This is a genomic window from Paenibacillus vulneris (assembly GCF_039543185.1).
GTDB lineage: Bacteria > Bacillota > Bacilli > Paenibacillales > NBRC-103111 > Paenibacillus_S > Paenibacillus_S vulneris.
Genome location: NZ_BAABJG010000035.1, coordinates 57,672 through 106,938 on the forward strand (window position 1 = coordinate 57,672; position 49,267 = coordinate 106,938).

The window sequence follows — 49,267 nt, forward strand, 5'->3', positions numbered from 1 at the left end:
TTTAACTTCATTCTAAAGGGGGAAGTTCTATTTGTAGGTCCTCAGGCTGATCCCTTCCTTTCTGGATCATAAAAAACGAAACGGCAAACCCATTGAAAAATGGGGGCGCAAAACTTCAGGCCTAAGGATGATATCTATGGTAGCTGGGTTGCCGAATTTGTTGCTTCCAAGCTCAAAGCTGCCCCAAATCGGGGTGGCTTCTTATTTTGATTCTCCAGCAAAGGGAGTAGCCTCGATGCCGAATATCGAACAATTGATTGTACAAAACGATTTTTATCATATGTTCCAGCCCATCTTGGGGTTTCCCGAAAAGAGAATCCTTGGTTACGAGGCCCTCATTCGCAGTAACTCCAATATGAATCCAGATCTTTTATTTCAGCGCGCCATGGAGCAGAACAAGCTGTTCGAAGTCGATTCTTTTTCTATTTTCGAGGCCATTTCAGCTTACTTCGGATTTCCGGGCTCACGGGAACATACCCTGTTATTTATTAACATTTTCCCTTCAACTTTGGTCTCGCCTTTGTTTATCAACTTACTCGACTCCCTTGTCGAGCAATTCGGGCTTTATAGGAACCAAATCGTATTTGAGATTAACGAGTCCATTTATGAGAGTCTTTTATGGAAGAGCGCCTCTTTCAGAGATGCCATCCGTCTGCTGCGTGAACTGAATTTCCTGATTGCCCTGGACGATGTTGGAGATGGAACAACTTCGTTTCGGAATATACTGGACATCTCGCCGGATTTCATCAAAATCGACCGATTCTTTGCATCCGACTTGAGTACATCCAGGAAGAAACAAAAAGTTGTCGCGCTGTTTGCCGAGTACTGCAATGACGAGGCCAATCTGATCCTAGAAGGAATTGAAAAAGAAGAAGATTTGGATACCGCGCTGTCTTTGGGTATCAAGATGGGACAAGGCTATTTATTCGGAAAACCGTATCGGTTAACGTAAACGGTTGAACGTGAAGTCTCACCCGAACATGAAGGAGTAATCAAGATGCAGGATAAACTGAACTATTTCCGGAAAGCAATGCTCTCCTTGAAAATTTCGGAGTTTGAAGTTCCGCCTATGCAGGATTTGTTGATCATCGGGAAAAAAGCCCCGATCGGGCCGGAAGCGGTAAAGCGAATGGCGCAGGCGATATCACCGGAACAATTTACAATCGTTAAACTGGAGCATGCCAAAATTGAAGCGGTCTTGATTCGGAACTCCCTTCTTCAAATGTTGGACGAACGTATGCTGATGCAAATCATATTGGAAGAAGCGGACCGGTTGATCAGCGACAACATGGTTCTTCGTTCCGAACTGAAAATTTCGGTATCAATTCAGCGGGAGGTGGAGTTGCAATGAAGGTGGCGGAATTCATGTCATCCCCGGTCTATACGGTTTCATCCGAAAGAAGCGTCCAGTACGTGTCCGATATGATGAATGAACTTAAAATCGGTTCGCTGGTCGTCACGGATCATGGGACAATCGTGGGGATTGTTACGTCGCGGGATATCCGTTCTTCCCATCCCAATCGCATTGTGGCCGACGCGATGACCCCAGACCCGATCAGCATTTCGCCTGACCAATTTGCTTGGGACGCGCTGGTAATGATGGAGCGGCATCACATTGAACGCCTTCTTGTCGTTCATGAAGATCAGGTAATCGGGATCGTGACCCGCGAGAAGCTTCAAATCAAATTGAACCAACTCGTTGACCCACTAACGGGACTGTACCGTGCACCTTATATCCAACATATCGGCGAACATTTTCTGAACCGTCGCCAACAATTCCGTTTGCTCTTTATTGATCTCAATAACTTCGGTGAAATCAACAAATTGCATGGGCATCCGGTAGGGGACGATTTTCTTGTCGAGTTCTCCAATCGCTTGCGTGCATTAACGAACGAACAGGATTATGTATGCAGGTATGCAGGGGATGAGTTTATTGTGATTACTTGCCGTAATGAATACGATGGCTTGCAATTGGAAGATGCCCTGTCCCAACCTGTCGTCATTCAAAACGTTGCATTGTCCGCATCGGTGGGAGTCATCAGCGGCTTTCTCGTACCTGACTTTTTTTCGCTGTCTTTTCGAGAACTGATCAACAGAGCGAGTCTTCTATCCACTTCTTTGAAACAAAAATCTCTTGCATGATGGAGAATTCGACTTTTCGCCAAACTTGAGAGCGGTAAAAAGCGTCAAGCATTCTGACACGCGTCCTAAGCGTAAACAGAAGGTTGGCGCTATTATTTTAAAACGGATGTTCATCCGATCAGAACGTGTCCGACTGTCTCCGCTCAGAACGTGTCCGACTGTCTCCGCGGTTCAATCCTGCATATTTTTCTTCTCCCATTGTTTTCTGATCCAGGCCACACCGAGCAGCGCCGCGGGAAGGCAAATCAATACCGTCAATGCCGAAAAAATGATCGAAGTCGATAAAGCATGCGTCAACTCCTGCAGATTGGGCGCGACCCATACGCTCATTAACAGCAGCAAGAAGCCGACAGGGAATACGATTGGCTGGTATTCACGAAGGCTCATCCATTGAGCGGCGCCCATGGCCGTCACATAAAAGAAAACACATATTTTAACAAATGCGCCCAATACCCAAATAGCCATAAAAAGCGATTCCAGATGGGTAAAGAAATCGGCCAGGTTGATGTATCTGGCGACAATCAGGAAAGGATAGGTATAATTTCCCGTTAGATCCCCCAATAGCAGCAGCGTAACCAGGTTGGATGACACAAGCGTCACAATGACGGCCAGCAAAGTTATCGCCATACTTTTTTTCACTTTTTCCGCACGGTTTGCAAATGGAATTAAAAACGACACGGTCAGAAATTCGCTGAACCATGCTTGCAAAACAACCGAACCTGAGAGGGAAGGTCCGATACCTTCTCCCATAATCGGCAGCATCTTCAACATATGAAGATCCGGAAGCAGGGGGATGATCAGAAGCAGAAAGAGCAGCGCAAAAACAGGGATAAATATATCGGCAAATCTCGCGATGATTTCCACGCCGCTGCCAACCACAATGGCACATACGAGCACCATGCTTCCGGATACAACCAGCAACGGCGTTTGAACAAGAAACGCTCCGACTACAAATTCGCCGTATTCCCGCACAATGACGCCGCCTAAATACAAATAGTATAACAGAATAACCAGCCCGAACACTTTACCCAACATTCGACCTAAAATGCGTTCGCCTGCCTGAACGAGATTCTCGCCCGGAAACAATCGGTGAATGCTCAGCGCAATCCAGATCGCAATAACCCCGCTGAATGCCCACATCGGAGATATCCACAAATCCTGCTTGGCGAATTGATACGTAATCGCCGGCGTGCTTAAAATAGCCGTCGGAGTTACCGCCAAATAGATCATTTTCCCGATTTGCGGGGCGGATATTTTCCCTCTTTCCATCACCATTCACCCGCTCCTTTGCACGGTGAGCTTCTCCAGCAAGTTTACCAACGGTTTGTAAATAACATCCATCCACTGCGTGGGACCCGGCATTTGGGGATCGAGAACAAGCAAGATCGCCAAAATCGCGCCCAATCCGGTCAAGGCGCCATAAGCCGTCTTCTCCCGCTTCGTAAAATACGGCATGGCGCGCCAATCATGCAAAATCATTAATGCCAACACTGCGGCAATTCCAAGCATTCCCCCCCATATCATGATCCAATCATCACCTCTGTTCCGGCTTGAATATGCTTTTGTTGGTCAAGCCGGGACGGACAACTTTGACCTTTGCCTGTACGTTGACTTCCAGTTTGGAGTAAAGATCGTCCCAGCGATCCTTGTTTCGGTTCCACTCCTTCGGATACTTCCGGTAAAAAGCATCCGCAAAATTGAAAATATCGGCTTTCATCTCTTTTTGCGCCCGTTCTAGCGCCATTTGAATGCGGCGTTTAATATCGTCTTCCAGCTCGCGCTCCAACTCGCTGATATGGTCCGGCACGGACAGATCCAGTTCCGACGTGTTTTCAACGATGTCATCCTGGGTTTCGATTCGAACCGTCAGGCTCCATTCTCCTCCTTTAAGGTGCGGGATCAGATCCGTACGGCTTCTCAGCAATTGTAGCGACACGAGTCCATTGCTCTCGCCTGGGGAAACGGTAACCGTCGCTTTTTGCACTTCGTTTCTCAACCACATGATTCCGCGTGTCTCGGCATCGTTCATGCGGCCGATCATCTTTCCATTTTTCAGAACCGCCGTGCCTTTAATGAATGCGAACGCTGCTTGCTTTCCATCGCCAGGCTTGATTTCGACCCATGGGATGACGGCGGATCTGGATCTGCCCGCCATCATCTCCGCCAATTCTTTCAACGTAATATTCAGACCTGTTTCATTTTCGGCCATTTTACGTAAAGCTTGCGAAACCGAGCGTTCAATCGGCGGATCAAGTTCCATTACCTCTCTCGCGGAACTCTGGCTGACGAAAACATTGGCCCGCTCCCTCGGAATCGGATGTCTCGTCAAAAATTCCATCGGTTCGGCGAGTCCTTCTTTCGCCAGCCGCTGACCGAATACGAACACTTCGTCCTGGCCCCAAAAGACTTTGCGGCTTAATACCTGCTGCAAATGGGATTCCGCATCAGCCATTGATAAACCGCGGGAGGAACGAACGACCGACTTGCCGGAACCTCCGCCGGTGTCTGAAGAAAAGCTTCCCGATTGTTCGGAGGAAGAGGGCGATACCAAATATTGCTTAACGGAGAGTTCCAGTTTCCGATCTTCCGTCAAGTCCAACCCGCCAGCCGTAAGAATCGCCAAATCGTTTATTTCGGTTCGGTCCCAACATCCGGACAGCAGCACCGCCGAGGCAATCAGCCCCACCATCAACGTCCTCTTTGCGCTCAGCTTCGTCAATCTCCTGTCTCCCCTTTATGCGGGCCCGGGCGTTGACCGCGGGGCTGCCTTATGGGATTCCACGCCCCCGTCATGTGGGGACGTTTGGTCATGAGCCAGCGCGGAGCGCGCCAGAGTACATCGTTCAGGCTGCGCCACTGCATCGGGGCCAGGGGGGCCATATACGGAGCGCCGAACGAACGCAGTTTGAACAGGTGATTCAGAATGAGAATGCCTCCCATAATCAATCCCAGCAGCCCAAGAAAGCCGGCAAGCACCATCATGGGGAACCGCAGCAGCCTGATGGCAATGCCGACGGTAAAACGGGGGGCCATAAACGACGCGACGCCCGTAATGGCCACGACCATTACCATCGGCGCAGAAACGATACCCGCTGCAATGGCCGCCTGACCGATGACCAGCGCTCCGACAATACTGACGGCGGTGCCGATTTGCTTCGGCAGCCGCGCGCCGGCTTCGCGCAGCGCTTCAAACATGGATTCCATCAACAATGCCTCGATAATGGCGGGAAACGGGATTTGTTCCCGGGATCTTGCCATTGTAATCAACAAAGCGTTCGGTATCATTTCCTGATGGTAACTAATAACCGCAACGTAAAAGGACGGCCCCAGCAAAGAGATCAAAAAGAAGAAATAGCGCAGCCAGCGTATTGCGGTACCTACAACAAACCGCTCGTAATAATCTTCCGGCGACTGCAACAAGGAATAGAAGGTAATCGGTGCAATCAGCACGCTGGGCGTACCGTCGATCAAAACGACGACGTGTCCTTCGAGCAAGTAAGCGCTCGCCACATCCGGCCTTTCGGTGGAAAGCAATTGCGGGAACGGGGAGAACGGGTTGTCCTCGATCAGTTCTTCGATGTACACGCTCTCCAAAATGCCGTCGATCTCGATTCGTTGCAGACGGTTCGTCATTTCTTCCACCAAAGCAGGGGCTGCAACCCCCTCCAAGTAGGCGAGCGCAATCTGCGTGCTCGTATAAGTCCCCATGCTCATCGTGACGATTTTGAGATGGGGAGTTCGGATTTTACGCCGCAACAAAGCCGTATTGGTGCGAAGCGACTCGATGAACCCTTCCCGCGGTCCGCGTAACACCGATTCGGCGGACGGCTCGTCGATGGCCCGTTTTTCCCATTTCGGCAAGCCGATCGCCAGTCCGTGAGGCTCACGTTCCATCAGCAATACGGGATTGCCGCCGGATATTTCTTCAAGCACCTTGGCAATCGTATCCACCGGCTTTATCGAGGAGACGGCAATTTTTCCGCGAATGTCTGCCAGCGTGCAATCCATAGGGAAATCCTGTTGCAACGGAGCGAGCACATGTTGATCCACTTCTTCGATATGAGCCAGACCGTCGATGTAAACGAGCACAGCCTCCATGCGATTGCCTATGCAGAACTCGTGAAAAATCACGTCAGAACAACGAGTATACAAGCGCTGAAGCGCCTGAACATTCTCGGCCAGATTTGCGGAAAGAACCTGATCGAGTTGCCGATTTTCTTCCTGATGAGCAAAGCGTTCGGTCTCGCGCTGATTGGAACGCGGGCGGCGGCTCCAAAATCCGTTCGATTTCCCCATGGCGATCCCCTCATGTTTCATTTCCATTTTATTGTTGGCAATTTACCCCCTTTTTATTCAGTGTCGGGGAGGGGGCGCACACATTAAAAAATCCCGATCTCCGTCGGGTGAGGGGATCGGGACTTGCACTCATACTTTGAACTTGCCGACTAACGTTTTCAGGGAATCGGACATTTCGCCAAGCTGGCGAGCGGTTTGCAGCATTTCCTGACTCGTGGCCGCCTGCTCCTCGGTCATGGCCGCAACCTCTTCAGTGAACGAGGCGGTTTCTTCCGTAATTTTCGTAATTTCCCGAATGGAACCTTCAATCGCTTTGCTGCCGGCGGACATCTGTCCCACAGAAGCGGCAACCTCCATGACTTGAACGCTCAAGTTGTTCACTTCGTTCATGATGGCCCGGAACGACTCGCTGGCTTTCATCATGGCCTGAACGCCATCCTTGACGCCATGGCTGTTCTCATTTACTTTCTGGACGAGTCCGTTGATGCCGTTCAACATCACTTCGATGGTTTCATGGATCTCGCGGGTCGAATGCGCAGCCTGGTCCGCCAGCTTGCGGATTTCTCCGGCGACGACGGCAAACCCGCGGCCTTGTTCCCCGGCGCGCGCCGCTTCGATGGCGGCGTTCAGCGACAACAGATTGGTTTGATTGGAGACGTCCTGAATATATCCGACCACATCCCGAATTTTTTCAGACAGCGATGCCAGTTCCGCGGCGGAAGCTTGAATGTCGGAAAACGTTTCTTCGATCTGGCCGATTTTTTCCGCATTTGCCTGCATTTCGCCGGCATTCTCCGTCGCGACGGACTGCGCTCGCTTGGCAAGGTCGGAAACGTCGGTTGTCGTGGCGGCAACCTGCTCCAGTCCCGATACCGTCTCCTGCAAAATCGCCGACATCTCTTCCGTCTGGGATACTTGTTGTTCCGCTCCCTGCGCTACGCGCTGGACAGATTCAGAGATTTGATCGGCGGCTTTGTAGCTCTCGTCTGCGCCAACCTTCAACATGGATGAGGAGCGTTCCAATTCCAGGGTCTTCCCTTGAATATCGGCGATCATGCTCTGAAGACTGGCTAACAGCAAGTTCGTTTGATCCGCCAAATCTTTCGTTTCATCTTTGGTCTTCACTGAAATTCGTTTCGTCAAATCACCGCCGGAAGAAGCAATTTCTGCGATGGCGTTCCCGACTTTGCGTACGTTCCTGGCCGTCAATGCGCCGGTGAAGTAAGACGAGATAACCGAAACGATAAGTACCAGCAACAGGGAGCCGTACAGTTGCAATCGGAGTTGACCGTTTTTCTTTTCGAGCGCCGACACCCGATTCAACGTGAGCTGTTTTTCGATGGAACGGAACGACGAAAGCTGTTCGCGCAGGGCATCCATATCCTGCTTCCCCGGATCGTCCTGGAAAAATTGCTGGAGTCCCTTGTTGTCATTGGCCTTTTTCAAGGCAATCACTTTCTCGCCGGCGTCTTGAATCCAATGTTCCACATTTTTTTGAATGGCTTTCAAGTTGTCCTGTTGGCTTGGATTGTCGGCAACAAGCTGGAAAAGGGCCTCATAGTGCTTCTGCCAATTGGTTTTGCCGTTGTTGTACGGGTCCAAATATTTGTTTTCCCCGGTTATAATAAAACCTCTTTGACCGGTTTCCATATCTACCAGATCCTTCTCGATGGACTGGGCCAGGCTATGTACTTGCATATCATGATCCGTAATGAATCTCGTTTCCTTCTGGAAGGAAGATAGTTGCCGGGTTACGCTAAGAATGGCGATGACAAAAAACATGACGACGACCAGAAAGCCAAGGCCGATTTTATTTTGGATGCGGTTTAGACGAATGGGTACAGTTTTCATAAATTTAAGCGCTCCTTGTTGTAAGTTGAATTCAGAACCGGATTAACGTAAAATGGCTTTGTTCAAATCGTTAGGCCTTGCCTGTGGTGCACATGTCAGTCATTGTGGCGGCTTAATTTTTGCTTGTACATTCTCTTGTCCGCCATTCTCAAGAGCTCGCCAAGATCGGCGCTCTCGTCGGGACAAACCGCATATCCGACAGAAAGATACGCGTGCGTCTTCAATTCCTCCAGCGATATCGACAGCGCACTGCCAAGACGTCTCTGGAGCGCTCTGGCTCCTTCTTCGTCGGTGTACGGCACAATGACTACAAATTCATCGCCTCCCCATCGTGCAACATAGTCGTATTTGCTCGTTATTTTTTCAAGCAAGTTTGAAAGTTGACATAACACACGATCTCCGGTTTCGTGAGAGTATGTGTCGTTGATATCCTTGAAGTTGTCTACGTCAACATAGAACACGAGCAGTTGTTTTCGCAGCCTTTGAGATCGGCGAACCAGTCTGGGGAAAACGCGCTGAATGAACCCTCGATTATACGCCCCGGTCAAGTCGTCTCTTTGCGAGAGCCGCAACAGCGTATCGAACCGCTTGCCGCACAAGTAGGCCAACGGCAAAAAGACCGCGAGCGACATGGCCACGGCCTTATCCACTACATCATAAACAAGTTTAATATAAATTAGTTGAATCGCGACAAGAGAGAAAACGAAAATGACAGCTGTAACGCGACCGATCTTGTTCATATACACTCGACTATTTCAACGCTTTGGCCAGCGTCTCCACAACTTTTTCCCTCTGAAACGGCTTGACGATAAAATCCGCGGCCCCCGACGTAATCGCATCGACAACCCGATCTTTTTGTCCCATTGCGGAACAGATGATGACTCGCGCCATGGGGTCTATTCGTTTTATTTCCTTCAAAGCGGCGATGCCGTCCATTTCAGGCATCGTAATATCCATCGTGACAAGTTCGGGTCTGTACTGCCTGAAAAATTGCACGGCCTCTTTTCCATTCTCCGCTTCCGCTATCACTTCAAAGCCGCAATCCGTTATGATCTCTCTCAGCATCATTCTCATGAACGCCGTATCGTCCACAATCATAATTTTGGCCATGACAACCTCCCTCATGCCAATGCTCTCAAAGGCCTATGATTCCAAACCTATTATACTCGAAATTGGCACATATTTCATAGTTCGCCTTTTTAAGAATCAGATCAACGTATTTTTGTCGATATCATGATTATTCATCGACAAGAAGGGGCTGACCTCATCAGAGACCAGCCGCTTCTCGCCTCTTCCTTCTATTCACCCGGCTTAGTCGTCATCAGACTATACAGCTTCGTATGCCGTGGGAACTTGTCGGTAAACGGCACAAGGGAGCTGCCTACCTTCATCAATCCGTTCCCGGCGTCAACATTGGTAATATAAGAGAGTTGCAGTTCCGAAATATTAAGCAATTCGGCTAGCTCTTTCCGGTCGGTGCTGGCCTGATTCAGCATGACAATAAATTCGCTGTTCGCGAGCATAGTCCGGGCCGTATGGCTTTGCAGCAAATCGTCCACGTTCTGCGTAATGCCCGTACAAAAAGCGCCATACTTTCGAACGCGCTTCCAAAGCGTGAACAAAAAGTTGGCGCTGTATTCGTGCTGAAACAGAAGATAGATTTCATCAATAATGATAAACGTATTTTTGCCTTTAACCCGATTTTGTGTAATCCGATTCAGGATGCTGTCCAGTACAACCAGCATGCCGATCGGGAGAAGCTGTTTGCCCAAGTCGAGAATGTCGTAGCAGATGAGCCGGTTATGGACATTAACATTAGTCGGCTTGGCGAACGTATTCAAACTGCCGGAAGTAAACAACTCGATCGCCAGCGCGATGTCCTGCGCTTCCGGCTCCGATTGCTTGAGCAGCTCCGCGCGAAAGTCCTGAAGCGTCGGCGGCTGCCCCTTATAGTTGCTCTGCAAATACTTCCTGTACACGCTGGCGGTGCAACGGTCAATGAGCGACTTTTCCTTGGCTCCCAGCTGATAACCGCCAATCAATTGCTCGCAGAGCGAGAGGACGAATTCCGATTTGAGAATAATCGGGTTGGCTCCGTCGCCATATTGCCGGTTCATATCCATCGCATTGATATGGTTGGGCGAGGTGGCGGATATATGAATCGTCTCGCCGCCCAATGCGTTCACCAGCGCGGAGTATTCCCGCTCCGGGTCGATCAGGATCATATCGTCGTCGCTGGCCAGCATCTGGTTGACGATTTCCCGTTTCGCGGTAAAGCTTTTGCCGGAACCGGATACGCCGAGGATAAAGCTGTTTCCGTTCAGCAATTGTTTGCGATTGGCGATGATCATGTTTTTGCTGATTACATTTTGTCCGTAGTAAATGCCGCCCGAATGCACGATTTCCTGTGCCCGGAACGGAATAAAGACAGCCGTGCTTTCCGTCGTTAACGTCCGCAGAGCGTGAACCTTCCGCAAGCCGTAGGGGAGCACCGTATTCAGGCCGTCCATTTGCTGGTAGGTCAGCGTGGAAAACTGGCACAAATGCTTGCGGGCGGTGGTGAGCAGCGCCTCCGTATCGCTGTCGAGCTGCTCCTTGCTGTCCGCAATGTGGACCATCGTCAACAGGCCGAACATCATCCGCTGGTCGCGGGTGGTCAAGTCGTTCAGAAATTCTTTGCTCTCTTTGCGTTGCTGCTCCATATCGTAAGGGACCACGGCGGAAAAATTGTTGTTCCGGTTCTGTCGCCGCTGCCAGTTGGTGATGTTCGTCTCCACGCCGAGCAAACGGTTCTCCACCTCGCGAACGGCCTCATCGGTCGGAATCGGAATGATATCCAGCGACAGCAGCAAATTCCGGTTCAGGTCGCAAAGCTCGGACACCATGCTGTCCTTAATATAGCTGGCGTATTCCCGCAGGAAAATCACGCGGCCAAAAAAGTTGCCCATCCGAAAATGATCTTTTTCAAACTCGAACGTATCCGGGCAAATGTAGTCTTTGAAATCATGACCCTTGCGCATCGTTTCGGACAGATGGAAACGAAAATCCGCTTCCTCGCCGATCCGAAAGAAATCATGAAAAATGCGCAGACGGTCGGTTGCATCCAGTTCGATACATTTGGAACCGAGACGGGAAAAATGCGACATCAATTCGGTTCCGACCCTCGCGAAATATTGACGGGCTTCCTCTACATTTTTCTTGACCACAGAAATGGTAACGTACTTTTCCTGAATCGTCCCGTTCGCGCCGATGGCCTTTTCGAGCAACATCTCGTTGTACTCCTTCCGGTACACATCAAGATGGTCCTGCCGAAGGGGAATCAGAATCGAGCTTTCAAAATCGGCCCGATTCATACGCCGGTTATGGATCGTGATTTTAGTGGTCGCTCCACTGTCAAAGGAATTAAGCAGCTCGGAATAAGACAAAAACATCGCTTCCTTGTCTTCCCTGGACGCTACGGCGTAGTTGATATCCTCGAACCGAAACGATTTGGAGAACTTGTTGCCGACAAAAAAAATCCCGTCCGGCCAGAGGGCGCGAATCGGGATGACTTGCTGAACGCCTTTCGGAATGACAAATCGTTCCTTGTCCTGCTTGATGATGCGTCTGAGCGTTTTAATCATGGCGCTTCATCCTTTCCTGCTCATGACTGTGCATGCTCTTTTTCAGCGCTTCAACATAGATATTGGTCGAATAGAAGACGAATCGCCTTGGCAGCAGAAATTCCGATTTCACGTACACCCAAAGCAACTGCTCGGCCGTCATGCCGTGATAGCTGATGAAACCCAAGGCTGCGCAGGGCGCGGCCCCCAAAATGCACATCCAGCTGAGCGTTTCCAAGCCAAAGCGGCCGCGCAGTCCAAAATAAAGGCCGATCGCCACGCCGACAGCCAGCACAGAAAAAAAGAACTGCCGCAAGGACAGTCCAAAGAACAAGCTTTCCGTATAATCCCGGATTTCCCGGTTAATTTTCACTTCCATTTGAAGCCCTCCCATTAACGATGCTCGTTATGTCTACAGTTTGACCCCATCCTCCGGTTTATCCGTTATTGGCTCTGTCTTTTTCGTTCTTACTAACAACTTATCGCCGGATGGAAGAGGATCGGCCAAAAGCGCAAATACAAGCTGAGCGCCATCTCGCATGCCTTGCAAATATAACCATTCATTCATGATCGCCTGCTTAAAATGGTGCTTGTCCTCCCATTCCGTATACTCCGGCATGCGTCCAATGTCCATACCAGCGAACAAAACTTGAAATGCCTTGCTTTCTTCAGCACGAAAACGGCTCAGATCAGGATGATATTCAATTCGAGCAGAAACATCATCCAATCGGCTTTGAATAGCTTGCCGAAACCACGCTGGAAATTCCATCGCCTTCTTCCTCCCATGTGCCCCTTTTACCGTACCCGCTGCTTTCGCTGAACTTTCAGGTCATAATAGCGAGCCACTAGCTGATCGACCTTTTGACTCTGTTCCTGAAACGCTTGGCTGTCGGATAAAGAAATCGATTGTTCCATTAACTTTTCCCCAAACGTATTCAGCTTTCCTCGCTCCTCCTCCAGTTCTCTTAACAAATCGTCCATTCATACATCCTCCCGTTCTTCCCTGTGAGGGCAGCTATTTATGAAAAATTTATGGTGTATGTTAAAAAACTACTTTTATCGTAATTTCAAACCTCATTTATGTCAATTGTATACTCCTCCATAATAGGAGTTATAAATTCTTAACCCAATGGATATAGGTGATAAAATGATGGGTGTTTACGATAAAAAGAAGGTGGGGCAACGCATTCGGAAGCAACGAGAGGCTTTGGAAATTTCTCGTGAGCAATTGGCTGAACGGATTGGACGAGTCCCGAGATTCTGTGCCGACATTGAACGAGGTAAAGCCGGTATGTCCATTGAAACCATGCTCAACATCTGCAATTTGCTCAAACTTTCTCCTAACGAACTGCTCTTGGAGCATGAAGCAAAGGTTACGCCGAGCGATGAAACGGAATTGATTGTAGCCGCCCTTCGTCATTGTACAGAGAAACAACGCAAGGACGCATTGGCTCTTTTAAGGCTGTTTCTTACCGCAATTCGTTAATGCAAGACTCAATCTCAGCAACGGAAGCGCGTTTCACAGCCCCATCATCTCCCTCACCACCCGGTCCGCCATTTTGACCGTCCCCACAAGCACCAGCATGTTGAAAATCAACTCGCCAATGTACGTCCACACCATCGTAACCGCTCCTGCGCCTTCATCGACCGCCGGGGGAGCGGAGGCAAAGGCAGAGTAGATGATACAAGCGAGTACGATAATCGCTCCCTCCAGACAAGCGGCCGCATACCCTTTGAGAAACGATTTGCCGATATTTTGGCTCGGTTCCCCGGCAAAGGCGGACAACGGAACGGGAGCGATGGCCGTATATAAGTAGATACGAAAAAAACGTCCGTACACCGAGAGGATCATCACAAAAGACAGCACCGTGATGAACAGACTGCCCAGAAGGGTGACGACCCACAGCGGAATGCTTTGCCAAAAACCGACGTCTTCAATCGCTTTGGCAATGGTGTTCGGCAAAGTCATAGCCTCCGTCCTTCCGAACCCGGAACGTCCCATCATCGTGGAAATGATTCCCTGAACAATGGTAAACAGCGCCATCATGAGCTCCAGTCCGTAGGTAACGACTGCTTTGGCCAGGACAAAGCGGATAAACAGCTTGACGGCCATCTCCGGCTTTTTCACTTCGGCAAAACTGCCGGTCGTCTTCACCACGCCGATCATAAAAAACAAGACTAGAAGCGCCAGTCCCGTCGCCTGCAACGCGCCGTGAATGTCGGTAATGACGCGCCACACGCCGCCACCCTTGAAGTCGGCCGGCGACTCGGTAACAAGCTGCCAGATTTCATTCATTTTCTCGTTCCATGTATCGAGCGCATGTTCGAGGTTGTCAATAATCCAACTGTTTTTGGCCATATTCTCACCCCTTTTCTGTAGACGGGGAACGGACAAATCGCCCGTTCCCCTCATTTGCGACTCCCGTTTAACCGGCAATCAGGGTAAGAATTTCCTTCGTAAAGGTAATGATAATCCCGCCGGCAAGCGTCAGGAACCCGTTCGCTCGCTGGGAAGGGTCGTGAGACTTGAGCGACAATCCGATCTGCACAATGCCGAAGCCGAGTATGATCATACCGATGGCCCGTATTAATCCGAATATGAAGGTGGACAAGTTATTGACGGTCGTCATCGGATCGCCCTCGGCATAAGCGGTAGAGACGAATACGGTTCCCGTTAAGACAAGCATGATGTAAAGCGCCAGCAGCCGTTTCCCTTTGATTTTCAACTTCATCATTCCCTTCGTAAAAATAGCGACTCCATGTCTTCTTCTGACAGAAGCTCGTACTCTCCGTTTTCATGAAGCAACACCTTTCGCCAATCCAAAGCGTGTTCCGTGCCGCCATGCTGGTAGGGGAGACCGCTGCCATCCGTCGTGAGCTCGACATGGGGATGCCTGAGCAAATCGTACTTGTCGTCCTGAACAGGACGCTCGCCGCGAATAAAGAGCAAGGCATGACGGTTATCGAGAAGACGCACCTCATCGGGCGTCAGCAAGTCTCGGCCGGACAACTGATAGTTGATCGAATAACTGCCGCTGCGGCCCTTGCTTCGACCATATGTGTTCGTGTCGATCGTTTCCTTGCCCAGCAGTTCCGAGACGTATTTGTGAGTGGATTGTTCATTGCCGCCCAGGTACAAAAACACGTCGCAGTTCCCCACGATTGATTCCCACGTCTCCTTATACAGCGCTTTGAGCTGCGCCAAATTTTGCAGGATGATGGAAACCGAAATCTCGCGGCTGCGTATGGTGGAGAGCAGCTTGTCGAATTCATCGGGCAAGGCGACGTTGGCAAATTCGTCCATCACGAAATGCACGTGCACCGGCAAGCGTCCGCCGTGCCGATAGTCGGCCTCGTACATCAGGCATTGGAAAAGCTGGGTGTAAAGCATCCCGACGATGAAGTTGAAACTGCTGTCGTTGTCGGGAATGACGGCAAACAGGGCCGCTTTCTTTTCTCCCATGACAGCCAATTCCATTTCATCGACCAAGCTCATTCCGGCGATTGAATGCAAGTTGAACTTCTCCAGCCGAACGCCTAGGCCGATCAATATCGATTTGGCTGTTTTCCCCGCCGCCAGTTTGAAGATGTTGTACTGTTTGACCGCCAAATGCTCCGGGTCGCGCATCGCCAGCCGTTCAAACAACTCGTCCAGCGGACTCTGGTAGGTTTCGTCTTCTTCCCGCACTTCGGCGGCGGCGATCATTTCCATCACCATCGGAAAATTCTGTTCCTCCGGCGGCGCTTCATAGAGCAAATACAAAACGAGCGCCTCCAGCAACGCCGTTTCGGACCGTTCCCAGAACGGGTCGTTCGTGTTGCTGCCCTTCGGCGTCGTATTGCGAATCAGGTTGGTGACCAGTTTCAGCACATCCTTGTCGTCGTTTAAATAGGCGAAAGGGTTGTAGCCGTGAGAGCGGTGAGGATTGATCAGATCGAGCACCTTGATGTCATACCCTTTGGATTTAAGCAGATGGCCGGTATCCCGCAAGATTTCGCCTTTCGGGTCGAGAACGACGAACGATGTGTTCGCTTGCATGACGTTCGGTTTTGCATAAAACCTTGTTTTGCCGGAGCCGGAACCGCCTACGACGAGCACATTCACATTTCGGCGATGCTTGCGGCCGTCGAGCCCGATGCAAACCTGCTTGGTTAAAATTTTGTTTTGTCCCGGCTGCTTGCTTCTATATTTGGCGCATATGGTTTTCGCCCGGCCCCAGCGGGCGCTGCCGTGCTCCTCCCGTCGTCGATAGTTTCGCGGGGAGGCCAAGTAAATACAGACGCCGAGTCCATAGGCCAGCGTAAAAATGAATAGACAGCGCGGCGTATCGTCTACCCACTGAATGTCGAACGGGTGATTGATCGCCGCGCTGAGATGCTCCACAATCGCCGGCAGCCCCCCGGAAAATGCAGGGGCGGTCAGCATCGCCGCCCACAAGACGGGAATTAAAAAAAACGCAAAGAGTATCAAATGACTCCTTGCGGTTTCAACGCGCCTCATGATGGCTCCGTCGCTTATGTTTTTGATAAGGGGCATCAATCGTTTTGAGCAACAGTTCATCGACGGCGTCGGTGGGGCGCTTCTCGCCGATCAAATCGTTTCGCAGCGCATTCAGCGCATGCACCACAATGCCATGCTCGTAATGATCCAGACAAAGAACCCGTTCTTCCTCCCTCACAAGCATTCCCTCCCAAGAGAAATTGCACATGACGACACGCTTACCTTGCCGGTTCCGTCCGAAGCTGCTGCCGATGCTGCGCCAGCATCCGGTTCATCCTGCGAGCCATGTTATGCGCGGTATCTTTCATCATCGTTAATTCGGCGCGGATTTGTTGCGGCTCCATGTTCTTCAGCTTCTCCGGCACACGATGAAAGCGGAAGAAAGACGTATCCACGCCGTACTGTTTGCACAGGATGTAGGAAGCGCAGTATGCATGGAACGTAAAATCGGAGCGACTGTAACGTCCATCTCCGCGATCCAGCTCCGCATGCGCCAATTCCTGCGCAAGCGACCGGAAAATATCCCCGGCATCCAGGCCGCGGCGGATGACAATATTCCTCGTGTCCGGCTGGTAGAGCGCATGCATTTCCGGCGGGAGCGCATCGCCAATGACGATCGGGACGGGGGCGCGATCCAGCAGTGCTTTGATGCGCATCCGGTCGTCCGGGTAAGTCGGCTGTTCCCTCTTTTGGCTGGCCGTCGTTTGTGCGATGTCGAACATTTTTTTGGGGTTATAGCTAATGCCGGTGCTGCCGTCATCCCTCCGGTACTCCTCTCCCGGCTCTAAGATGTAAAAGCCGGTTTCCTTGCGGCGGATAAATACGCCTTGTTCTTTCCACGTATCGAAATCAGAGATGCGGGTCGCCTCCGGCCGCTGTGCGAGAATCAGAAGTGCATTGGATACGCTGTAGCGATCGAAACGGCTCTGCACATCCAGATAACGCTGAAACTCATCGCCGCTTTGCGCAATGGACGATGTCGCGGCATCAATCGTCTCGTAAGTCCATTGCCTAAGTTCCTGCTTTTTCTGTGCCCAGGTTTCCTTGTCAAAAGGTTGCTCAGACGGATTCGTGGATGATCGACTGGCTGCATCCTGACGGAATAAATCGTCCAGATTGTTCACTTGGCTTTCCCTCGCTTTCGAGATCCGTTGGATTTTCCCGTCTTCGCTTTATCGGCATTTCGCACGCTTCGTTTGGGCAGCGACGGTTCCTTGACGATCTGACGCCGTTCTTTCTCCGCCCTTCGATTTTCTTCACGAATCTCGCGCAGCAGTTCGCGAATCGATGGCCGTTGCTGCACTGTCTCGGCTTTCGGTTCAATCGTACCCCTTGCGGATGCTTCGCTGCGCCCGGAGGTAGGCTCGGACGGATGGGGCGGCTCCGTCGTCGCCATCGTGGGGTTTGTTTGAACGTGTGTCGGGAAAGTTGGCTGCTTTGATTTGTTCTCCTGCATCAATTCGTCCAAAAAATCGTCGGCTCTCTTTTCCGGAGTCGTTCCCTTGGACGCGATGTCTTGCTCCACCGTTCGCTGCTGGGTTTGATCCAATGCTTGCTCATGCCCTTGCTCGGACGCATGTTGAACGGGCTGTTTTCCGGCGCGGGATTTCTCAATTTCGCTTTTAATGCTGGCCGTATCCACGGTCGCCAGTTTGAAGCGTTCGACAATACGGTTGATTTTGGATGCGTCCTCGGCCCGCACCATCACATCGCACAAGCCATCGACATTCTTTTTGTCCCGCAGGGCACAGTACAAAACGCCGTATCGTTTGGCCTCCTTGCAGAAGGTAGGCAAGTCTTCGTTTTTGACGGCAAATACTTTCAATTCCTTGCCGCTGCGGAGCAAGCTTTCCAGACGAATGCTGCCCTTTGTCCGTTTCTGCCCCTGCAGGGCGGCAAACAAATAGACGGCCAGATGCTTAGCGCCTTCGCCGGAAATCTTGGCCATCACCTCGATGCCCCGAAGACTCATGTTGACGACCTGATCGGCCGCCTCGGCACCACTGCTCATGGATGGAATCCTCCCTTCGTAATGATTGATTTTTCCTGTCACCATGTAGTTTAGTCATCATTTCCCCGGATCGGGCCAGGATGCCCGCACACAGCTTCACCTCCTTTCGAAGCGCGGCAAGCCGCTTGGATAATACGGCTATCTGCTCTTTGCAAGCGTAGATCCGGCCTTCCTCCTTGCAGCGGCGAAGACGGTTGTACAGCGCTTTGCGCTCGCTGGAAAGTAGGCGCATCTCCTGTTGGGCAATGGATACATAGTCCAAAAGCTGCTCTTTGCTGGAGATACGGCGCTGGCAGAGTAGTTTGGTCTGAGCGGTAATAACCGCCAAGTGTCGCAAGTCTTCCCGTAATAAAAAAGGCGTCCTTCTCACGGACGCGCGAAAACGGGGCCACATGCCCATCTCATATAAATAGCGCAGGTACAATGCTTGTAAGCCGCTGAACTTCCTGCCGGATCGAAGCGTTCCTTTGCAAACGGCGCGCCTGCGTTGCGGCATTGGCAGAGGCTGTGTTTTACGGGGAATGCGATTTCGTAAAATCCGCTGTTTCAGAGCCTCTTCCGTATAGTCGTCTCCCAAGCTGCGCAAACGAACGAAACGTTCCTTACCCGGTGGACGCACTGCCATATGCTTCACGGTCGTCTTCACGTCATAGCCTTGCTTTTGCAAAGAGGCGATAAACTGGGTCCACGTCATGGATGCCGCAATCGCCTGATCCACATCGCTCCGAATCGTCCCCCTCCAAGTCGGCTTACCTTCCCGATCTGCTTTCCATTCTCCATAGTGTTTGGCCTTGCTCTGCTCGGGTTGCTCGATCACAGACAATGCATGTTCACGGCATAGCCGGTCGGATGTTCTTCTTAGAAGGGCGTAGGAGGCTTTGTTGTCGTAATACCGTTTGCCGTCCATAAAGGAGACGGAGTTTAGCACAAAGTGATTGTGCAAATGCTCCTTGTCCAGATGGGTCGATACCACGACTTCAAAACGATCGCCCCATAGCTCCTGTGCCAGCTTGACGCCGATGGTGTGCGCCATTTCCGGCGTCGTTTCACCGGGTGCAAACGCTTGGTAGCCGTGAAACGCGACGATGCCATCCATCTTTTGAAATTGACGCTTGGTGCGCTGCATTTGCTCATAAGCGGTGAGCGGATCGCAATTGATTCCGCTCACATAAAGATGCCTCTCTGTTTTGACATCCGAGGCTGCATATACGAGCGCCTGTTGCAAACCTTCATTCTCGATGCGCCCTAAATCCGTTTTGTCGGGATTGGAAGCATAGTCCAGCACGCGCTTGAGTCGATCGGTAACGTCCCAGATTGCAGTTGTCGCCATACGCATGCCCCCTTTACGGCAGATGTACGTTCAAATTCCCGCGCGGCTCGGTTCTAAGCTCCGGCGCTGTAACGGCCTGTTGAATCTGTTGGACGGCGCGGCGCAACTGATCGGCCTCCTGCTGAAAAGAAGCCCGATCCAGATAGCCTGTCGCATGCGCCTTCGCCGCCAGTTGGTTGAGATTGTTGCCAATAGCGTGAAGCTCTCGCATCATCGCATAATAATCCGGCGGCGGCAGCGGCTTCGGTATATACCCATTGATGAGCGCCCGGATGTACGCTTCCCGAGAAAGACCTGTTTGTTTCACTTCATTCATTAGACGAACATGTTCGCTTTCACTTAAACGAAGCAGAAACGAGATCGAACGTTTTCTCAACGAACAACCCCCTTTCAAAATCAACTATTCGAAGAAGTTTACGCCGCAATAAACAAGCGATCATGAAGGGTCTTAGGGGCGCAGGCCCCTAACAAGCGAATTTGGATATCCAAATTCAGTGCTTGCTGCAACACGAGACATTCGTCTCGTGTCGCCTTCAAAGCACCTGCCGGGAAAAAGAGAGGCCCCAAAAACACAAAAAAGACGCCGATCCGCTCAGCGTCTTCCGCAGAACTTTTTTGTTATCGCACCAACCAGCGGTAATCCTGGCGGCAGTCTACAATGAAATCGACATACACGATTTCATCCTGAATCTGATACAACACCAGATACCATTTATCTACGAACATTTTGTGGTACTTGTTTGACGGAATAAATTCCGCTTCCAGAAAAGGATAGCGTTCCGGCATTTGCGCCAAGGAACGTATCGCTTGCAGCAATTCGTTTTTCGTTTTCCGCGCCGCATCCGGACTTTTCTCCGCAAGAAATCGCACATGAACCGCCAGCATTTGGCGGGCGCGATCGGAGACGACGATCTTATAACGGGGCATCTTTTCCATGCTGAACCTCGTCAATAATGCCCTCCAGGTAAGCGTCCAGTTCGTCCGGCGTCACACCAGCACGGCCCGCCAAACGATCCTCTTGCACAGCGAGCAGTTCTTCGCGCAGCTTTAACATCTTCTCGCGACGGGAGAACGTCTCAATGTCCATCACGACGAGATCGCCTTCACCGTTCTTGGTCAGATAAACCGGTTCCCCGGACGATTTGCATAGATCGGCGATTTCATTATAGTTTTGCCGGATACTGGCGGAAGGTTTGATAATCATCTTGGTCACTCCTTGCATAGCTGTATATTGATTTTATTATACCTATTACATGCTATGCAATCAATGCGATTGCGCTTATCCCCAATCTATTCACATCTTATCCACATGCTGCGAAAATTTTCCGTAACCCAAAAGAAAAGACACCAACTGTTCAGCGTCTACCGCTATCGGGATGGTTCACCGCGTCTTCGTCGGAATTCCATCAATTCGTTGTTTACATCCTTTCCGAACTTAGGCGGCTCATCGGATATGAGAAGGGTGGGGGAGAGGAGCCTCTGTATCGTGGCTGCCGCCAATCGCCCCGGCTCATCATTATCCAGGTGCAGAACAAGTCGATTTACTTGGGGAAAGCACTTCAAGTAATGCGTTAGGGCAGACGGGGGAGTAGAGTCCTCCCCATTTGTCCTGGGCCTGTATATTCCGGCCAGCGACAGCTTATGCGCCTGCCGCCAATCCCGGCCGGCGAGATGTTCCAGCGTACAGTAGGATAAGAGATCAATAGCGCTCTCAAACAGATGCAGTTCCGTACTGTTTTTCGAGGCCGGAATGGAAAACGAATACCGCTTGTCGCTGCCAACGGCTTCCCCCATATAACGGGTGCTTGTCGTACCGCGTATCGCCGCATAGCGCGGCGTCCCTTCCTGGTCAAATCCGACGAATACCGCGTTGTGATAGCGTCGGCTTTCATACAAGCGCCCCGTTTCGAGACAGTAGTCGATCAACGTGCGATGGATACCACGTTTGCTGAGATAGGCCATGACGCGATGCGATGTATGATTCGGTTCGGGAAGCTCAAACCGCGCTGGAGATGAGCGTTGTTGCAAAGATTGCGAAAATGCAGGTGCGCTGCCTGGATGAACGCCTTCAATTTGCAGCACCGCATCGGGAAAAGACATGCCCCGCACTTTGATCAAATAGTCCAGCGCCGAGCGTCCGCCGATCCCCCTTGACCACCAGTACCATTTGCCGTTGGAAATTTTCAAGCTGTCGTGTGTCCGGGTGGTGTAGACATTGCGGGAGCATCGGACCAGTTCTGCCGGCTCGTGCATATGCAAATATGTGAGCAGGTCCAGTCTTTTGGCACGTTCGATCTGTTCCTTGTTTACATAGCTCATTGCCGCAGCTCCTTTTGGAAATCCAGGCAGCGTCCGATGGGTATATTGTTCATCGTGCCTTACCCCTCTTTTTGGGGTACGTATAAGCTCTGCCTTCCTTCAACTTCGTAACGCCTTTCTTTTTCATGAATGCGTCTAAATCGCCTTCATAAACTTGACTGGTCACCCCGTTTGAGTCGCGGATGTAATAATACGTGTCGCCAAATCCGTTTTTCTCTTTGGATATCAACTCCAACGATGGCACGGTTTCTCCCTCCTCGATCAAGCCGGTTCCGTAACCAAAAGGCGGCAAAATCGGACAAAAGCATCCGCCGCTTGGGCTGGCATACAACATGTTCATTCCTCCGGAAACGAGAAAAGGACCCCAAAACCGGAGTCCAATTCGTCATGTGATTTATAACTTTAACAAGTGAGCTATCTTCGACCTGTGAAATGCTCGCACCGATACCATGTTCTTTTCCGTAATGGTCAGCATGAAGTTCCCTTTCAGGGGGAGGAACGACGGTGTCAGGCCGTTATCGCTCACGGCCCACCACCCGCCGTTCGGGCGCTTCCGGTTCTTCGTCCGGAACGCTGTCCACGGCTTCGTTTTCCCGTTTGTCCATGTTCAGAAGGGCATTCAGCTCCGCAAGCCGCGCCGCTTTCATTTGCAGCTCCTGCTCCTTCTCGAAAGGAGCCTCGATTTGCTCTTTGGCCGTGACCATCTGCTGCCGCAAGGTGGCAAGCTGCTCGCGGGCATGTTCCAGCTTTGGAGGCAAGTCGGACAAGGCATTGTTGATGCGGCTTATGTTGCCGCCTGCATCCGCTCCGAGCGTCACCGTATGACCGAGCGCGCCGCGAAGCGTGACCTTGTACTCCTTATGGAAGCTGTCAAAGGACAGCCACAAGGAAAATCCCCGGTAGCTGCCGAATTCCTGCGGATCGGGCGATGTCATGCCTTTGCAAGCGTCCAGCAAAGCCGCGCCCGCTGCCGCCCTCTCCGAGTAGGTGTAATCTTTGATCGTCATGCCGGGAAATTTATCTGCCCCATCCGCCTCGGATGCCAGAGATCGTGTATACAAAGCAACGTCCTGTTCATAGCCGGCAATTCGTTCTTCGGTGGATTTGATCTGCTGCGGCAGCATTTTGAGCAGGCGGTCCTCCAGTGCGTAGCGCTGGCTCAAGTGGTTGGCTTTGAGCAGCTTCAATTTGGATACCTGAATGTCCAGGTCCATTTTCTCTTTGATGTACGGGTTGCCGGTCGCCAGCGCCTTGACTTCGGCATAGGAGAGCGCCGTCTCGTCGATATCCTCGGCGGAACGGACCGGCGACTTGCTGGTCATGATCTGCGAAATGAAGCGCTGCTTGTTCTCCAATGTCTGATAAAGGTACGCGTCGAACGTGTTCTCCGTCACATAGCGAAAAATATGCACTTCGCTGTTCTGGTTGCCTTGCCGGATAATGCGCCCGCTGCGCTGCTCCAGGTCCCTCGGACGCCAAGGGCAGTCGAGGTCGTGAAGGGCAATCAGCTTCGTTTGCACGTTCGTGCCCGCGCCCATTTTGAACGTCGATCCGAGCAGTATCCGAACCTGTCCGCTGCGTACTTTGGCGAACAGTTCCTTTTTCTTGACCTCGGTATTGGCGTCGTGAATATAGGCGATTTCGTCAGCCGGAACACCTTTCTCCATCAGCTTGCGCCGCAGCTCGTCGTAGACGTTGAAGGAGCCATCCTGTTTGGGGATAGACAAATCGCAAAACACCAACTGGGTCAACCGCTGCTCCTGATGTTCCTCCCAATACCGGTAAACATTGTCCGCGCAGGCGCTGACCTTGCTGCCTTCGTCGTCGGGAAGCATCGGATTCGCCAGCCGTTGATCGAGCGCCAGTTTGCGTCCGTCATTGGTGATCGTCAGCATATTGTCCTCGTGAGGCTCCACTTCCTTCGCCCGCACCCGTTCGGCGCGGCGGGCAAGATCCGCAACCATGTCGCGCTGAAAGTCACTCGGCGGCACGGCAACATTGTGGAAATGGGCTTTCGGTACGGGAAGCTGGAGCATGTCCGCCGTCTGGATGTCGGCCACTTCCTTGAACATATTCATCAGTTCCGGCAAATTGTAAAAACGGGCAAACCGGGTTTTCGCCCGATAGCCCGTTCCTTCCGGTGCAAGCTCGATCGCGGTGACGGTTTCCCCAAACGTCGAAGCCCACGCATCGAAATGCTGCAATCCCTGCCGCTTGAGCCGCTCGTATTGCAAATAGCGCTGCATCGTGTACATCTCGGTAATCGAGTTGGAGATCGGCGTACCCGTCGCAAAGATGATGCCCCGGCCTCCGGTCAGTTCGTCCAGATAGCGGCATTTGGCAAACATGTCCGACGACTTTTGCGCTTCGGTTTGCGACAGTCCGGCCACATTGCGCATTTTCGTATAAAGAAACAGGTTTTTGTACGAATCGGCTTCGTCCACGAAGAGTCGGTCTACGCCCAGTTCCTCGAAGGTCACGACATCATCCTTGCGGCTCGTGTCGTTCAGCTTCTCCAGCTTGGTTTGCAGCGTCTTTTTCGTTTTTTCAAGCTGCTTGATCGCATAGCGCTCGCCTCTGGCTTCCTTGAGTTCCCGGATGCCGCTTGTAATCTCCGAAATCTGCTCGTACAGTTGCTGCCGCTGCCGCTCCGTCGAAATCGGAATTTTTTCAAACTGCGAATGGCCGATGATGATCGCATCATAATCGCCGGTAGCGATCCGCGCGCAAAACGTTTTGCGGTTTTTCGTTTCAAAGTCCTTCTTTGTCGCCACCAAAATATTCGCCGACGGATATAGCTGCAAAAACTCCGCCGCCCACTGTTCGGTCAGATGGTTCGGAACGACCAGCATGCTCTTGTTGCACAGTCCCAAATGCTTGCTCTCCATCGCTGCGGCGGTCATCGCAAAGGTTTTTCCTGCGCCGACACAATGAGCGAAAAGGGAGTTGCCGCCGTACAGCGCCCGGGCAACCGCATTGACCTGGTGCCGGCGCAGCCGGATTTCCGGGTTCATCCCGGTGAATCGGATATGACTTCCGTCGTATTCGCGAGGACGGATGGCATTGAACCGGTCATTGTACAGCCTTGTCAGCCGTTCGCGCCGCTGCGGATCTTTCCATATCCAGTCGCGGAACGCTTCTTTCATCATCTCCTGCTTTTGCTGGGCGATGGCCGTTTCCTGTTTGTTCAGCACACGCTTTTCCACGCCATCCTCATACACGGTGTCAAATACGCGCACGTCCCGCAAATTCAGCGTATCTTCGAGAATTTTGTACGCATTGACGCGGTTGGTGCCGTACGTGACGTTCGCCTTGATATTGTTGCTGCGGTCATCGCTTTTGCCTTTGACGTTCCAGGCAGCCGTATATTCGGAATACATGACATTGATGTAGGTCTGGTACATCGGCGGCGTGTCCACCAGCTCAAACAGAAATTGCCGAATGTCTTCCGACGGCAGCCAGGTTGCGCCCAAGCGGACATCAATTTCGGAGGCGTCCAGGTCTTTCGGCTGCACCGCTTCAAGCGCTTTGACGTTTTCGCCGTAACGTTCGGCATCGTATGCGGCAAACTGTCTGGCCACACGCAGCTTCTCCCGCACATTGCCGGACAAGTACGCATCGGCGGTTTCGTAGATCGGCTTACCTTCCTCGTCCAGATTTTCGGGATTGGGGAAGATGACGCCGCGCAGCTCTTTTATCAGTTGTTCTTCCGTCCAACCGGTTAGCTGCGCCATATACGGCAGATCGACACGGGCTTTTGCGCCGATGGAGACGGCAAGCGCCTCCGAAGCGGTATCCACCTGTTCCACGCGGATGCGCTGCCGGATGGTGCGTTTGGTGAACATATCCGCCTTGCGCAGCAGCCGTCCTTCCTCGTCGATGATTTCCAGCGAGCAAAGAAGAAAGTAGGAACTGTCGTCCGAAAAAGCAAGGCTGTTGGCGCGGCTGTTGATCAGGCCGTATTGCGCCGTAAACCGGTCATACTGCGCATTCAGCTTGCGCTGTTGCTGCTCTATCATCTCATCGCTGTAGTCTTCGGTTTGGTACTCGATCAGCTCGCGCACGGTGTCCCGCAGCTGAATCATTCCCTTGATGCGGCCTGCGGCCGTAGCAGAAGTGTCCACGCGCCGCATTCGGCTGTTCTCCCGATAGTAGATTTGTCCATCCACCAGCGCAAAGCTGAAATTGCGGACAGACGGATCGGCAGGGAGGGAAGGGTCTTCTTCCTCCGGCTGGTCTTCCCGTTCCAGCTCCACCCATTCGGCATGGATGCCCGACAACGCCTCGCGCAGCAGCTCATCCAGATTGGCGTCCGGGAATGGCTTGCAGGACGTTTCCTGGCGGTTACCGTACATCCGGTCGTCAAAAACCATGGTGCCCAGCACCATATCGGGATGTTCCGCGAAATAACGATTCACCGGCACACCGTCCGCTGTCTCGGACAGGGATAGCCATGCTTCGGTTTGCTCGCTGACGGCGACCATGCGATCCCGTTTCTGCAAAAAGATGATGTCGGCGGTTACTTCGGTTCCGGCATTGGCCAGAAACGCATTGCTCGGCAGACGCACCGCTCCGAGCAGTTCGGCGCGTTCCGCAATATATTTGCGAACCGCCGGGTTCTGCTTGTCCATCGTGCCTTTGGACGTAATAAAGGCGATGATGCCGCCCGGACGCACTTTGTCCAATGTCTTGGCGAAAAAGTAATCATGGATGAGAAACTTGTGCTTGTCGTAACGTTTATCCGCCACGCCATAACCGCCGAACGGCACGTTCCCGATGGCGAGATCAAAGAAGCTGTCCGGCAAATTCGTCTGTTCGTAGCCGCTGACCGCAATCGACGCCTGCGGGTATAGCTGCCTGGCAATACGGCCGGTAATGCTGTCCAGTTCCACGCCAAACAGCCGCGAGCCTCGGATCGACTCCGGCACCAGTCCGAAGAAATTGCCGATGCCGCAGGACGGCTCCAAAATATTGCCGCTGCGAAAGCCCATCGATTCCAGACAGTCGTACATCGCCTTGATGACGGTCACAGACGTATAATGGGCATTCAGCGTTGACGCGCGGGCGGATGCATATTCCTCCGGCTCCAGCACATTTTTCAGTTCCGCATATTCGGCTGCCCACTGCGTGTTCGCTTCGTCAAACGCCTGCGGAATGCCCCCCCATCCAACATATCGAGCCAGTATCGCCTGCTCGTCCGCTGTCGCTTGCCGCTGCTCCTGTTCCAGCTTGTTCAGCAGCCGAATCGCTTCCATGTTCCATTTGAACTTCGTTTTTGCGCCGCCATGCCCCAGCTCATCATCCGTAATCCGGTAGTTGACAGCCGGGACAGACGGACGGGCTGGCGCGGTGCGGCCGGCCGCACCATCAGAGGAAAGGGAAGTGTCTGGCTGCGATACGGTCTCTGGCCCTTCCGTCACCGGCTTTTCCTCCGGTAAAACCGCATCTTCCGCCGTTTCCCATGCCGTTTCGTCAGTCCATTCCGATTCCTGCTCTCCGGTAATCAAATGATCGTTCAGCGGGTTTTCGCGCAGCATTCGCTCAAAATCCCGGCGATTTACCTCTTTGATGAAGAGCGGGAACTGACGGTCTTGCAGCACCACTGTTCGTTGCTCCAGCTGCACAATTTCATATTCGTCCGCACCGATCCAGACCGTGCTGCCCGCGTCATAACCGTAGCGCGCCCGTTCCCGATTCACAGGCGTGTGTTCCGGTTCCGCTTGCGCGTCCGGTCGGGAAAGCCCCGACGATGCATCCGGCTGCGGCACATCGGACCTGTCCAATTCCGCCGCTTGCAGCCGCAGCTTTTCCTCCTGTTCTTCCGCAAAGGCGGGCAATCGCTCGGCTTCCTTCCGGTTCAAGTAACGACCCGCTGCCAGCAGTTCGCCGATACGTTTCTGCACGTTCATCCACGGCAGCACCACCTGCGTATCCGGGTTCATGATCGAGCCGCGGGTCAGCGTGATGCCTTTGCTGTCATAATTCATGTGAATATCCGTGCCGATCAGCGCGGGAAGACGCCCGCCGGTCCCGTATTCCCGTTTCAGGAAATCGGCGTTCTCCTGTGCGGACAGCGACTGCTGGAAATGCAGCGCAATGCGATACTTGCCGTTCTCAAAACCGCTGCCGTTTTGCAAAATGGCGTCAATGACCGCTTGCGGCATGAAAAAAGCGGAGGCTTTTGCGTCCTCCGCTTGTTCCATCCACAGCGTCTGTTGCTCGATGGATGGTTCTGACTTTCGCGACAAGTCAAATTCGTTCAACAGCATCATGCTGGCGAGATGCCCGGCGATGACACCCCAATCGTAAAAGCTTTGCGCCGTGCGTTCCTCCGCCGTCCCTGTCCACAGATGCAAAACGTTGCGATACGGTTCAAATCCTGCTCGTACGCCTTCATCAAGCGTCAGTTCGGTGATGCCTGCCGGAAACAAACCGCGCACATACAACATGCGCTCGCGCTCATCCTCGTGAGCAAGGAAAAATGCTGTGATGTCCGACTTGCTCTCCCGCAGCGGCGCGGCTCGGAGCATGCCATTGATGATGGCATGGTCATGAAAAAACGGAAGACCTCGGTCCTCCGTTTCCCGATCAAACCATTTTAATGATAAATCAGTTCCGCCAGAATCAGTTCCTCCGCCTGCTGCTTCAGGTTGTTCATATGTCCCGTCCAGGCCAGCGGATCGCTCGCCTTGTCCGGTGCCGGGTTCAGCCGAAGCATCTCCTTCATCGTCCGGTCGATCTGCTCCCGCGCTGTCCGGTCGATGTCCGCCAGATGCCGGTTCAACTGCTCCGACAACATCAGATGGGCGTACATGCCCTTCCGCTCGGTTTTCAGGAACGTCTTGCGCATCATCCCGTACTTCCCGATGGTCGTCTCCGCTTCGCTCAGCGTCAGGTTGGGCAGCAGATAATCCCCTTGCGGCGAGTACGTCAGTTCCATGTTCATCCTTCCTTTCTTGTCGAGTAGCTTCATTGTGCGGCAAGGAATCGGGTCTTGCAAGGGTATGAAACGATTGCCCCTCATTTGCACGTTGTGCCTCCCGGCGCAACGCTCGAACGGTCGATTCCACTTCCCGCAGCATCATCTCGGACACATCGCTAATCGCTGCGCCCAAGTGAGACAGCGCAGGAAGCGTGTTGAAATACCCGATGCCGGACAAATCCTCGATGCTGATGTAATGTGCGGGATCGAGTCCGCAACGGGTCATCGCCGTGTAAGCGACGGCCGTTTCGGCCATTTGCTTGAACAGTAATTCCACATGTGGTATGTCCAGGTCTTCCAGCAAACTGTGTTCCCGCTCTTTCATCAACTCCGCCACATAATCGGCGCTGTTGTCATCCACCGCATTCCACGCAGCAGCGAGCAACGCAGCAGGCAGATCCGCACGTGGTTCCATCTCATCCGACGCGCCGAACGCATTTTCCAGCGTTTCGATGACATGAGCCGTATCGCTGTCCTGCAATCGCCAAAGCGACACCTGCGGCTGGCGTCTGCTCTGGGTATCCGATACGTCAAACACATGGCGCAGGCCCAAGTGGTTGCCCCGATCTTCGATCAGGGCAATCCCTTTCGCGCCGCGCTTCACCCAGCGATCCAGCCGTTTGTTCCAGACGTCAATCGGCGCGCAGGCCGTTGCGTCCGGACGTTGTGCGTAGATCAACAGTTGATCCTGAAACGGATATTTATAGTTCCAGGCCGCCGTCCGCAAAAAATCCGCCCAGCGGTCAGGGTGATTCGTCACCGTGCGAGCCGTGCTGGCAGCCAGTTCGACGATGCGCTGCAACTTGGCTGTCATGAGAGCACCTCCCTTACCGAAACGTGATTTGATTGGTCAGGCGAATGCCTTCCTCGGAATAACGAGCCGTAATCCGAATGAGTCCAATAAGTTGCAGTCGATGCAGATTTCGGCGGACAGTGGAAAGAGAGAGCCCCACCTCCGAAGCCAGCTTTTTGCCGGACAACAAGACGCAGCCATGCCGCCCGCCCGCGCGGTCCATCAGGTAGCTGTACAATAGCTTTGCTGCAGGAGGGACCTTCGCTTCGGCCAGCAGTTTATACCTGGTGAGATCGTTCATAGGCTTCCTCCTCAGCAGACGCTAACGCTCCGGCGACCGTTCCGACAAACGATCCGGCCGGATGTAGCAGTACAGATAGAAATTGTAGTCTCCCGCATGCGGGAAACAACGCAGGTAGTACCGATGGCGCTCTGTTTGAAAACAAAAGCCGTATACGCCGGAATGCCACGCCCCCGATAATCGGGCCTCCGGATGCGACAGGCAAAAACGGTGCATCTGGCTGCGGCTTTGAAGAAGTCCCTGCTCCGTCAATGCCCGCACAACCGCATCCAGTTCCGCCCGGAAAGCCGGCGTTTTTAGCGCTGGCAAATGCTCGAACCAGTTTGCCCAGAATGTCTCGCCGCTGCTGCCAAAATAACCGCGCAGGTGCCCGATGCAACCCCGTTCCGTATCCTTCTTTATCGAAGCGGAATAAAAATAGGCCGCGTCCTCCGACACGGCCGTTTGCAGTCTTTCCAGCATATTCTTTTCCTCCCGGCTGGTAGGTGTTCGCTCTAGGTTGCGACACACATAGAAGGGGAAAGTCCGATATCTGCCACAAGCCGACGGGAGGAAAGCGGCTGTTTTTTCCGCCCGCCAAATTCAGTAAATAGCAGTACACCAACTTGGCCGCAAGCGGAAGCGAGGCTCCGTCCAGCAGCCGATAACGAGTGAGATCGTTCATTGCGTCCTCCTATCGTTGCGTTTCCGTTTTTTTCTTCTGTGCGGCAGGCGTGGAAGGCGCTTGCTGTTGCTGCTCCACCAAGCGCTCCGGCCGGGCATAGCAGTACAAGTAAAAGTTGTAATCCCCGGCAAAGGGAAAGCAGCGCAAATAGTAGCGGTGATCCTGCGTTTGCATGCAAAACCCGTATACATCCGTGCTCCAAGCACCGCCGATGCGCGCCTCCGGGTGCTCGCTGCAAAATCGTAACATATGCTTGCGGCTTTTCAGCACCTTCTGATCGCCGATAGCTTGAAAGACCTTACCCAATTCTTCTTTAAAAGCAGTCGTTTCAAAGGGAGAGCGCCGGGGAAACCAGGTTACCCAGAACTCCTCGCCCGACCGCCCAAAATCGCCGCGCAGGTGGCCGATGCAGCCACGTTCGATCTCCTCTGCGGCAGAAGCGGAATAAAAATAAGCCGTATCCTCTGGCGCGGCACTTTGCAGCTTTTCCAACATGTCTATCCCTCCCGTCTGGTGAATTTAATGGGTGCCTCCCGTCCCAAAGTCGTCGTAGCTGGACAAATTGGCATGATAAAAGACGACGTCGCCGTCCAGCAGGGAGAACGTTGCCCCGTATGGATCGACGAAGCTGCGCTGAAACCCTTCCATCCGCCACTGATTGTCCAGCGGCGCGTTTTTGTATTGCAGATGCGGATGGTTCAAGTCTTGATTGCGGATCGTTTCGATGTTGAAATTGACGATGATGTACCCATCCTTCAGAAATACGGGCGCATGGTCGTCCAGCCGGTGCGTGCGGCCGTACTCCGCCAGATTGAAGCCTTTCGGCACCACGTACGGCGCGGCGGGCAAACTGTAGTCCCCCCGCCATCGCTGAACCGAAGCGTTGGCGCGGGCCGCATCGATGCCGGAGGGCACCTGCGTGCTTCCGACAAACGTCCGAAGCTGAGGCGGCAGCAGCATGATATCGTAGCCGCCCACATAGGTCGGCTTCTGCGCATCCTTTACATATTGATCGATAAACGTCTGCCTCGCTCCGGGCGAACCGTTCAGCGACCAAAGCGTTGCGGCGGTGCCGGTCAACTCCTGCTTCGGCACATTGCGCAGGCGAGCGTCGAGCGTCACATACCGTTTCTCCACATCGTCGCTGGAGCCAATACGAATAAACCGCTGACTGCCTGAATGATAGTAGAGATCGACTTCCTGCCTGTTCTTCCCCTTGCTGTCCACAAAATAAAACGTCGGTGTAATGAGGATGCCGTCGCCCGAGCCGAACATGTTGCCTTTCGTCATGACTTCGAATTTGACATGGTAACCCGTTTTGACCGCAACATTTTTCTTGCCGCTCTCCGGGTGACTGCCTTGCCGTACCGGCAGCACGTAAGGAGGGGTATTGCCGCGCGGTGCGCCGTCAATGCCTTTCGTGCCGACCCAGTAGGCGTTTCCTGTCGGCGTCGCGCTGCCCTTTTGGGTGCGGAACACCGATTCCCAGGCAAAATCGGCAATGTCGGTGATGCGGAAATCATAGAGACGTCCGATCACTTCCACTGGAACCACCTGCGCAGCCACATGGTTGGACAAGTCCAGATTGGCATTCATCTGGGACGTAAAGGAGGCCGGACTATTCTCGGCAAACGTCCGGAATAATACGTCGTAATAGCCTTCATCCACCCAAACGGGCAAATAGAAGGTCGTCTGTATCTGACCGACCGGGATGGATACCCACGTTTCCTTGGGGACAAACGTCGTGCGATCCGCTTTGTACACATCGAACGGAAACCAAATCTGTTTGTCCCTCACATACTTGGCATAATCCCGATTGCCGTAGCCCTTGATGTCCTTGTGCGGGCCGCTTGTCGGAATCGTTACGGTAAAGGGCCGGTCCAGAATGAGCGCAGCCCGACCGGCGGTTGGCTGCGTTTTCTGATTATGCGCCTGGTCGTCGGATACGGACGCCTGATTGACAACGGGCGTATGCACCGTCACCGGATTGATGCCGCCGATCGGAAAGCTCTTGTTTTCCCCGCCGCCAATGCCCTTGACCAGCGTATAAAAGATGGTGCCGGTGCTCGGTTGATTCGCTTTGTTTGTTTTGAAAGCGTCAATGAGATAACCTTTGCCGTACAGCACATCTTGCCCAATCATCGGCGGGGCCGGTATCGCCCCCGGCGTCGGCGCTTTTTCCTCAACGATTCGGTTGTCCATGATTGTATTTCCGTTAAAAACGAACGAGTCGTTTTTTACCTTGATCTTGCCAATAGCTCTCTCGGCCTCGTTTGTCCAGTCCTCGTTCGGTACGGAAGGCCGGCTGGAACCGCCGGAAATCGTTTGTCCGGGCAGCGTCACATTCGAATAGACCGGATCGGTCATATGCGCGCTGAGCGACGCATCATGCGCAGCGGAAACGGTTGGCGGCGTATAGCCATTCGGCTCCAGCGTAACTGTTCCCGAAGGAAGCGCATAATTGGAGACCGTCGCCTTTTGAATGCCGTACACTTCGAGATTTTGAATCGTCCAGAAGCTGTACTTGCGTTCAATCGAATAGTTTTTGGTGACCGTCTGTGTATCTGAACGCGGAACGGTAATGGTGGTCGGATTCCCGTCCGCATCGGGCGGGCCGGATCGCGTCTCCGTCCAGGTGAGGGTATATGTTTTACTCACCTGAATCGGGTATTGCTTCGTGCCGGTCGTTTCCGTGAACGTGTTGCGATACAAGTACGATTTGGCCAAAGCGTTCACATACAGGTTCTCTGAAGTCGGAATGCCTTGCAGCACATCAAATTTTTCTGCGCCGCGCGCATCCGCCTGAATGACAGCAGAAGCGCTTGGCTCCATCGCTTCGGCCTGCTGGGAAGCGCCGGGCTGCGGTTTTCCGTCGCCGTCGCCTTTGCGTACCGTATGATCGGATGTCGAGTCCCCCGTATTGCCGTCCACATCCTTCACAACGACGGTGATTTGCACGCTCACTTTGTCGCCGGACGTGAACGGGATTTTGATCGGAATCGTTTTACTCGTTGACGTGCCGGAGAGGTTTCCGGTTTTGTCGCCCGTTTGAACGAGCCTGGCATTTCGAATATCCGTGATTTCGTATGACTGCAAATTTTTTAACGACTTGACTTCAAAAACAAAATTCCCGTCCACTTCGGTCACGTTTTGGTCGACCGTTTCCGGCGCTTCAATCCGGGACGCGACCGTTACCGAGGAGGGAATTTTGTAAATGCCGATAAAGTTGGAGCCGCCCGATCCCACCAGAATGGAGCGCTCTTTGAGCTTGGGGTCGCCTTTTTCCTGAATGAACAGCTTCTCGTCGGGTTTGTTATTGTTCGTAATGTAAGAGCGGATGATTTCATACGTCTGACCGCCGGAAGTGATTTGTCCTTCGAACGTATGGTTCGCTTCCTCGCCGGTTGCGAAAACGCCTTTGTCCACTTCTTTGAGTTTGGTGCCGTCTTCTTTTTGATAGATGGCCTTCACCGGATTGTTCTCCGCATATTCGGCAACCGCGTCCGTTCCGCCCAGATGCACCGTAAAGCTTCGCGTTCGCACCTTCGGATTGGTTTCCGGGTCTTCTTGCAGCCAGTCTTTCCGCGTCGGGTCCTGCTTGGGCGATAAATAGGAACGAACGATCGTATACGTTTTTCCGTTGTCCTCAATCGTTTCGGGAAATTCATGATTGATCGTTTCCCCGACTTTGTACTCGCCCTTTAGAAATGTAACTTCCGGTCTTTGAATGACTATGCCGTCTACGGTTTTTGCAATGACATCGACGGGAAATTCCGCGCTTCGATAGGGTACATGAATGCCGAAATAATCGTCCAAGTCGTCCGGGTGCGCCCAAGGTTCGGCTCTCTTGATCTCATCTAACGTATAAAAGGGCCCTTTGCGCACGTTGCCGTTTCCGTCGATGGACACCATGATGGCATACAAATATAAGTCGTCGTTGTCTTTGATGTCGCCCATGCCCGCGTTCCACATGCCTTCCGTGACAAGCGCCTCGCTGATTTCATAAAATGTCGTTAAAGGCGCTCCGGGGATCGGCGGATTCGGGTCTTGACCTACCTGCCGCACTTGCTGGTCCAAAAAAGAAGCATGTTGGCCGTTTCGAGGATCGCCACACTGCTTGGGCGTAGTATTCGTACATAGTTGGTCCCGTCGCACCGTCCATCCCACGGTTCTGTATCTGATGGACGATGTTGCAGCCGTGCTGGTGATCTCAAAACGAATTTTCCCTGACTCCGTATAAACATTCGGAGTTTCGGCAAAGACTTGTCTCGGTAGCAATGGCAATAAAAAAAGGCATGCCATCGTAAGGCATACCCACTTTGTAACGATGCTTTTAATCATATTATTCAACCTTCCTGATCAGTTGGTTGTAGAATAAACTTGCGGTGGCCACCTTCAACGTGCTGCCCCAGTCTCCCCCAATATTTGTTCCTAACGCAATGTCGGCGTAACCTTCATACCATACATTTTTTTCAAGAGGAGTATCGTTGGGCACCCATGTGCCTTTCTCATACTTCAAATCATTGGGAAACCATGTATCATAAATCAAGTCCTTGCGCTCTGAATAGGATACGAATTTAATCCTGAATTTGGACCTTACATAATTTTTACCAAAACCGTCACGGTAAATCATCGACGGTTCCGGATCAAGATAACCTTTGACTTGAATTTTGTTCTCCTTTACCCAATCCACATAACGACGAATATACTTTAGTTCGGCATTGGAATTTTGCATTTTTGTAGCGAATAAAGCCTGCGCCCACGAATCGTCGATCGTGTTGTAATCCACATTCAGCCACAACGCGCCGAACGTTTTCAGCCGGTTCATCCATATATCCACGTTTTTCTTATTGAATTCCGGTATGGTCGAATAGAGCACCGAAGAAACCTTGCTGTCCGTAGGATGCGAGTAGGGATAGGCCATTTCATAGGCTTCATTCGGCACATCGGCCAGAATGTACGGGTAATCTTTCGCGTTCTTCGGCAAATGGGTTGTGCGAATCAGGCGGCCCCATTCATCGTACTTTGCATTGGCGTCTTCTTGTATGGAAATAAATACGGTCGATGTCGGGCTATCCCAATTCACTTTCGCCCCCAGCGCTTCGCTGACAAAACGCAGCGGGACAAACGTCCGGCCGCCGCTGGTGATCGCCTTCGAATCGAAGACCACTTCTTTACCGTTGACGAGCGCCGTGCTATCGCCGATCGTAAGCACAATATGCAGGTCGTCCCGCTCAATCGGAACGGTCATGGTTTTGGGCTCCCATCCAACTTTCGCGCCCATCTGTTCCGCGATGAATCGAACCGGCACGAGCGTCCGGTTGTTTTCATCGACAAATGCTTGCGCATCGGGAAACCAGATTTTTTGTCCGTCCATGACGACGCCGACAAAGGACGGAGAGTTGCTCGCCGCGCTTGCCGTTACGGTGAACGGGCTGCAAATCATCGCGGCGACAAGTCCTGCAATTACCCATTTTCTCACGCCATTCGCTCCTCTCTTAATAGGGGTCATGACAAGTTTGGAAGATTTCTACTGTCAGGTTCATCATAGAGCCGATCTGACGGCGTGTCCACTTTCCGAAATCACCGCCGTCTCGTTAAGATGGCGGGACCGGACAGTCCAGCGGCATATAGCCTTTTTGCGCGGCCGCTTGTTCGCTGGAAAACGTCTCTTCCACCGGATAAGCAAAGCCGCATGTGCTGCGATAATACACCTTCATGCTTCCTTTCCTGGCCCCGACAATCTCCGGCTTCTTGAGCACGCGGCTTCCGCCGAGCGCATAATGGTTGTAAAACTTGCCTCCCATCGGAATGCCTTGGATAAAGGCAAGCACCCCGACATCATTCACGGTATTGTGCCATTCCTCCTGCGAAATGGTCGGCAGCATGAAGGTGTAAGAAAAGCCGTATCGGGAAACCGATTCGTTGTGTTTATTGATCCGGTAGGCGAGTTCGTCTTCAATTGCGCGGACGATGGTGCTCCGGCGCACCTGCTCAAATCGCTCCGCATCCTTTAATAGCGCAATATTCGTCTGCTGCCCGACGTCGGCCCGCAAGCCTTCGTGCCAGCTCCGGCTGCCCGCATCGTAAGCGAGGACGAAATCGTCCAGCGTGAACGAAAGGCTGTTACCCGATGAATCGGCGTAGGCATACGGCCTCTTTGCTCCCCAAACCGGTTTTCGTTCCGTGCTCCCGTCGGCTCCCGTCCACTCCTCCTCGGCATAGACGTAGAAACCGTCGTAACCAATCACCGCAATAGCCGGGATATACCGATTGAGTACGCCTTGCGCAACGGGATCGTCGGCAATGCCGAAGCTTGCGTACAGCGTCCGATAAAAAGCGGCAATCGCTTCGTCCTTGTTCAGCGCCACCCGCTTGGCCGATTCGTATTGCGTCTCCCGCTGCTGATTCGCATTGACGGTCAACATCCGCGCTGCGTCATCCACCGCCGCATCCAGCGCGGTGTTATAGCGCAGCTCGGAGAGTAGCGCCTTCCGCTGCGTTTCGACTTCAATCCGGTTCACGGTCGCAAACGGCAGGAAAATGAGCGCCCCGACAATGGCCCATTCAATCAGCCTCATTGCGCACCACCCCGCCGTAAGGAATGAAGATTTTTTCGTTCGGACTGATGGCCTGGTTCAGGAAATCGAACAGGATCGTGCCGGGAGTCCGGTTCGTATTTTTAACCGTGACCGCAAATGTATCGCCGACCCGCAGTTTGTAGCGTCTCGCCGGATCGTCTTTTGCGGCCGCGCTGTTCGGGAACAGCACAGGCAAAATCTGCGCGTTGTAAAATAGGTCGTAGTGCACTTCGTAGCTGCCCCGAAACGTATCCGGCCTTGTCGGGTCGTCGTAAACCGGCACGTACTTTTTGCTTCCGTGTTCCATTTGCACATCGAAGGTGTTGCCCGTTGCCGCAATCGCCTCCATAAAGTCCGTATACATGCTCGGCGACACAAAGCCCTTGTCCCGCACTGCATCCACAAACGTTGTCGTCGCTTTCAGGACGACCAGTTCCGAAATATCGTCCTGCTGGTCGAAGGCTGCGGAAATGGGGTAGAGGTAGAGCAAAAGAACGGCAATGAGCGCCGCGAAAACTTTCGAGATACTGTTCATGGCATTCTCCTTAGCGTAAAGCGAAAATGAGACGCACCAGTTGTCCGGACGCATCTCGCTGGGCGACTGCCGTATACCGGGCATTCAGGCGAACGCCGGCGGGGACGAACGGGTCCCGATCGAGCGGCGGCGCGTATCGAACGCCGTCCACCACAATTTCCGCGTCTCCCGTCTCCAGCCGGGCAACAGACTGCGCTACCTCTGCGCCGGATACGGTGCCGTCGCCGGCAATCGGCGAAAACGCCATCTGCACGTTGCGATCCAGCGACTTTCCCGACACATAGGCGGTGGCGTTCAGCGCAGCCCCGGTTTGAAAGAGCATGAGTCCGCTCGTTGCGGCCATCAGAAAGAGAAGACAGGCCACGCTCATTTCCAGCATCGTTCTGGGTGCATGTTCCATCGGCTTCCTCCTTGAAAACGCCGGGGCGTCCGTCTATACCCGAAAGGACGCCCCATCAGCGTTGTGATGTCTGTAAGGACGCTTACTGCTGCCGAAACACAATGCCGCGAATGACGTTGCTGCTGTCATGCACCAGTTGCGCCCGAAATTTGCCGCTCGGATTGACGTAGTTGATATTCGCTTCATCGAGCGCATGGCTCAGTTGCCCCGGCGCTTCACCAACCACTGAGCCGTAGGTCACGCTGTCGATCGGAACACCCGTGTTGATCACCTTGCCATACCACTGACCCGCCGGATTTTTCCCGGTGACAATCTGGATGCCGAACTGGTCCTGATCGCTGAACTTGCGCAGCGCGTTGACCACCTGACTGCCCGACAACGTCGTGTTGTCGTACACCGTAAACGCCGTTTGCGACAGCTCCGTCTGGATATTGCTGAAATTGCTTTGCGCCGCCTTGGTGGAGTCTTGCGCGGAAATAAACAATACGACGGCAAGGGTAATGAGCGCGATGGCAAGAAAAATGCCTGCCGCCATCACAAGTGCTTTTTGCGCGTTGGACATGAACCGATCTCTCCTTCAAATGAAATTCGAAATAAAAAAGACGCTTCCCGTTTGGAAAGCGCCGCAACATGTCCGCTTACTGAATGCGCTGAAGCTGTTCGTAGTAAACGGACATCTGGTGCAAGCTGACGATGACGAGCGGAATGACCAGATAGCCGAAAATGAGGGCCATCATTGGCGCAAATCCGATCCATTTTCCCCAGCCTGCCTTTTGCTCAATCAATTGCTCGTACTCCTGTTTGCGCTGCTCCTGCGCGTAAGCCTGTTCCGACTCCAGGTCGTCGAACGCTTCCCGAATCGGCAAACTTTGCACCGCCAGTTCCAGCTTTTCGACCGTGCGGACGAACGGCACAAACGGCGCATCCTCTTTCAGCTGCGCCAGCGCCTGATCTGCGCCCTGTTCGAAATGGAGCAAGCACGTTTGCAGCGGTTCCTTGAACACGCGGGCAAACTGTTCCATCCAGATGAGCAGATGCTCGACCGACATCCGGTCCAGATCCGCCAGCATGGCGATGACGGCATGCAGTTGGTCCACTTCATGCTTCATCTCCATCTGCCGCATGCGCCGCTGGAACATCCGAACGCCGACCGGCATGGCGTAGCCGCCCCATCCCGCGAGAGCGGCGAGGAGCGCTTCCCACCACTTCACATACTGATTGTCCAGCTTCGTGAGCTTGCCCATAATGCGCCGAGCCGCGGCGCGAAGCTGATCGTCCTTGTTTGTTGCTGGCGATTCGCTGCGGAGCAGGGCCATCACCGTTTCTTCGGTGCGATGCTTCACCTCCTTTACGCGATCGATGATGCGGCGATCGAGCGCCGCCGCCTCGCGCGCCTTGGCTTCCTCTTCCGGCGAAAGTTGACCGAACAGGATGCCCTGCTTTACCGGCGCATACAAGATTTGATGCCGGCTTGCGGCATGAAGCGCCATAAACATCCCGAGCACAGCCAGAAAAGCCATGCCCCCCGCCACGATGCGCTGCACATAGAGCCATTCCAGCCGAAGCGGCGACGCGGTGTCTTTAAGCAGCTTGACCATGCGGTCAGCTTCACGGGAACCGGGGGCGGGACCGAAACGATGCACAAGCCAGCGCATCCACGGCCATTCGTAAACCCGTTTCTCCCATCTTTTTCGGCCGGTTGGTTTTGGACTCACGTCCAGCTCCTGAATGTTCCGCAGCAGAACGTAGGACAGCCATACGACCGCCATCAGGCCGATTTTCACGATCCAGCCGGTCGTGCTCGCATAAAAGGCGTCCATGGCCGGAAAGTAATGGCTGGCCCAAGCTTCGATCGGCCGGGTAAACAGCAGTGGCAACAGCGCGATGGCGGTCAGTCCTTGCAACAGGAAACTGAGGCGCTCGCGGCGCAGCAGTTCCAGATTCAGTTCGGTCGCAAGCTTCCCAAGCGCCTTCAAGTACACGGAACCGGTTGCGGTTCGTTTGTCGCCGTATTCCTTCACCAGATGCGACAGCCCGGCCAAGCCCTGCAAATAGCGGTTCGGCGCGCTCTCGATATACTGCGCCAGCCGCTGCTCGGCGTCGCTTGCCGTGAGCACTTCGTATATTTCGTGTCCGTGCAGCGCCATCTCATACGACGCGCCGTCCGCCGCTTCATAAACGGCTTCTTCCACCATGCCGTGCCGATGATAATGATGGCGCACATCCGAAAAGAAATGCCGGAGTTGCCGAAGCAGTCGCGTCTCCAGCCGATGCACCAGATTGTCCGAAAGGATTCCGTGGCCAACCCAGAAGCCGATGCCAATCATGCCGAGCGTGGCCGGGTCGCGCACGCCGATCGCCAGCGGAACAGCCGCCGCGAGCAGCACGCCCCAAATGAGGAGCGCCGTCCTCATCGTTTCCAGCCGCAGCTTCCATTCGTCGCCAAGCTGGAGAATGGTCATTCGTTTGCGAAGTTGGTACAAATAAGCGCGTAGAATCGGTACGCGTTCGCATAGTCGATACAACTGCTGCAACACGCTGTGCAGCGCTTGCTTCTTGCGGGCTTTGCCCGGTTTGCGCAGCGCTTCATACTGCCGAACGGCCTCCACGTCCGAACCGTGACGGGATACCCATTGAAACGCCGCCACCATCGCGAGAAACAATAACGTCGAGGCGCCCAGCAACAGGGACAGCCATTCAATTTTCATCGCTATCCCCCCAGTGAACCGCCAAAAACGCCTCGAACGCCGCCTGGTCCGGCCCGGCGAGGCATGCAGCGATTTCCTTGCGGCTTCGCTCGGACAACGGATGAACGGCGACATAGCGTCCGTCCCGGTATTCGATGACGTTCCGCGCGACGTAAAGCGGTCGGTCCGTCGATCGGCGGAAATATTCCAGCATCGTCTCCATGAACGCCGTCATTTTCTCCTCGGTCGTCGTTTTGTGGCGGAACGTCTCCGGGTAGCCCTCTTCCTGCTCCACCGGGACGCATTCGGTAATTCGTTCAATGTAGCGATGTCCGTCCGCGTCCCGCCTGAGGTGAATGTCGAAGTTGATGACGCTGACGACCTGCTGCTCGGCCACTTTTTCGTTCGTAAACACCCCTGTCTTCAGCAGCGAGTTGCGCAGCGAATAGACGAGATCGCGGAATGTTTTGGCATGATGCGTAAACAAGGTGAACAGCGAAGCGACCTGCGCCATCTGCACCATCCAGGCGGCAACCGGGTCGGTCGCCACTTCTCCCAAAATATTGACCGAGCCGTCCGTTTTTTTCTGAATGTCCAGCCCGTCCTGCCCGGAGATCGTTTCCGTTTCCCGCAGGCTTAAAATGTTGCGATCCCGGTATATTTTCCGAAGCTGAAGCTCAAAGCTCATTTCCTGCACCCGAATCGGCAAGATGGCCGGAATGTAGCGCACCATCGCCATCAAGAGCGTCGTTTTGCCGCTGCCCTGCGCACCGGTGATGGCCGTAATGCGCTCGCCCATGACCAGATATCGGATCAGCCCGATGGGAAGCTCGGCTTGGTCGTCCTGAATCAATTGTTCCAGCGCGGCGTTTTGCACATCGAATTTGCGCACAAAAAAAGCCCACGATTCGCTGAACCGGGGGCGCAGCACGACGACGCGGGAGCCGTCGGCCATTTCGTTCACCTTAAAGCCGTTCGCCTCGGACAATTGGCCGGGAAAATTATGTTTGTACACGTTCTGGCACACGCGCCTCAGTTCTTGCTCCGAGCCGAAGGACAGGAAGCTCAAATGAATGGATTTCCCTTTATAAAACAGCCACACGCTGTCATGCGACCTTGGCACCTCGCGCAGCAGCGCTTCTTCCTCCAGGCTCCACTCGCCTTCCCACATCGAGGGCGGGATGCCGGATACGCCGCCCGATACGCCGTCGATTTTCATGTCGCGGATTTCGTCGATGACGCTAAATCCTTTGTACTGCTGGTAGATCCGCTGCACAACGATCTGGGTTTTGTCCTCGGCAGACAGCCTGCGCGCTTCCTGCTTGTAAATGTCGCGGATTTCGTCGGCGGTAATCCGATATGACTCGGTTTCTTCGTCTTCCATGCTCCGTTTGGGGCGGTCCAGTTCGTATTTTCGGATCAGCTCGTCCAGCGCTTTCAAACGATGTTGTTTCTTAAACAGAAAGAGCAGGATATCAAACTGATCTTGCGGCGACAATTTTTTCGGATCGTCAAACGGCAGGAGGAGATTCAGGTTTTTATCGTCCAAGGTATAGCGCTGTTCGAGCAAATCGGCGATGACTTGCTTTACATACGCCTTGTCCCGCAAATCTCCGGACGTGCAGCCCCGCAGCGCTTTTTTCAGTTCTGCGCGCTTGTTTTTGCGGCGGCGGTATTCTTCTTCCGACAAGCCGAAGTCGATCAGGTTGCTGCTCGTCATCTCGTGCAGCGCCTCTTTCACAAACGCGGTCATCGCTTCCAACGTATAGACCGGTTTTTCGTCCGGCTGCTCCGGCAAGCGGCGGCTCATGCGCAAATAGAACAAGACGCCGATCGCAATAAGGATGCCCGCCAGAATCATAGCGTTCAGCGCGAACATCATCGGTCATCGTCCTCCTTCCCGCCGAAAAGAGGCTTGTTCAGTCCGACGTTGTTGATGAGCGCCTTCGCCAATGTCCGCACTTGCTGCATAAACAGTGAGTTTTCATGACCGCGCGGCACCTGTCGGTTGAGAAATAAAAAACGGACGGCTTCTCCTTGTTGAGTCGCATCCAGCCAGCCCGTATTATGGACAATCGGGTACGCGGGCTCCCGCCGATGGAACTTACGCTTGATATTCTGAACGGTCAAAGCGGAGCGAGGATCGTATTGTCCGAATACAAGCAAATGCTTCCGGTTGGACTGAAGCTGCGCCTCCACCAGCGGAAAAACCTGCTCCAGTTTGAGCCCATTTTGAGGCAGACAGACGACCAGCAAATCCGCCTGACGCAGCAACGCCGCAGTCCACGCCGACACATTGCCGCTTCCGCCGTCCAGCAATACCAGATCGTAAGCGCGCCTTGTCAGTTCCAAAAGAGGCGCAAGCCATTCCTGTGCGGCTGAAACAAACGATGCATCCGGCTTGTTCGATCCCGGAAGGATGTCGAGCCGGTCGGCGAGCAGCGGCAGCGTGTAATCCCGCAACCTGTTCGGTTCCAGCTTGCGGTTTTGCAAAAGCCTGAGCAGCGCGTCGATGCCTGCGTCAGGCGGGGCGTCCGCTTTGCTCATCCAGGACCGTCTCGGGTAAAAGCTGCGTTCGATGGCCGCGTATTCGCTTTGCAAATGCCCAAGCAACAAAAGGCGCGAGGAATATTCGAGTCCGAGCAGCGCCGCGGCGGCGATCAGGTTGCTCGTCGTACCGGCCTGTCCCGAAACCGGACTCCAAAACACCACGGTAAAACCCATTCCTTCATCTCCTTTCATGCGACTTTACCGGATTCACGCACGCTTTCGCGCACGCGCCCATGCACGCCGGGCTGTTTTGGCATCGCAATCAAACAACTGTTGCAGCATGTCCAGCACGGTCCGGCGATAAGTTCCAGTCAGCCGCCTGATGTCGATACGGCCATGATGCTGGTTGTCCAGCTCGACGGACATATCCCGTTCGTCCAGCGGAAAACGGAACACAGTGTCCTCCCAGCGTACCGCCTGCTGCGGCAGCAGCGAATCGAAATAGGTCTCGGGTATGGCGGTTGGCAGAGTGGGAGCAATCAGTTTGTAAAAAGAGAGCGGCTGGCTCTCCGCTTCGTGAAGGCACAGCCGCTGCATCAGCTCCGAGTTTTTATGCATGCCGAGCCGGCTCCAATTGCTGCACCAAACCCGCTTGTCGTAGCCCGGCAACTCTCGTCCTTTCACAAATTCGGTGTGATCGGTGTCGAGCAACATGACATCGTATGCTGTTTCGCCACCGGCTTGAAACATAGAACGTTCCAATTGCGCTGGCGTGACGAGCCCGGTCGCCACATCGATGCCTTCAAACTCCCGCAGCGAACAGCCAAAATCCGCTCGCGGCAAATAGCCTTGCATGGACTGTGCAAGGGTGGAATCCACGATCAGCACCTTTCGCTCCATCGCCGTGAGCAGCTTGCCCAGCACAAGGAGCAGGTGGCTTTTGTCCGGCGCGCCGAAAAATACGACTTTTTTCATGACGGCCTCCTTCACTGATTAAAAATTTGCTCCAATTTATCCACTTTTGCAGGCTCTCCAGACGGCGAAGCTGGTGCCGGATCTGTCGAAACAGATGGCGTAGACTCCGCTGACGGTTCAGGCCGATTCTCATTCGTCGTTGTCGGAACGGAAGAGGTGGGCAGCGGCTGCGCAGCTGGCGGTTCGTGATCGACCGTAGCCGTTGCGCCTGCCGGTGGCGGCGATGGGGTCGCCTCATGCATGGCATTGCCTTGCTGCGTGACAATCCGTTCGTTTTGCAATTGCTGCTGCACCGTTACGCTTCCGCTCGTTACGCGCAGTTTGTCCGACTCGCTCATCGCCTTCAGATTGTCATCCAGTGTCGTTCGCAGTTGGCGGGCAAGCTCGGTTGTCGCTTTTTCTAGCAGGTTCGGATCATGATCCATCAAGTCGAGCACCTTCGGATTGGCGGGATAATTGACTACTGCCGATTCCTGCAAGCCCGGCTCGATGTAGGGCAGGGCATACAGCCGCGCGCCTTGCAAGTAGGCATCGATGATCGCGCTTGAAGTCCGTAATAGATCCAGCTCGTTCATTTCCAGCCAGATGACATTGCCGGACAACTCCCGCGCCTTCTTCTTCGCCAGCAAGACAAAATCCTCGCCAGTCGGGAAGTTGATTCGCACGTCGATGTACTGTCCCTTTTGCAGATTGGAGGGAAGCTGAATGACTTGAAACTCCTGCACCCGCAAATCCTTCGGGATTGGCGCGCCCTCGTACAGCATGGAAGGCATCAACGGCGTGCCTGGCTCTAATTCGATTTTGGCGCTTTTGCCAATGACCGCGTTCTGATCAGTAATCATTCCTTGCGGCACCAGATTCGCAGGCAGCGGAACAGACTTGAGGTCTTCCGCCTTCACGATGCCGCCGGCCGGAACAGTGTGCGCCACAGTCCAAACGCTTCTGCGCGATTGTTCCTCTATCGTTTTCAATTCTTCGATTTGCCTTTCATAATGTTCCTTCATTTGCTGTTGTTTCTGCTCTTGCTCTGATTGCTTGATCAGAGAATAAATGGCCGCAGCAGCCAGTAAACAAACGCTTACGGCAATCGCCGCGATGATAAGCGCCTTGCGGTGCCGATACGTCCACGACATCGCTCACGTCTCCTTTCAAACCAAAATTGAAGTGCTGTCGATTGACTTTACCGGGCTTCGTCACGTTGCTTCGGTTTTTGCTGAGTTCCAATCTGATGCTGCTCCAATTTTTCTTGCGCCCATGCAGGCATATGCTCCGGTTTTATCAGACCCATAAAATCCTCTCGATTCCAGCGAGCCTCTTCACCGGTATATAGATTTAACACGTAGACGGCGCGACCTCGGGAATTGGCAGAGGTGCCAAAACCGCTTAGCGCCAGCACAAGCTGGTTAACAGCGGTGCGGTATTCAGGTCGCAACCGTTCCGGCCGGATGACAACAACCTGGTGGTCAATGCACACGTCTTCGCGAATCGGCTGGCATTGGACTTGGGTAAGGGGAGATAGGGGCACCTTGACACTGGCCCTTTCTTCTTTGAGATCCTCCAGCTCCCATTGCACGCGGGAAACAAAGTCATGCACGGCCTCAAGATAATCCGCGCCGGCTGCAAACGCGTAAAATTGCTCGACACCCAACGAATTGTTTCGGGTGCAGGTACAAACCATGTACGGACGTTCGGCATTGGTTTCGTCTATGCCAAGCAGCACTTCCACCTTCCCGATGGAGATGGCCTGAACGACTTCATAGTTGTCCACCATTCGCTTTATTTCTTCCACTGTCCGTCCTCGTTTCCTGGAAAATTGCAGTCATTCCTCGTTCTCCGGTTTTGCTTTGATAGGCCGGCATTACGAGATTTCTTGTTTCGCGTGCGCGGTTGCTCGACCTCATCCTCCAAAACTTCAAAGCGGTTGAAACCCGGCTTTTCTTGCATCAGGCGCTCATATTGACGACGCCTCCCTCTTGTGAAATACATCATGAATCGCCTCCCCAAAAATGGGCATAAAAAAGCTCTCCGTCTAGGGGAGAGTGCCTGCCGAACTGGATTTAGGTTAACGTTCCAGTTCCCGTTGCCGTTTTTTATACCAGCTTTCCAACAGTTGTACGATCAGATCTTCCTTTTGCTTTTCGGTAAAGTCCCTCGGGAAGAAACGGTCGATCCGCTCGCGCCGAATGGTCATCTTTTCTTTTTGGTTCGGCTTCTCCTCCGTGAGAATCGAGAAGATGACATCCACATTAAGCCGCCCGTCTTGGCTCAGTTTTTTCATGCGCTGCGCCTGCGCCAGCGAAGGCGTGCAGTCTTCGGACTGCATCGTTTCGTACAGGGCATGCTGTTCTTCTTCGGCCAAGTAAGAAATCTCTACGGCGGGATTGAAAGCGATTCGTTTATCGTCTACCATTTCGAGAATGGAGGGAGTCAGTTCGGTAAGGCGGATATAGCGTGAAATCTGGTGCGGGCCTTCCCCAGATTGCTCGGCGATAATTTGCCTTGATGTTTTATTTGCCGACTTCTGCGCAATTAGCGCAGAAGTTAAATCTGTTCTGGCTCCTTGCCTTTTTATTGCTTCCAGCTTCATCTTATAGGCAAATGCTTTCTCACTTGGCGCAATATTTTCCCGTTGCAGGTTGCTGTCCACCATGATGATCGTTGCCTGATCGTCGTCCAGTTCGCGGACAATGCAGGGCATCGTTTCTCTGCCAGCCAGTTCACTCGCTTTTTTTCGACGATGCCCGGCTACCATTTCATAACCGCCGTCCGCCTTCGGTCGTACCAAGCCGGGAACAAGAACGCCGTATTGCTTTACGCTGTCTGCCATTTCCAACATCGCTTCGTCAGCCTTTACCTTGAACGGATGGCCGGGGAAATCGCTGATATCTGGTAATGGTATTTCCATCACCTTTTCCCGCTGCTGGTCGGCGCGGCTCTCCTCGGTGGAGAATAAATCAGCGACTGTGGTCAGTTTGATGCTGGCGCGCATGTCGTCTTTCGCTGCCAATGCTCTGCACCTCCTTCGTAAAGGCGGCATACGCTTTTGCCGTTTGACCATTGGGGTCATGAGCATAAATGCTTTTTCCCTTGGCGCTCGTTTCCGCCGCGCGAATGGATAAGGGAATTTCGGTGTTGAACACGCGCAGCTTGTCGCCGTAGTCGCGCCGAAGAATAAAGGAAATGTCCTTGGCGAATTTCGTCCGGCTGTCTACCATCGTGAGCAGCACGCCGTCCAAAACCAACTTCGGATTGATCTGCCTGCGCACACGGGAAATGGTCTGCAAGAGCTGCGTCATTCCCTTGGCCGGCAAATAATGCGCCTGAACGGGGATAATGACGCTATCTGCCGCAGCCAGCGCATTGATGGTCAACATGCCCAAACTCGGCATACAATCGATCAGTACGTAATCGTAGTCGGCCTTAACCGAATCGATGTACGAACGCAAGATCGTTTCTCTGCTCATCGTATTGACGAGCGATACTTCTACAGCGGACAGTTCAATATTGCCTGGCATCAGATCAACACCTTCTTGGTGATGCAAAATACCTTCCCGCGCTTCATAGGATTCTTCCAGCATCGTTTTCGCCAGCAATGTGGCCAAAGATACCGACAGATTATCCGGTTCGTGGAACCCTAACGAATCCGTCAAGTTGCCTTGCGCGTCCGCATCGACCAGCAAAACCTTTTTCCCATTTCCAGCCAAACCGATTCCCAGGTTGACCGCCGTTGTGGTTTTGCCCACGCCGCCTTTCTGATTGGCGAGGGCGATCACCTTGGTCATTTACAATTCTCCTTTCACGCAAAAAGCCGGTTACGCTGAAAATTCTGTGCAACTGGCTTTTAAAAAATTGTCTATATAAAAAGAGAACACCGCATTAAGGGCGTTCTCTTGAATATTCTTATATTAAGACGCCCGTACTGATGGAGAAAAAGTAAGTAAATTGACGTGCTTTACTTTTTTCCATCTGGGGTCTTATGAAGTTCCATTCCAAACAATCCAAAGAACCAAAGTAACGAGTTGGTTAAACCATCCCGTGGGTTAAAGAGAAAGACGATTCACCCTCATTCCGATGTAATGAATTCTAAATTGGACTGTTCTGTCAAGGTAAGAGAGACCAAATTCAGTGTTCACTTTAGTTGTAAAGAAAATACTTACGTCTAGAAATAGACGGGTATTAAGCCATATCGATGTGTTATTATATAGATAAGGACGAATTGAGAGAAAGGTTGGTGGAACGTGGTTACTTTCCTTTTTATATCCATTTTTCTTTTATTAGTTTCAATTGCGTTTACGCGTAACAACAAAAATAATAAAAATAACATTCCCCCAACGTTTGCTCTTGTTCTCAATGGTGTATTATTCTTATCCTTAGTCGTATTTATTGCTTTATTTATGAAGAATAGTGATGTAATTACCCAAATACCTGCACCATATTACTGGCTTCTATTATTCGCCGGGCTCATAATTGAAATCTTTTCTTTCCGCCAAAAATATATACCTGGTCATTTCACCGCTGCCGCGATACACTGCTTTGTAGGGTTTGTCGCTATCTTTTCTATCGGCCTTCCGTTACTTGTACTAGCGTTGATTGAAATATGCATTGCTGTTTATCAGCATCGAAAGAACTAAGATAATGGTGCATAATCTGACAGGGGTCTTACCAGGGCTTTATCACGAAGTTTGATTATGAGTTAAGTGGACTGAAGTTCCTAAGATGAGACAGACTTTTTCAAAATTTGATTCTCCAGTTAACTCAGGAAACTCTTTTAATGCGAACGTACGTTTGGTATACTAAAATCAAACAT

At 52.9% G+C, this 49,267-nt stretch carries 49 protein-coding genes and 1 riboswitch; of the genes, 6 read left to right on the forward strand and 43 right to left on the reverse strand.

Annotation, left to right across the window (positions count from 1 at the left end):
* The first annotated feature begins 72 nt into the window (after window positions 1–72).
* Window positions 73–156: riboswitch (cyclic di-GMP riboswitch) on the forward strand.
* Window positions 157–235: 79 nt separating this feature from the next.
* The 3 genes from ABEA66_RS27415 to ABEA66_RS27425 are packed head-to-tail and all read left to right on the forward strand — an operon-like array spanning window position 236 to window position 2,142.
* Complete coding sequence (locus tag ABEA66_RS27415; RefSeq protein WP_148456404.1) at window positions 236–952, forward strand: EAL domain-containing protein; 717 nt, start codon at window positions 236–238, stop codon at window positions 950–952.
* Window positions 953–997: 45 nt separating this feature from the next.
* Complete coding sequence (locus tag ABEA66_RS27420; RefSeq protein WP_148456402.1) at window positions 998–1,351, forward strand: hypothetical protein; 354 nt, start codon at window positions 998–1,000, stop codon at window positions 1,349–1,351.
* Window positions 1,348–2,142 (forward strand): GGDEF domain-containing protein, encoded by a 795-nt coding sequence (locus ABEA66_RS27425; RefSeq protein ID WP_345592610.1) that lies wholly within the window; start codon window positions 1,348–1,350, stop codon window positions 2,140–2,142. The genes ABEA66_RS27420 and ABEA66_RS27425 overlap by 4 nt, the downstream gene beginning before the upstream one ends.
* A 171-nt stretch (window positions 2,143–2,313) precedes the next feature.
* On the opposite strand, the gene ABEA66_RS27430 is transcribed toward ABEA66_RS27425, so the two are convergent.
* From ABEA66_RS27430 to ABEA66_RS27445, 4 genes are read right to left on the reverse strand one after another with little or no spacing between them, the layout of a single operon-like run.
* Entirely contained in the window at window positions 2,314–3,417 is a 1,104-nt protein-coding gene (locus ABEA66_RS27430) for a GerAB/ArcD/ProY family transporter (RefSeq protein WP_345592612.1), read from the reverse strand.
* A complete protein-coding gene (locus tag ABEA66_RS27435) occupies window positions 3,418–3,666 on the reverse strand; it encodes a hypothetical protein (protein ID WP_345592614.1) in 249 nt (82 codons plus the stop codon).
* A gap of 10 nt (window positions 3,667–3,676) precedes the next feature.
* Window positions 3,677–4,861, reverse strand: a complete 1,185-nt coding sequence (locus ABEA66_RS27440) for a Ger(x)C family spore germination protein (protein WP_345592616.1) — start codon at window positions 4,859–4,861, stop codon at window positions 3,677–3,679.
* On the reverse strand, window positions 4,858–6,294 hold the full coding sequence (locus ABEA66_RS27445; RefSeq protein WP_345592618.1) for a spore germination protein: 1,437 nt from the start codon (window positions 6,292–6,294) through the stop codon (window positions 4,858–4,860). The genes ABEA66_RS27440 and ABEA66_RS27445 overlap by 4 nt, the downstream gene beginning before the upstream one ends.
* Here ABEA66_RS27445 and ABEA66_RS27450 point away from each other — a divergent pair.
* Window positions 6,181–6,525 carry a hypothetical protein gene (locus ABEA66_RS27450; RefSeq protein WP_246062960.1) on the forward strand — a complete coding sequence of 115 codons (345 nt, stop codon included), beginning with the start codon at window positions 6,181–6,183 and terminating at the stop codon, window positions 6,523–6,525. The genes ABEA66_RS27445 and ABEA66_RS27450 overlap by 114 nt on opposite strands.
* Window positions 6,526–6,567: 42 nt before the next feature.
* On the opposite strand, the gene ABEA66_RS27455 is transcribed toward ABEA66_RS27450, so the two are convergent.
* The 7 genes from ABEA66_RS27455 to ABEA66_RS27485 form a co-directional block, all read right to left on the reverse strand.
* Window positions 6,568–8,289: a methyl-accepting chemotaxis protein gene (locus ABEA66_RS27455; protein ID WP_127486775.1), complete on the reverse strand. Its 1,722-nt coding sequence runs from the start codon at window positions 8,287–8,289 to the stop codon at window positions 6,568–6,570.
* 95 nt (window positions 8,290–8,384) lie between these two features.
* Window positions 8,385–9,029, reverse strand: a complete 645-nt coding sequence (locus ABEA66_RS27460) for a GGDEF domain-containing protein (protein WP_345592621.1) — start codon at window positions 9,027–9,029, stop codon at window positions 8,385–8,387.
* 10 nt (window positions 9,030–9,039) lie between these two features.
* The gene (locus ABEA66_RS27465) at window positions 9,040–9,399 is read right to left on the reverse strand and encodes a response regulator (RefSeq protein WP_127486771.1); all 360 of its coding nucleotides are present in this window, start codon (window positions 9,397–9,399) and stop codon (window positions 9,040–9,042) included.
* A gap of 188 nt (window positions 9,400–9,587) precedes the next feature.
* On the reverse strand, window positions 9,588–11,912 hold the full coding sequence (locus ABEA66_RS27470) for a VirB4-like conjugal transfer ATPase, CD1110 family (protein WP_345592624.1): 2,325 nt from the start codon (window positions 11,910–11,912) through the stop codon (window positions 9,588–9,590).
* Complete coding sequence (locus tag ABEA66_RS27475; RefSeq protein WP_345592626.1) at window positions 11,905–12,270, reverse strand: PrgI family protein; 366 nt, start codon at window positions 12,268–12,270, stop codon at window positions 11,905–11,907. Before ABEA66_RS27475 ends, ABEA66_RS27470 begins: the two co-directional genes overlap by 8 nt.
* A gap of 33 nt (window positions 12,271–12,303) precedes the next feature.
* Window positions 12,304–12,660 (reverse strand): hypothetical protein, encoded by a 357-nt coding sequence (locus ABEA66_RS27480; protein WP_345592628.1) that lies wholly within the window; start codon window positions 12,658–12,660, stop codon window positions 12,304–12,306.
* Between the two features lie 26 nt (window positions 12,661–12,686).
* Window positions 12,687–12,872 (reverse strand): hypothetical protein, encoded by a 186-nt coding sequence (locus ABEA66_RS27485; RefSeq protein WP_079913935.1) that lies wholly within the window; start codon window positions 12,870–12,872, stop codon window positions 12,687–12,689.
* 166 nt (window positions 12,873–13,038) lie between these two features.
* Between ABEA66_RS27485 and ABEA66_RS27490 the strand changes: the two genes are divergently transcribed.
* Entirely contained in the window at window positions 13,039–13,377 is a 339-nt protein-coding gene (locus ABEA66_RS27490) for a helix-turn-helix domain-containing protein (protein ID WP_256865556.1), read from the forward strand.
* Window positions 13,378–13,410: 33 nt separating this feature from the next.
* Here ABEA66_RS27490 and ABEA66_RS27495 read toward each other — a convergent pair whose 3' ends face one another.
* From ABEA66_RS27495 to ABEA66_RS27560, 14 genes are all read right to left on the reverse strand, one after another.
* Window positions 13,411–14,250 (reverse strand): VirB6/TrbL-like conjugal transfer protein, CD1112 family, encoded by an 840-nt coding sequence (locus tag ABEA66_RS27495; RefSeq protein WP_345592632.1) that lies wholly within the window; start codon window positions 14,248–14,250, stop codon window positions 13,411–13,413.
* Window positions 14,251–14,317: 67 nt separating this feature from the next.
* Window positions 14,318–14,626 (reverse strand): glutamyl-tRNA amidotransferase, encoded by a 309-nt coding sequence (locus ABEA66_RS27500; RefSeq protein WP_425571507.1) that lies wholly within the window; start codon window positions 14,624–14,626, stop codon window positions 14,318–14,320.
* A complete protein-coding gene (locus ABEA66_RS27505; protein WP_425571508.1) occupies window positions 14,623–16,452 on the reverse strand; it encodes a VirD4-like conjugal transfer protein, CD1115 family in 1,830 nt (609 codons plus the stop codon). The genes ABEA66_RS27500 and ABEA66_RS27505 overlap by 4 nt, the downstream gene beginning before the upstream one ends.
* Entirely contained in the window at window positions 16,379–16,570 is a 192-nt protein-coding gene (locus ABEA66_RS27510; RefSeq protein ID WP_148456377.1) for a hypothetical protein, read from the reverse strand. Before ABEA66_RS27510 ends, ABEA66_RS27505 begins: the two co-directional genes overlap by 74 nt.
* 40 nt (window positions 16,571–16,610) lie before the next feature.
* Complete coding sequence (locus ABEA66_RS27515) at window positions 16,611–17,516, reverse strand: hypothetical protein (protein WP_148456375.1); 906 nt, start codon at window positions 17,514–17,516, stop codon at window positions 16,611–16,613.
* Complete coding sequence (locus ABEA66_RS27520; protein WP_127486757.1) at window positions 17,513–18,403, reverse strand: PcfB family protein; 891 nt, start codon at window positions 18,401–18,403, stop codon at window positions 17,513–17,515. Before ABEA66_RS27520 ends, ABEA66_RS27515 begins: the two co-directional genes overlap by 4 nt.
* Entirely contained in the window at window positions 18,312–19,733 is a 1,422-nt protein-coding gene (locus ABEA66_RS27525; protein ID WP_127486755.1) for a relaxase/mobilization nuclease domain-containing protein, read from the reverse strand. The genes ABEA66_RS27520 and ABEA66_RS27525 overlap by 92 nt, the downstream gene beginning before the upstream one ends.
* Window positions 19,734–19,746: 13 nt before the next feature.
* Window positions 19,747–20,109 (reverse strand): plasmid mobilization protein, encoded by a 363-nt coding sequence (locus tag ABEA66_RS27530; RefSeq protein WP_246578851.1) that lies wholly within the window; start codon window positions 20,107–20,109, stop codon window positions 19,747–19,749.
* A gap of 242 nt (window positions 20,110–20,351) precedes the next feature.
* Window positions 20,352–20,669 carry a type II toxin-antitoxin system RelE/ParE family toxin gene (locus tag ABEA66_RS27535; protein WP_127486750.1) on the reverse strand — a complete coding sequence of 106 codons (318 nt, stop codon included), beginning with the start codon at window positions 20,667–20,669 and terminating at the stop codon, window positions 20,352–20,354.
* Window positions 20,647–20,937: a type II toxin-antitoxin system Phd/YefM family antitoxin gene (locus ABEA66_RS27540; RefSeq protein ID WP_127486748.1), complete on the reverse strand. Its 291-nt coding sequence runs from the start codon at window positions 20,935–20,937 to the stop codon at window positions 20,647–20,649. Before ABEA66_RS27540 ends, ABEA66_RS27535 begins: the two co-directional genes overlap by 23 nt.
* A gap of 164 nt (window positions 20,938–21,101) precedes the next feature.
* The gene (locus ABEA66_RS27545) at window positions 21,102–22,052 is read right to left on the reverse strand and encodes a DUF3991 and TOPRIM domain-containing protein (protein WP_080835123.1); all 951 of its coding nucleotides are present in this window, start codon (window positions 22,050–22,052) and stop codon (window positions 21,102–21,104) included.
* A 49-nt stretch (window positions 22,053–22,101) separates the two neighbouring features.
* Window positions 22,102–22,386: a hypothetical protein gene (locus ABEA66_RS27550; protein WP_212962112.1), complete on the reverse strand. Its 285-nt coding sequence runs from the start codon at window positions 22,384–22,386 to the stop codon at window positions 22,102–22,104.
* Between the two features lie 181 nt (window positions 22,387–22,567).
* The gene (locus ABEA66_RS27555) at window positions 22,568–28,582 is read right to left on the reverse strand and encodes a helicase-related protein (protein WP_425571509.1); all 6,015 of its coding nucleotides are present in this window, start codon (window positions 28,580–28,582) and stop codon (window positions 22,568–22,570) included.
* A gap of 68 nt (window positions 28,583–28,650) precedes the next feature.
* Window positions 28,651–29,076, reverse strand: coding sequence for a TnpV protein (locus ABEA66_RS27560; protein ID WP_306421801.1), 426 nt, complete (start codon window positions 29,074–29,076; stop codon window positions 28,651–28,653).
* 235 nt (window positions 29,077–29,311) lie between these two features.
* On the opposite strand from ABEA66_RS27560, the gene ABEA66_RS27565 reads away from it, so the two are divergent.
* The gene (locus ABEA66_RS27565; RefSeq protein WP_246578853.1) at window positions 29,312–29,875 is read left to right on the forward strand and encodes a hypothetical protein; all 564 of its coding nucleotides are present in this window, start codon (window positions 29,312–29,314) and stop codon (window positions 29,873–29,875) included.
* Here ABEA66_RS27565 and ABEA66_RS27570 read toward each other — a convergent pair.
* The 18 genes from ABEA66_RS27570 to ABEA66_RS27655 all read right to left on the reverse strand — a co-directional run bounded on the left by ABEA66_RS27570 (window position 29,862) and on the right by ABEA66_RS27655 (window position 48,242).
* Window positions 29,862–30,128, reverse strand: coding sequence for a helix-turn-helix domain-containing protein (locus ABEA66_RS27570; protein ID WP_144933645.1), 267 nt, complete (start codon window positions 30,126–30,128; stop codon window positions 29,862–29,864). The genes ABEA66_RS27565 and ABEA66_RS27570 overlap by 14 nt on opposite strands.
* A gap of 21 nt (window positions 30,129–30,149) precedes the next feature.
* Complete coding sequence (locus ABEA66_RS27575; RefSeq protein ID WP_080835134.1) at window positions 30,150–30,590, reverse strand: hypothetical protein; 441 nt, start codon at window positions 30,588–30,590, stop codon at window positions 30,150–30,152.
* A 211-nt stretch (window positions 30,591–30,801) separates the two neighbouring features.
* Window positions 30,802–31,287: a hypothetical protein gene (locus tag ABEA66_RS27580; protein ID WP_080835137.1), complete on the reverse strand. Its 486-nt coding sequence runs from the start codon at window positions 31,285–31,287 to the stop codon at window positions 30,802–30,804.
* A 24-nt stretch (window positions 31,288–31,311) separates the two neighbouring features.
* Entirely contained in the window at window positions 31,312–34,749 is a 3,438-nt protein-coding gene (locus ABEA66_RS27585; RefSeq protein ID WP_377741176.1) for a DUF5704 domain-containing protein, read from the reverse strand.
* Window positions 34,750–35,134: 385 nt separating this feature from the next.
* Window positions 35,135–36,274, reverse strand: coding sequence for a copper amine oxidase N-terminal domain-containing protein (locus ABEA66_RS27590; RefSeq protein ID WP_302879972.1), 1,140 nt, complete (start codon window positions 36,272–36,274; stop codon window positions 35,135–35,137).
* 115 nt (window positions 36,275–36,389) lie between these two features.
* A complete protein-coding gene (locus ABEA66_RS27595) occupies window positions 36,390–37,373 on the reverse strand; it encodes a hypothetical protein (RefSeq protein ID WP_283858643.1) in 984 nt (327 codons plus the stop codon).
* The gene (locus ABEA66_RS27600; protein ID WP_036623510.1) at window positions 37,360–37,908 is read right to left on the reverse strand and encodes a hypothetical protein; all 549 of its coding nucleotides are present in this window, start codon (window positions 37,906–37,908) and stop codon (window positions 37,360–37,362) included. Before ABEA66_RS27600 ends, ABEA66_RS27595 begins: the two co-directional genes overlap by 14 nt.
* A 10-nt stretch (window positions 37,909–37,918) precedes the next feature.
* Window positions 37,919–38,308: a hypothetical protein gene (locus ABEA66_RS27605; RefSeq protein WP_345592686.1), complete on the reverse strand. Its 390-nt coding sequence runs from the start codon at window positions 38,306–38,308 to the stop codon at window positions 37,919–37,921.
* Between the two features lie 82 nt (window positions 38,309–38,390).
* Window positions 38,391–38,870 (reverse strand): hypothetical protein, encoded by a 480-nt coding sequence (locus tag ABEA66_RS27610; RefSeq protein WP_027093301.1) that lies wholly within the window; start codon window positions 38,868–38,870, stop codon window positions 38,391–38,393.
* Between the two features lie 76 nt (window positions 38,871–38,946).
* A complete protein-coding gene (locus tag ABEA66_RS27615; protein ID WP_345592693.1) occupies window positions 38,947–41,016 on the reverse strand; it encodes a hypothetical protein in 2,070 nt (689 codons plus the stop codon).
* The gene (locus tag ABEA66_RS27620; protein WP_345592695.1) at window positions 41,006–42,877 is read right to left on the reverse strand and encodes an ATPase, T2SS/T4P/T4SS family; all 1,872 of its coding nucleotides are present in this window, start codon (window positions 42,875–42,877) and stop codon (window positions 41,006–41,008) included. Before ABEA66_RS27620 ends, ABEA66_RS27615 begins: the two co-directional genes overlap by 11 nt.
* A complete protein-coding gene (locus ABEA66_RS27625; RefSeq protein WP_345592697.1) occupies window positions 42,874–43,719 on the reverse strand; it encodes a CpaE/TadZ family protein in 846 nt (281 codons plus the stop codon). Before ABEA66_RS27625 ends, ABEA66_RS27620 begins: the two co-directional genes overlap by 4 nt.
* Before the next feature lie 33 nt (window positions 43,720–43,752).
* Window positions 43,753–44,460 (reverse strand): hypothetical protein, encoded by a 708-nt coding sequence (locus tag ABEA66_RS27630; protein ID WP_345592699.1) that lies wholly within the window; start codon window positions 44,458–44,460, stop codon window positions 43,753–43,755.
* Between the two features lie 11 nt (window positions 44,461–44,471).
* The gene (locus ABEA66_RS27635) at window positions 44,472–45,593 is read right to left on the reverse strand and encodes an SAF domain-containing protein (protein ID WP_345592701.1); all 1,122 of its coding nucleotides are present in this window, start codon (window positions 45,591–45,593) and stop codon (window positions 44,472–44,474) included.
* 47 nt (window positions 45,594–45,640) lie between these two features.
* Window positions 45,641–46,249, reverse strand: coding sequence for a hypothetical protein (locus tag ABEA66_RS27640; protein WP_328271437.1), 609 nt, complete (start codon window positions 46,247–46,249; stop codon window positions 45,641–45,643).
* The gene (locus ABEA66_RS27645) at window positions 46,237–46,449 is read right to left on the reverse strand and encodes a hypothetical protein (protein ID WP_328271436.1); all 213 of its coding nucleotides are present in this window, start codon (window positions 46,447–46,449) and stop codon (window positions 46,237–46,239) included. The genes ABEA66_RS27640 and ABEA66_RS27645 overlap by 13 nt, the downstream gene beginning before the upstream one ends.
* A gap of 73 nt (window positions 46,450–46,522) precedes the next feature.
* Window positions 46,523–47,467, reverse strand: coding sequence for a ParB/RepB/Spo0J family partition protein (locus tag ABEA66_RS27650; protein ID WP_425571510.1), 945 nt, complete (start codon window positions 47,465–47,467; stop codon window positions 46,523–46,525).
* On the reverse strand, window positions 47,415–48,242 hold the full coding sequence (locus ABEA66_RS27655; protein ID WP_124331912.1) for a ParA family protein: 828 nt from the start codon (window positions 48,240–48,242) through the stop codon (window positions 47,415–47,417). The genes ABEA66_RS27650 and ABEA66_RS27655 overlap by 53 nt, the downstream gene beginning before the upstream one ends.
* Between the last annotated feature and the right edge of the window lie 1,025 nt (window positions 48,243–49,267).

Bases quoted from the DNA above. Each gene is read 5' to 3' on its own strand.
- ABEA66_RS27655 (WP_124331912.1), bottom strand. From the start codon at position 48,242: ATGACCAAGGTGATCGCCCTCGCCAATCAGAAAGGCGGCGTGGGCAAA.
- ABEA66_RS27480 (WP_345592628.1), bottom strand. From the start codon at position 12,660: ATGGAATTTCCAGCGTGGTTTCGGCAAGCTATTCAAAGCCGATTGGAT.
- ABEA66_RS27465 (WP_127486771.1), bottom strand. From the start codon at position 9,399: ATGGCCAAAATTATGATTGTGGACGATACGGCGTTCATGAGAATGATG.
- ABEA66_RS27560 (WP_306421801.1), bottom strand. From the start codon at position 29,076: ATGAGGGGCAATCGTTTCATACCCTTGCAAGACCCGATTCCTTGCCGC.
- ABEA66_RS27475 (WP_345592626.1), bottom strand. From the start codon at position 12,270: ATGGAAGTGAAAATTAACCGGGAAATCCGGGATTATACGGAAAGCTTG.
- ABEA66_RS27525 (WP_127486755.1), bottom strand. From the start codon at position 19,733: ATGGCGACAACTGCAATCTGGGACGTTACCGATCGACTCAAGCGCGTG.
- ABEA66_RS27545 (WP_080835123.1), bottom strand. From the start codon at position 22,052: ATGAGCTATGTAAACAAGGAACAGATCGAACGTGCCAAAAGACTGGAC.
- ABEA66_RS27550 (WP_212962112.1), bottom strand. From the start codon at position 22,386: ATGTTGTATGCCAGCCCAAGCGGCGGATGCTTTTGTCCGATTTTGCCG.
- ABEA66_RS27460 (WP_345592621.1), bottom strand. From the start codon at position 9,029: ATGAACAAGATCGGTCGCGTTACAGCTGTCATTTTCGTTTTCTCTCTT.
- ABEA66_RS27485 (WP_079913935.1), bottom strand. From the start codon at position 12,872: ATGGACGATTTGTTAAGAGAACTGGAGGAGGAGCGAGGAAAGCTGAAT.
- ABEA66_RS27470 (WP_345592624.1), bottom strand. From the start codon at position 11,912: ATGATTAAAACGCTCAGACGCATCATCAAGCAGGACAAGGAACGATTT.
- ABEA66_RS27570 (WP_144933645.1), bottom strand. From the start codon at position 30,128: ATGAACGATCTCACCAGGTATAAACTGCTGGCCGAAGCGAAGGTCCCT.
- ABEA66_RS27490 (WP_256865556.1), top strand. From the start codon at position 13,039: ATGATGGGTGTTTACGATAAAAAGAAGGTGGGGCAACGCATTCGGAAG.
- ABEA66_RS27595 (WP_283858643.1), bottom strand. From the start codon at position 37,373: ATGAGGCTGATTGAATGGGCCATTGTCGGGGCGCTCATTTTCCTGCCG.
- ABEA66_RS27425 (WP_345592610.1), top strand. From the start codon at position 1,348: ATGAAGGTGGCGGAATTCATGTCATCCCCGGTCTATACGGTTTCATCC.
- ABEA66_RS27645 (WP_328271436.1), bottom strand. From the start codon at position 46,449: ATGATGTATTTCACAAGAGGGAGGCGTCGTCAATATGAGCGCCTGATG.
- ABEA66_RS27505 (WP_425571508.1), bottom strand. From the start codon at position 16,452: ATGAACTGTTGCTCAAAACGATTGATGCCCCTTATCAAAAACATAAGC.
- ABEA66_RS27635 (WP_345592701.1), bottom strand. From the start codon at position 45,593: ATGTCGTGGACGTATCGGCACCGCAAGGCGCTTATCATCGCGGCGATT.
- ABEA66_RS27415 (WP_148456404.1), top strand. From the start codon at position 236: ATGCCGAATATCGAACAATTGATTGTACAAAACGATTTTTATCATATG.
- ABEA66_RS27610 (WP_027093301.1), bottom strand. From the start codon at position 38,870: ATGTCCAACGCGCAAAAAGCACTTGTGATGGCGGCAGGCATTTTTCTT.
- ABEA66_RS27585 (WP_377741176.1), bottom strand. From the start codon at position 34,749: ATGGGCGACATCAAAGACAACGACGACTTATATTTGTATGCCATCATG.
- ABEA66_RS27540 (WP_127486748.1), bottom strand. From the start codon at position 20,937: ATGATTATCAAACCTTCCGCCAGTATCCGGCAAAACTATAATGAAATC.
- ABEA66_RS27615 (WP_345592693.1), bottom strand. From the start codon at position 41,016: ATGAAAATTGAATGGCTGTCCCTGTTGCTGGGCGCCTCGACGTTATTG.
- ABEA66_RS27630 (WP_345592699.1), bottom strand. From the start codon at position 44,460: ATGAAAAAAGTCGTATTTTTCGGCGCGCCGGACAAAAGCCACCTGCTC.
- ABEA66_RS27430 (WP_345592612.1), bottom strand. From the start codon at position 3,417: ATGGTGATGGAAAGAGGGAAAATATCCGCCCCGCAAATCGGGAAAATG.
- ABEA66_RS27520 (WP_127486757.1), bottom strand. From the start codon at position 18,403: ATGAGCAGTGGTGCCGAGGCGGCCGATCAGGTCGTCAACATGAGTCTT.
- ABEA66_RS27435 (WP_345592614.1), bottom strand. From the start codon at position 3,666: ATGATATGGGGGGGAATGCTTGGAATTGCCGCAGTGTTGGCATTAATG.
- ABEA66_RS27600 (WP_036623510.1), bottom strand. From the start codon at position 37,908: ATGAACAGTATCTCGAAAGTTTTCGCGGCGCTCATTGCCGTTCTTTTG.
- ABEA66_RS27620 (WP_345592695.1), bottom strand. From the start codon at position 42,877: ATGATGTTCGCGCTGAACGCTATGATTCTGGCGGGCATCCTTATTGCG.
- ABEA66_RS27565 (WP_246578853.1), top strand. From the start codon at position 29,312: ATGTGGTATGTCCAGGTCTTCCAGCAAACTGTGTTCCCGCTCTTTCAT.
- ABEA66_RS27450 (WP_246062960.1), top strand. From the start codon at position 6,181: ATGTTGATCCACTTCTTCGATATGAGCCAGACCGTCGATGTAAACGAG.
- ABEA66_RS27500 (WP_425571507.1), bottom strand. From the start codon at position 14,626: ATGATGAAGTTGAAAATCAAAGGGAAACGGCTGCTGGCGCTTTACATC.
- ABEA66_RS27420 (WP_148456402.1), top strand. From the start codon at position 998: ATGCAGGATAAACTGAACTATTTCCGGAAAGCAATGCTCTCCTTGAAA.
- ABEA66_RS27455 (WP_127486775.1), bottom strand. From the start codon at position 8,289: ATGAAAACTGTACCCATTCGTCTAAACCGCATCCAAAATAAAATCGGC.
- ABEA66_RS27535 (WP_127486750.1), bottom strand. From the start codon at position 20,669: ATGGAAAAGATGCCCCGTTATAAGATCGTCGTCTCCGATCGCGCCCGC.
- ABEA66_RS27605 (WP_345592686.1), bottom strand. From the start codon at position 38,308: ATGGAACATGCACCCAGAACGATGCTGGAAATGAGCGTGGCCTGTCTT.
- ABEA66_RS27575 (WP_080835134.1), bottom strand. From the start codon at position 30,590: ATGCTGGAAAGACTGCAAACGGCCGTGTCGGAGGACGCGGCCTATTTT.
- ABEA66_RS27625 (WP_345592697.1), bottom strand. From the start codon at position 43,719: ATGGGTTTTACCGTGGTGTTTTGGAGTCCGGTTTCGGGACAGGCCGGT.
- ABEA66_RS27580 (WP_080835137.1), bottom strand. From the start codon at position 31,287: ATGTTGGAAAAGCTGCAAAGTGCCGCGCCAGAGGATACGGCTTATTTT.
- ABEA66_RS27555 (WP_425571509.1), bottom strand. From the start codon at position 28,582: ATGCTCCGAGCCGCGCCGCTGCGGGAGAGCAAGTCGGACATCACAGCA.
- ABEA66_RS27495 (WP_345592632.1), bottom strand. From the start codon at position 14,250: ATGGCCAAAAACAGTTGGATTATTGACAACCTCGAACATGCGCTCGAT.